Below are 57671 nucleotides of genomic sequence, written 5' to 3' on the forward strand. Positions count from 1 at the left end.
CAGTGTGGAACGTACCTTTAAAGCATCCTTTAAATATAGCTTATGAAGCGGCAACAGTTGATTTAAAAGATGTAAATATGATAGATTCATTCCATCTTGAAAAGTATGGAGAGATGGCAGTTAACTATAACAGAGATTTAGAATTATTCCCAGTTCTTAAAAAAATAATAGAAAAGATAACTGGAAAAGAGTCTATATATCAATCACCAACAGATATGGGTGTTAATAGAGTAGGATATGGTATTATAGATGATGAAGTTGTGGCTGAAGCATCAAGACAAGAAATAATAAGAAGATACTTTAAAACAGCTTGTGAATATAAAAAAGGACAAGTTGATAAAGGAGCTTATGAAAGAATAAAGATGATAATGGAAGAGCTTAACTTAAAGCCTGAAGATAGAACGGTAGTTATTCCTGCTAGGGATTACAGCAATAAGTTAAAAGAAAATGCTGATAAAAATGATGCATGCCCAGTGGTAGCGATAGAATTAACTGATGGAAGGGTAATTACAGGCAAAGGGTCTGATTTAATGAACTCAACAGCAGCAGTAACGTTAAATGCTATAAAAACTTTAGCTAATATAGATGATGAATTACACCTAATATCTCCAGCTATATTAGAACCAATTGTAAATTTAAAAACTAAAACATTAGGAAGTAGAAATCCAAAGTTAAGTTGTGAAGAAATATTGACTGCGCTTAGTATATGTGCTGTTACAAATCCAACAGCTCAAGTTGTACTTGACAAATTACCTTTATTAAAAGGAGCTCAAGCACACTCAACTACTATATTAAGTAAGAATGATGAGCAAACATTTAGAGAACTTGGAATAGATGTTACAAGTGATCCTGAATATCCATCACAAAATCTTTATTACGCTAATTAATAAAATAGAAAATATAAGACCATATTACCTACGGGGTATTATGGTCTTTCTTATTAAATAATAATCAAAAATAAATATAAATATACGGTTATCAAGAAATTAATTAACTTAGTTCCTTGGAATATCTATTTTAAATGTTTTTACTATATTTTGCAAGAGGAAATTAAAAAATGTTAAAAATAAGCTTATTTATTTTATGAAGGGATGATGCATATGGAAGAAATCCGAAAGATAATTCATATAGATATGGATGCTTTTTATGCATCTATAGAACAAAGAGACAATAAAAAACTTAAGGGTAAACCTGTAATAGTTGGAGGCGATCCTCATAGTAGAGGAGTAGTAGCAACATGTTCATATGAGGCTAGAAAGTATGGAATTCATTCTGCTATGCCATCTAGTGTAGCGTATAAGAGATGTCCTTATGCATATTTTATATGGCCTAGATTCGATGTATATAAAAAAGTATCACGACAAATAAGAGATATTTTTTATAGATATACAGATTTGGTTGAGCCAATATCCCTAGATGAAGCATATTTAGATGTTACCAATAATAAAAAAGGAATAAAGTATGCAACTCAAGTGGCTAAAATGATAAAGGACGACATATTAAGAGAAACAGGATTAACATCATCAGCAGGAGTTTCATACAATAAATTTTTAGCTAAAATAGCATCAGACTATAATAAACCGAATGGATTAAAGGTAATAACTCCTGAAGATAAGCAAGAATTCTTAGATACATTACCTATAAATAAATTTCATGGGATAGGTAATGTCACAGAACGAAAGCTTCGTAATCTAGGAGTGAACAATGGTTATGATTTAAGACAGCTAAGTATTAATCAATTGGAAAGTATATTTAAAAATAGAGGATATGTGTTTTATCAGTTAGCTAGAGGGGTTGATGATAGGAAAGTTGAGCCTTATAGGGAACGAAAATCAGTTGGATCTGAAACTACATTAAGTAGCAACTTAGATATGAATGATGAGGAAGTTTTAGATATACTTAGTGAGATTTGTGAAGATGTATCTAATAGATTGAAACATTCAAATAAAGTGGGAAAAACAATAACTTTAAAAGTAAAATACGATGATTTCACAAAGATAACTAGAAGTATTAGCTTAGAACATCCTATTTATAAAGCTGAAGATATTAGAACTAGTGTGTATAATCTAGTTAAGAATCTTGAAAGTAATAAAGGAAAAATAAGACTTCTAGGAGTTACAGTATCAAATTTATTAGAGAATGAAAAGAATCTCACACATATAACTATATTTGAATATCTTGATTATATAAAAGAGTCCACAAAGCAATAAATATACTTTGTGGCTTTATTGAGTTAGTAAATCTTCTAACTTTTTTTTATCTAATATTTTTATAAAATCTCTAGAGTAATCGATTATTCCAAGCTCTTTCATATTTATAAGCTCTCTAGATAGAGATGGTCTAGGAATACCTAAAATTTCAGATAACTTTTGTTTGGTCATATTAAGTTTTATAAATATACTTCCCTGTACTTTATACTCATTAAGTAAAAAGTTACTAATTTTCTGACGTATACTAGTTAATGATAATGTTGTTATAGATTTATTGAGAGTGATTATTTTATTAGTTAAATCATTTAAAAAACAATTAAGAAAAGTAGTATTATCAGTACAAAATTTTATAAAATCAATTTTATTTATAAACATAATTTCACTTGAGGTGCTTGATATAACCGTTGCTGGGTATATATTTATATCAGAAAAAGCTATTACTTCACCAAATAAACTTCCAGATGAAAGAGACGATAAGTGAATAGTATTATTGCTAGATAACATTCGTTTGATATCAATAATACCAGAGATAATTAAACCAATTTTATTACAAGGTTCATATTCTAGTGCTACAATATCATTTTTATTAAAGTTAATTAACTGATAATTATATCCTTTAAATAGTTCTAATATTTCATCCTTATCTTTATCTTTAAACATATATACACCTAACCTTCTATTAAAAAATATATTTTATATTATAAATAAAAATTATTAAATTATTATATCATAAAATTTATAAATGTATTATAAATAAGGATGATATTGGACAATCTATATATTAGATAAATAAATTTTAACAAAAAAGTAGTTGCAAAAATGTGGTAATAAATATACAATAATAGTATAAATAATATGGCGACATAGCCAAGTGGTAAGGCAGTGGACTGCAACTCCTTGATCTCCAGTTCGAATCTGGATGTCGCCTCCAGTTAAGAAGCTTTAATCTTATGATTAAGGCTTTTTTTACGCTTAAGGATATTATAATACTTAAAAAAATGTGGATAAATTCTGAATGTAAGTAATATCAACAAATTGGTTTAGAGCGTAAAAAAGATTTTGAGCAACGGACGAAGTCGTTGGCGACATGAGCGAAGCGAATTTTTTATGTTGTAATAAAATTATATAAAAGGAGATAATATGAAAATATTAATAGATGCAGATGGATGTCCAGTAGTAGATATAGCAATAAACTTAGGGAAAAAATATAATATTAAGACTGTAATAATGTGTGATACATCTCATATAATTAATAAAGTAGGAGTAGAAACAGTAATATTATCAAAGGGCTCTGATTCTGTTGATTTTGCATTAGTTAATAAAATGAGTAAAGATGATATTATAATAACTCAAGATTATGGGCTTGCAGCGATGGTATTATCTAAAGGTGGTTATCCTATAAATCAAAATGGATTGATATATTCTAATGAAAATATAGATCAATTATTATTTACAAGACACTTATCTAAAAAAATAAGAAACTCAGGGCAAAGAACAAAAGGCCCAAAAAAAAGAACGAAAGATGATGATACCAAATTTAAAGAGGGTCTTATATATTTAATTGAGAAGATAATATATTAAAATAGATGGAAATAAATTCAAAGTATAATATTATATAATATAATCCTAAATTTAATATAGATTATATCGAAGATATCAAACGTAATAAATAGAAAAAAGGGAGTGAGATTATGTCAAATTCAACTACGGATTTGGGTAAAGAGAGTATAGGTAGGCTTTTACTAAAATTAGCAACACCATCAATAATAGCTCAATTAGTAAATGTTTTATATAATATAGTTGATAGAATATTTATAGGTAGAATGCAAAATGGTGAGGTTGCGATGGCGGGTATCGGAGTAGCATTTCCAATAGTTCTTTTAGTATCTGCATTTGCTGCATTCGTTGGAATGGGAGGGGCCCCACTTGCAGCAATAAAAATGGGGGAAAAAGATAATGATGAAGCAGAAAAAATAATGACTAATAGTTTTTCTTCATTATTGATTATAGCAGCAATATTAACTGTTATATTTATGGTTTTTAAGGAACCTATATTATGGAAGTTTGGAGCAAGTGAAAGTACTATAGAATATGCTACGAATTATTTAGGTATATATCTTATAGGAACTGTATTTGTGCAAATAGCGCTAGGTATGAATCCATTTGTAAATACACAAGGATTTGCAAAAATAGGAATGATGACTGTTACTATAGGAGCAATAATAAATATAATTCTTGATCCTATACTTATATTTGGATTTAATATGGGAGTTAAAGGTGCTGCTGTTGCAACTATAGTAGCTCAAGCTGTATCAGCTATGTGGGTATTAAGATTTTTAACTGGTAAAAAAACAATACTTAAGCTAAGAAAAAAATATCTAAAAATAGATACAAAAACTATAAAACCAGTTTTTGCATTAGGGGTAGCACCTTTTATAATGCAAAGTACTGAAAGTTTAGTTTTAGTCTCATTAAATAGTCAACTACAAAAATATGGTGGAGATTTAGCTGTAGGAGCTATGACTATAATGAGTAGTATAATGCAAATGATATTACTTCCAGCTAATGGATTAACTCAAGGTGCACAGCCAATAATTAGTTATAATTATGGAGCAAAAAATATAGATAGGGTAAAAAAGACCTTTAAATATACAGTACTTGTAACTTTATCATATACATTTTTTATGTGTTTAATATTGATGGTGGCGCCTGAAATGGTAGTAAAGGTATTTAATAATGATCCATTATTACTAGAAATAACGTCATGGTCAATAAAAATTTATTTTGCAGGAATTTTTATTTTTGGAATACAAGCGGCATGTCAAAGCACCTTCTTGGCACTAGGTCAAGCAAAAATATCTTTATTTTTAGCATTACTTAGAAAAGTAATATTATTAGTACCACTAATATTTATATTACCAATTATAATGGAAGAGAAATTATTGGCTGTACTTTTAGCTGAACCAGTTGCAGATATTATAGCAGTATTAATTACTGCTATATGCTTTATTGTATTTTATAAGAAAACATTAAATGTAATGTATAAAAATGAAAATAAACTTGTTGAAAATGAAACGCCAAGTATAAATTAGGTTAATGAAAAGACTCTTATGGATATATAATATACATAAGAGTTTTTTAGTATAAGTAAATTAAGATATGAAATTTTTTATGAATAGCCTATAAATAAAAGTAATATAAACAACCTCTAAATTGTAAAAAATTATATTATAAGCTGTAGTAAGCGTTATATTGTTAGTAACATTAAGTATTTCGTCGATACGTCGTTCAAGCGAAGTGAATTTTTATAAGGAGAAGGAAATGAAATATAATAACATTGTTAAAGGAAAATTTTTAGAAAGGCCAAATAGATTTATATCTTATTGTGAAATAGATAATAATATAGAAAAAGTACATGTTAAAAACACCGGAAAATGCAAAGAGTTATTAATACCTAATAGCGTAGTGTATCTAGAAGAAAGTGATAATCCAAATAGAAAGACAAAATACTCTTTAATATCTGTTCAAAAGAATGACAGATTGATAAATATGGATTCGCAAGTACCAAATAAAGTTGTATATGAAGGGTTAAAAAACAATAAAATAGTACTGCCAGAACTTGATGAGGAAATTATATATATAAAACCAGAAAAAACGTATGAAAATTCTAGATTTGATATATATCTAGAAACTGAGAATAAGAAAGCTTTTATAGAAGTAAAGGGTGTTACTCTAGAAGATAACGATATAGTAATGTTTCCTGATGCAAAAACTGAAAGAGGCGTAAAGCATATTAATGAACTAATTAAAGCTTCAAATGATGGATACTTATCATATATAATTTTTGTGGTACAAATGAGTGATATTAAATATTTTACACCGAATGATAAAATGCACAAAGAGCTAGGAGATGCGCTTAGAATTGCTAAAAAAAATGGAGTAAATATATTAGCTTATGATTGTAATGTAACTACTGATACTATAGAAATTAAAGATGAAGTTAAAGTGGTATTATAATAGAAAATATTTTGATAAAGGTTAAAAAATGTAAAGTAATAATGGTATAATATTCATAAAAGAATTAATAAGAAAGGACGAATAGATTATGACAAATAATTTAACTATGCAAGAATTATTAGAACAGCAAGAACAAGAATTTAATCAAGTTAAGGCTGGTCAAATTATAACAGGTAAAATATCTAAAATATCTAACGATGAAGTTGTTGTAGAATTAAACTACGGATTTGATGGAGTAATAAAAAATGAAGAATTAAATTTACCTAAAGGTAAGTATGCTAGCGACGTATACAATGTAGGAGATGAAATAACTGCTGTTATAACTAGAGTTTATCAAAAAGATGGAATAATAAATTTATCAAAATTGCAGTTAGATGAAAAAGCAGATTACTCAGATTTAGAAAAAGCTTTCAATGAACATAGAATATTAACTGTTCAAGTAGAAAAAGCTATAGAAAGAGGAGTTTTTGCTAAACATAACACACAAACTTTATTTATACCTATATCTCAATTAGATACTAAATTTGTTGAAAAAACAGAAAATTATGTAGGTAAAAATTTAGAAGTATACATAAAAGAATTAGATGCTAAGAAAAATAGAATAGTTGCAACACACAGAGAAGTATTACAAGAACGTTTAGATAAAGAAAGAGAAGAAAGAAGAGCTAGAATAAAAGCGGAAAAAGAGGCTGAAAGAGCTAGAATAAAGGCAGAGAAAGAAGCTCATATAGCAAAAGTAAAAGCAGAAAAAGAAGAGTTATTTAATTCTTTAGAAGTTGGTCAAAAAAGAGAAGGTAAAGTTAGCAAATTAATGCCTTACGGAGCTTTTGTTGATATCGGAGGTATAGAAGGATTACTTCACTTAAATAACTTATCTTGGGAAAAAGTAGAATCGGTAGAAGATATGTTATCAGAGGGTCAAGAGGTACAAGTTTATGTTCTTGATATAGATAAAGAAAATAAAAAGTTTGCATTAGCTTTAAAAGATATAAATAATGATCCATGGGAATTAATAAAACAAGATGTTCAATTAGATGATATTGTAAGTGGTGAAGTTGTTAGAATAATAGAAAAAGGTGCAATAGTTAAAATAAGAGAAGGTGTAGATGCATTCTTACCTATATCTGAATTAAGTGAAGAAAGAGTTATAAAAGTTAGTAGTGTAGTTAATATAGGTGATACAATTAACGCTATGGTAATAGATTTTAAACCTAAAAATAGAAGAATGGTTTTATCTATAAAAGAAGCAAATAGAGAGCCTGAAGAAGATTATTCTGAATACCTAGAAACAGAAGACTCATTAGGTAGTTTAGGAGAATTATTTAAAGATAAGTTTAAAAATTTACAAAAATAATATAACAAGTACAAGGTATATTTAAAGATATATCTTGTACTTAATTTATAGAGAAAGGACAATTATATGAAAGCTTTAATTGATTTACATACGCATACGCTTGTAAGTGGACATGCATACAGCACTATTAAAGAAAATGTAGAAGCTGCAAGATTAGCAGGACTTAAATATATAGGTTTATCTGAACATGCTCCTGATATGCCGTCATCTCCTCATGCTTATTATTTCCAAAATGTTCATGTTATACCTAAGGAAATTAACGGAGTAAGGGTTATTCAAGGAATTGAAGCAAATATATTAGATTATGATGGGAATATAGATGTAACACCTGATATGGTGGTTCATATGAACTATATGTTAGTTAGTTTACATCCACCATGTATTACAGCAGGAACTAAAGAAGAAAATACAAATGCTGTAATAAAAGCTATGGATCATGAAAAAGTAAAAATAGTAGCACATTTAGATGATAGTAGATATCCAGTAGATTATGAAAAAGTAGTAAAAGCAGCTAAGGAAAAAAATATTGTATTTGAAGTTAATAATTCATCTTTAAAGCCAAATACTTTTAGAGAAGGTGCTTGGGAAAATGTTAAAGAATTGCTTAAGTACTGTAAAGAGTATGATGTTAGCGTAATAATGGGTAGTGATGCACACATATGTTATGATGTAGGCAACTTTGAATATGCAGAAAAAATAATAACAGATAATGATTTTCCTAAAGAATTAGTTTTAAATTATGATGAAGATAAAATATTAGAATTTTTAAATATAAAATAAGAATAATTTATATTGGTTGATGAAAAATCTCCATTATTACAGTTATCAAAAGATAATTCAATGTGATAATGGAGATTTTTGCGCTTAAAGAGGTTATAATATTTATTAAATTACCATTAAAAGAATTGACGTTTAATGATATAATTATAGTTTATAAGACAAAATAATGGATATATACAATAAAAGTATAAAATAAGCAGGTGATATAATGGAAAATAAATTTTTACCAATATGTAAGCAAGACATGATAGATAGAGGATGGGATCAACTTGATTTTGTACTAGTTACAGGAGATGCATATGTTGACCATCACAGTTTCGGAACTGCAATAATATCTAGAGTATTAGAAAATGCAGGATATAAAGTAGGTATAATAGCGCAACCTGATTGGAAAACTACAGATGATTTTATGAAACTAGGAAAACCAAGACTTGGATTCTTAGTAAACTCAGGAAATATGGACTCTATGGTAAATCATTACTCAGTAAGTAAAAAACATAGAGATAAAGATATGTATTCTCCGGGTGGAAAAATGGGATGTAGACCAGATAGAGCTGTTATAGTTTATTGCAATAAAATAAGAGAAGCATATAAGGATGTAAACATAGTAATAGGTGGGATAGAAGCAAGTTTAAGAAGATTTGCTCACTATGATTATTGGAGCGATAGAGTTAGAAAATCTATATTAATAGATAGTGGAGCAGACTTACTAGTTTACGGAATGAGTGAAAAACAAATAGTAGAAGTTGCAAATGCATTAAATGATGGATTTGATCCTAAATATATAAGACATATAAATGGGACTTGCTATGTTGCAGATACTAAAGAAGAAATATATGATGATTATGTAGAAATACCATCATATAAAGAAATATGTGAAAGTAAAGAAACTTATGCAAAAGCTTTTAAAATTCAATATGATGAACAAGATCCATTTAGAGGAAAAGCAATAATACAAAAACATGGTGATAAGTATTTAGTTCAAAATAAACCAGAGGCACCATTAAATAGAGAAGAGTTAGATGCAGTTTATGCATTACCATATGCTAAGGATTATCATCCTATATATAAAGATATGGGAGGAATACCTGCCATAGAAGAAGTTAAATTTGGTATAGTAAGTTCTAGAGGATGTTTTGGTAGTTGTTCATTCTGTGCAATTACATTCCATCAAGGAAGAGCAGTACAAAGTAGAAGTCATGAATCTATACTAGAAGAAGCTAAATATATAACAGAGCTTCCAGATTTTAAAGGATATATACATGATATTGGAGGTCCTACTGCAAACTTTAGACATGAAGCATGTAAAAAGCAAATAACAAAGGGGGCTTGTAAGCATAGACAATGTCTTCATCCAGATCCATGTAAAAATTTAAAAGTTGATCATACTGACTTTGTACAACTTCTTAGAAAAGTAAGAAGTTTACCTAAAGTTAAGAAGGTATTTGTGCGTTCGGGAATAAGATATGATTATGTGATGGCGGATAAAGACAACAAGTTCATGAGAGAATTAATTGAGCACCATGTTAGTGGTCAGTTAAAAGTTGCACCAGAACATATTGCAGAAGAAGTTTTACAATATATGCAAAAACCAGCAGGAAACACATATGATAGATTTAGACAAAAGTTCTTTGATATAACTGAACAAGTAGGGAAAAAGCAATACATTATACCTTATTTAATGTCATCTCATCCAGGTTCTACACTTAATAGTGCTATAGAACTTGCTGAGTACTTAAGAGATATAAAATATCAACCAGAACAAGTTCAAGATTTTTATCCAACTCCAGGTACATTATCTACTACAATGTTCTATACAGGTCTTGATCCATTAACTATGAAGCCTGTATACGTGCCAAAATCAAAGCATGAAAAGGCAATGCAAAGAGCATTATTACAATATAGTGCTCCGAGAAACTATGAATTAGTTCATCAAGCATTAGTTGAAGCAGGTAGAGAAGATTTAATTGGTATGGCTCCAAGGTGTTTAATAAAACCAAGAGAAGCAAGAGGTTATTTAAATAGAGCTAATTCGAATAAAAAAGGAAATAAAAAAACTGATAATAAAAATTCTAAACAAAGAAGTAATTCAAAAGGTGGCTCTTCAAGAGGGAAAAATACTAATGAAAGAAACTCTAAAAATACGAGTAAACAGAAAAGAAAAAGAAGATAATATAAATAATAAAAGGATATGAGTAAACATCATATCCTTTTATTGTATAACTTGACTTTATTGACAATTTTCGAGTTTAACATTATACTAAAATTTGTGTTAAATTTAAAGAAATGAGAAATATACATCTAAAATAGAGAGGTATAATAATGAAAAATAAAAACAAATTTTCAATAAGAACTATAGTTGCAGTCGGAATTGGAGCAGCTATATTTATGATACTAGGAAGATTTGGATCTATACCAAGTGGGATACCTAATACAAATATAGAAACAGCATATGCATATTTAGCATTAATGTCAATATTATATGGTCCTGCAGCAGGATTTTTGATAGGACTTATAGGTCATGGACTTAAGGATTTAGTATTTTATGGGATGCCATGGTTTAGTTGGGTAATATCTTCAGCAATGGTAGGCCTTATTATCGGATTAGTATGGAAAAAAATAAGAGTAAATGATGGAGATTTCGGAATTAAACAGGCAATTTTATTTAATATTACTCAAATTATAGCAAATGTAGTTGCTTGGTTTATCGTGGCACCTACTTTAGATATAGTAATATATATGGAGCCTGCTAATAAGGTTTATCTTCAAGGTGCTATAGGCGGTATTTCTAATATGATTACAATAGGAATATTAGGTACTTTATTATTATCAACTTACTCTAAAACTAAGATCAAAACGGGTAGCTTAAGAGTAGAAGAATAGAAAGAAAGGAGAAATCATGAAAAAAAAGATTATAGAATTTAAAGATTTTAGCTTTCAATATAGAGTACAAGCTGAGCCTACAGTAAAAAATATAAACTTAACTATATATGAAGGTGAAAAAGTGCTTATAGTAGGGCCATCAGGATCAGGAAAAAGTACTTTATCACACTGTATAAATGGACTTGCACCATTTTTCTATGATGGATTTGTAACGGGACAGTTAAGTATAAATGGTAATGATGCAACAAAAATGAATATATTTGAGATATCTAAGATTGTAGGAACAGTTCTTCAGGACCCAGATAGTCAATTTATAGGTCTTACAGTTGGAGAAGATATAGCGTTTAAATTAGAAAACTACTGTGTAAGCCAGGATGAAATGATAGATAAGGTAAATAAATCAGCTGAATTGGTTGACATAAAGAAGGAACTTTATACATCACCATATAAATTATCTGGTGGTCAAAAACAAAGAGTAACTTTAGCAGGGGTTACTGTAGATGATGTAAAGATACTTTTATTTGATGAGCCTTTAGCTAGTTTAGATCCAGCTACTGGAGAAAGTGCTATAGAATTAATAGATAAGATGCAAAAACAAAATAACAAAACTGCAATCATTATAGAACATAGATTAGAAGATGTATTACATTGTGATGTAGACAGAGTAATCGTGATGGATAAAGGTGAAATAATAGCTGATACTACTATAGATGAAATAATACGTAAAGATATTTTGAGAAAAGTAGGAATTAGGGAGCCACTATATTTAACAGCTTTAAGATATGCTAATTGTGAGATAAATAATACTTTAAACTTAAAAAATATAGAAACTCTAGAACTTGGAGAATACAAAGAAAAAATAAAAGCTTGGTATGAAAATATAGAGGCTTATGAAAGTGATGAAAATAAAAATCCAATATTAGAATTGGATAATGTTAACTTCTCATATAATAAAGAAAAGCAAATATTAAAAAATGTATCTTTTAAAATAAATAAAGGAGATATGGCTGCTATAGTAGGAAGAAATGGTGCGGGAAAATCTACTATATCTAAGTTAGTTTGTGGATTCTATAAACCGACTAGTGGAAGAATATTATTTGATGGAAACGATATGGTAGATGATACTATAAAAGAGCGTTCAGAAAAAATTGGATTTGTTATGCAAAATCCTAATCAGATGATATCTAAAACGATGGTATATGATGAAGTTGCATTTGGACTTAAAATAAGGGGATTATCTGATTCTCAAATAAAAGAAAGAGTATATGAAACATTAAAAATATGTGGATTATATGGATATAGAAATTGGCCAATATCAGCACTTAGCTTTGGTCAAAAGAAAAGAGTAACTATAGCGTCTATATTAGTTTTAAATCCAGAAATGATAATACTTGATGAGCCTACGGCTGGACAAGACTTTAAGCATTATACTGAAATAATGGAGTTTTTAGTAGATTTAAATAAAAAAGGTGTTACTATATTGATGGTTACTCATGATATGCATTTAATGCTAGAATATACAAATAAGGTTATAGTTTTATCTGAAGGAGAAAAGATAGCTGATAATATTCCAGCGTATGTATTAACTAATAAAGAGATTATAGAAAAAGCTAATTTAAAAGAAACTTCATTACATCAGTTAGCTTTAAAATGTAATATAGAAGATACAACTAAGTTTGTAAATAGATTTATAGATTATGATAGGAGAGTGAGATAGACATGAATACAGAAATGTTGTCATATATAAAGAAAGACTCACCTATTCATAAGTCAACAGGTGCTACAAAGCTAATATGTTTTTTACTTTGGACAATAGCAGCTATGATAACATATGATACAAGAGTTTTAATAGGACTATTTATAGTAGGGATAATAGCATTTAAAATATCTAAAATAAAGTTTAAAGATGTATCTTTTATACTTTACTTTATATTATTTTTCTTGGCATTAAATGCTTTACTAATATTTGTATTCTCACCGTATGAAGGTGTAGAAATATATGGAAGCAGAACGGACTTATTCCATTTAATAGGTCCTTATACAGTGACAAAAGAACAATTATTTTATGAATTAAATGTAATATTAAAATACTTTGCAACAATACCTATGGCTCTGTTATTTATACTTACAACAGACCCTAGTGAGTTTGCAGCATCTTTAAATAAGATAGGTATAAGTTATAAAGTAGCATATACTGTATCAATTGCTCTTAGGTATATACCAGATGTTCAAAGAGATTATAAAGATATATCATTTGCTCAACAAGCAAGAGGCATAGATTTATCAAGTAAAGAAAAATTATCAAAGAGAATAAGAAATTCTGCAGCAATACTTATGCCGCTGATATTTTCTAGTTTAGAAAGAATAGATAAAATTAGTTTAGCAATGGAGCTTAGAGCGTTTGGAAATAATAAAAAGCGTACTTGGTATAATAGTAGAAAATTTGGAAAAACAGACTATATATCAATAGCTATACTGCTAATAATAGTAGCTATATCTATAGCGATGGTTAAAGTAAATGGATCAAGATTTTATAATCCATTTATGTAGATAATAAAAGAATGAGGTTTAATGCCTCATTCTTTTTTACATATAAGGAAATTATATCATAAGTATATTTGAGGATAACCTATAAATATAAGTTATATCAATAACTTTATAAACGTAAAAAATGAAATTTTTGAGCAACGGATGTATCCGTAGCGGTAGCAAGGATATATCGTTGGCGACATGAGCGAAGCGAATTTTTTATTTACATATTTTAAGGAGATATATTAATAGATTATAGAATTATAGAAAATACTATGGTAGTATCACTTGAATATAAATATTATGAATTAATGAAATTTTATGATGAATGTAAAAATATATTTTAAGATTTTAAGGAAAGGAATAAGACAAAGTGTTAATATAATTATAAGAAGATAGATTTAAAATATAATAATAGAAAAATGATTTAACTTTAATACTGTGAAAATAAGTAAATGAAGTACAATTTAAGATAAAAAAGAAATTTATATAGGTATAAAAATATATAAATTTAGATTTTTAATTTTCTATATAGATATACATAGATAAAATAAAAATACTATGAAAAGGAGTACATATATTATGATAAAACAAAGAATAGAGAAGATAAGAGATTTAATGAAAGAAAAAAATATATATGCATATATAGTTCCATCATCAGATTATCATCAAAGTGAATATGTAGGTGATTATTTTAAGTCTAGAGAATTTATGTCAGGTTTTACAGGGTCAGCAGGAACTTTAATAATATCTATGGATGAAGCGGGGCTTTGGACTGATGGAAGATATTTTATACAAGCAGAGAATGAGTTAAAAGATAGTGGTATAAAGCTATTTAAAATGGGAGAAGAGGGTGTACCTACTATAGAAGAATATTTATTAGAAAAATTACCTAAAAACTCTACTCTTGGATTTGATGGAAGAGTAATGTCTGTAAAAGAAGGACAAAGCCTTGCAAGTAAATTATCATTTAAAGGGATAAATATTGAATATAAATATGACTTAGTTAATGATATCTGGAAAGAGAGATGTTCATTGCCTACAGAAAAAGCATTTTTATTAGATATTGAATATAGTGGGGAAAACTTTAGTGATAAGTTATCTAGAATAAGAACAGTAATGAAAGAGAAAAAAGCTACTATTCATATTTTAGCATCTTTAGATGATATAGCTTGGTTATTTAACATAAGAGGTAGAGATATAAAATCAAATCCTGTAGTATTATCATATGCAATTATAGGTATTGATAGTGTTTATTTATTTATTGATAAAAATAAGATAAGTGAAGATATAAGAACAGAATTAAGTAAAGAAAATGTTCAGATAAAAGGATATGAAGAAGTATATGAGTTTATAAAAAATATAGATGAGAATGAAGTTGTTTTAATAGATACATCAAAAGTAAATTATGCAATATATAACAATATACCATCTAATGTTCGTAAAATAGAAGAAAGAAATCCATCTACATTATTTAAGTCAATAAAAAATAAAATAGAATTAAAGAATATAAGAAATAGTCATATAAAGGATGGGGTAGCATTTACTAAGTTTATGTACTGGTTAAAAAATAATATAGGAAAGATGGAAATAACAGAAATTAGTGCTACACAAAAATTAGAAGATTTTAGAAGGGAACAAGAGAAATTTATAGAACCGAGTTTTTCAACTATAGCTGCGTATAAAGAACATGCAGCTATGATGCATTATAGTGCCACAGAAGAAAGTAATTACAAATTAGAGCCAAGAGATTTATTCTTAGTAGATTCAGGTGGTCAATATTTTGATGGTACAACTGATATAACAAGGACTATAGCGTTAGGACCTATCCCTAAACATGTTAGAAGAGACTTTACAAATGTTGTTAGGGGAATGATTAGACTTTCGAAAGCTAAATTTTTATATGGATGTAGAGGCTATAATTTAGATATTCTTGCTAGAGGTCCGTTATGGGAAGAAGGAATAGATTATAAATGTGGTACAGGACATGGAATAGGATTTGTATTAAATGTACATGAAGGTCCTAATGGATTTAGATGGAAAGTAAGAGAAGGCATAGATGATAATTGCATATTAGAAGAAGGCATGGTCACAACGAATGAACCAGGAGTATATGTAGAAAATTCTCACGGAATTAGAATAGAAAATGAAATAGTAGTTAGAAAATCAGATAAAAATGAATATGGCCAATTTATGGACTTTGAAGTAATTACATTTGCACCAATTGATTTAGATGCGATAGATGAAAGTCTTATCCTAGAAGATGAAAGAATTTATTTAAATAATTATCACAAACAAGTATATGATAAGATTTCACCATATTTAAATGAAGAAGAGAAGCACTGGTTAAAGACTTATACAAGAGAAATATAGAGAACTATTTTATATGAAACTAAGTACTTTATAATGGTTTAAATTATAAACATTTAATTAAGTATATAATTATAAATATCTATAAAAAGTCCTCATTTAAAATTTTAAATGGAGGACTTTATATATTAAAAATAGAGCGTATTATAAAAAAGATTAATAATTAAGATGAGAGTAAGAGGGTTAGAGTATGTCAAAAGTAAAAACTAATGCAATGAGAATATTAGATTCTAATAAAATAAATTATAATATGTTATCTTATGAAACTAAAAAAGGTGAACATATGGATGGTGTAGAAGTTGCACATCAGATAGGGAAAGATGTAAGTGAAGTATATAAAACTTTAGTCGTTCAAGGTGCTAGCAAAAGTATTTATGTTTATGTTATACCTGTAAATGAAAATTTAGATTTGAAAAAAGCCGCTAAAGTAGCTAGTGAGAAAAACGTAGCAATGATTAATGTGAATGATATAAATAAATTTACTGGATATATAAGAGGAGGATGTTCACCTATCGGTATGAAAAAGCTGTACAAAACATTTGTGAATGAAAGTGCAAAAGAACTTAGCGTCATGATAGTTAGTGCAGGTAAGATTGGATATCAAGTTGAATTATCTCCTATAGATTTACAGAAATTAATAAAGTGTGAATTTAGAGATATAGTTAAATAAAATTTAAAATATTTATTTAAAATTATGTATAATACTTCTAATAAGGGTAAATAATGATATTAGAAATATTTTACTCCCACAAACATTAGATATTTCTTATCCTTTTAAAATACCTAGTAAATAAGTAGGTACTTTAGCATATAAAAAACTCTAGTAAATACTAGAGTTTTTTATATGCTATTTAATTTTCTTATATTTTTTATTTAATGTGTGATTTCTATAAAGTGCAGATATCAATATTATACCTAAAGCGAGTGTGCAAGCATTAGATATAGTAGTAAAACCATAGTCTACAGCTAGTATATAATTTTTTATTAAAAAAGAATATAATGTGTTATAAATTCCATAACCAGGAACTAATGGTATTAGACAGCAAACACTTAAGATTGTAGATGGTGTTTTGTATAAACGTGCACAAGTCTCGCAATATATACTAAATCCAACTGATGCAATAAAAAGAGAAGAGGTTTCACAAATGCCAATTTGGATACAGAATTTATATAAAAACCAACCAATAGCTCCACCACAGCCAGCAATTATTAAATATTTTCCTTTTATATTAAAAAGTATTCCAAAAGAATATGCAACAAAAAATGCTGCTATTACTTCAATTAGCATATTAAAATCCTCCAAGTCTTAAATAAATGCGGAGGATAGAACCTGTTCCGATAGCTGCAGAGAGACCTATGAAAAATGCTTCAGCAGCACGAGTGAGTCCAGATACTAGTTGACCCTCTAGTAAATCTCTAATAGAATTTGTAAGTGCAAGTCCTGGAACTAATAGCATTATACTTCCAGCTATTAATTTATTCAACTCATTAATTATTCCAAAATGAAGACATATTATAGAAGAAGTAGCTACAAAACTTCCACAAATTATATTTAGAAAAAAATCATTTAAGTTATATTTTTGAAGAGTTATAGATATTAATTTAGTTAAAACTCCTATAAAAAATGCACATAAAAACTCTCTAATTTTTCCATCAAAGAGTATTGTAAATGTGGAAGTAGCAATTCCGGCAAAAAATAAAGTTTTACTTAAAGGGTAACAATTAGATTTACATATATCTTTTAATTTCTTCTCACAAATATCAATACTAAGTCTATGTTGATAGATTTCTCTAGATAAAGAATTTATATTATGTACCATGTTTAAATCTATTCCTCTATAATTGATTCTTTTTACAATAGAATGAATTTCTCCGTTAAATAATATAGATATCATGACTGCAGTTGGAGAAGCAAATACTTCAACTTCATCAACATCAAAAGATTGGCATATCCTAGACACAGTTTCTTCAACTCGATAAGTTTCCCCTCCACTTTGTAACATTAATTTTCCTGCATCTGAAGAAAATTTAAGTAATTTATTAATATTCATAAAAACCCTCCTTTTAAATAATAACGTAGGAATTATTACATTATATGTAAATTGAATGTACCATTATCTAAAATATTGAAAATTTAACTTTATTTAAATGTATAATAGATAAAATAATATTAATGATATATAATTTAAATCAATAATGCAAAAAAGGAGAGATTATATGATATTTGATGCTCATTGTGATATATGGACTCATGTAGCTAGAAAAAGGCTAGAGGGGGAACAAGATATTATTCGAAAATATCACTTAAATAAATTTAAAGAATCGGATATAAATGGAGGTATATTTGTTGTTTGGGTAGATCCGCCTTATGATAAAAATCCTAAATATAGAACTAAGCAAATATTAGATAAAATACAAGAAGAAATAAAAGATAGTGATGATATAGTGCAGATAATTAATAATAGTGAAGACTTTGATAAAGCTAAGGAACATAATAAGATAGCTATATTAATAGGCATGGAAGGCTTACAAGCTATAGACGATAATATAGATGATATAGAAAAATTATATTCATTTGGGGTTAGACATGCGAGCCTTACTTGGAATGAAGAAAATAAATTAGCAACAGGAGCAAAGGGAAATATTGAAAGAGGTTTAACTGAAGATGGAGCAAAACTTGTACGAAAAATGGAAAAATTAGGTATGGTGCTGGATGTATCTCATGCCAATGAAAAGACTTTTTGGGATATATGTAAAGTGGCAACGAAACCATTTATAGCATCACATTCGAATTGTCGAAGTCTTTGTGATGTTCCTAGAAATCTTACAGACGATCAGTTAAGAGAAATTGCTTCACGAAATGGAGTAGTAGGGATAAATTCATATGAAGAATTTGTAAGCTCAAACTTAGAAAAACGAACAATAGAAGGTTTGGTAGATCATATAGACCATATGGTAGAAGTGATGGGAATTAATCATATAGGTTTAGGGTTTGACTTTGCTGAATATATGAATTCAGAAACATTAAAGCATTATGCAAGTACCTATACGTATGGAGTTAGAGGTCTTGAAGATACTACTAAAGCTAAAAATATAATAAATGCATTAGAAACGAGAGGTTATTCTAAAGAAGATATAGAGAAAATATGTTATAAAAACTTCTACAGAGTTATCAAAGAGATAATAAAATAAATTAGATGAATATATAATTTAATATATTATATTAGAGTTATCTTTATTTAATTTATCCTATATTGTTAATAAAAATAAGATTGTAAGAGAAGTAGTTATTTTCTGGGAAATAATTATATAAAATGTCTAGTTAGATATCATTTATTAACGAATAAAGTAGAAAAAAATCAATTTATAGATAAAATAATTGCAAGTAATAATAATGTTGCCTAAATAATACAATGGGGATATCAACATAACGATAAGTTTAGATAGATATATTTTTCATATTTGAATTGGCTAAAAAGCATAGGATATTAATATTAAATGGTTAGCAAGTTAGAATAATCACCTTGGTATATATGTGTATCTTTTGCCAATTTATATGGTGAGCAATATATTGAAATTGGTAAAGGAATAAATTAATTATTTGATTAATATGCTAATGAGTGACAAAATTCTAATAAATAAAAATAAGGATTTCGAATAATTTGAAATCCTTATTTTTATTTATTTTAAATATGTTCCGTTTTCATTTTGATATATTAAATCTTTTTTCATAAGAACTCCTAAAGCTCTTTTAAAATTTTTCTTACTAGTATTAAATACAGTAGCTAATTCTTCTGGTGTAGATTTATCATTAAATCTCATATACCCGTCAGCACCTTCTAAATAATTCATTATAGATTTTTCTAATATATCTAATTCTTCTTTTCTACTTTGTCTAGGTGATAATCCAAGTTTATCATCTTCATAAATATTTATAACATTTAAAGTTAACTTATCTCCTATATTCAATTCAGTGAAATATTCATTGTGAAGTATAACTCCTGCATATTTGTTGTCAACACATATCATAGCAGAGTTATTAGTTTGGAATCCATATACTATACCTTCTACACTATCACCAATATTATAGTTATGATCTGTAGTAAGATATTGATCTATATCTGTAGTTGCTGCAAGTCTTCCTGTTTTATCTAAGTATATATAGAATAAATATCTATGACCCTTTTCTAAATCGTAAGTTTTAGCTTTAAAAGGAACTAATATATCTTTTTGTAATCCAATATCTATAAAGCTTCCTATTTTAGTATGAGCAACTACCTTTAAGTAAGCAATTTCATTTACCTTAGCTTTTGGAGGTATCAAAGTAGCAGCTTTTCTACCTTCTGAGTCTTTATATATAAATGCATTAACTATATCTCCAACATTAATTTCGTTTTTACCAATTAATCTTTTATGAAGAAGTATATCATCTTTCGAGTTATTAGTTTTTCCATCTAAGAAATAACCAAAATCAGTAGATCTTTTAACTTCAAGTGTATTAAAATCTCCTATTTTTATCAAATTTTTCATCTCCTTACATATTAATATTTAGTGATTGCAATTTATATATAATATCATAAAAAAAAGATATATTATAGGCTAAAACGGAATTTTAATATATAAGAAATAAAAATATTATTAAATTTGTCATAATTATAAAAATAAATAATAAAAATATAAGTTTACTCTTATTTTATGAGTAAGTTAATATATATTGCAAATTATATAAATAAGGACATTTAAAACGGTAAAGTTTTATTTAAAAATAAATATTAAATAATTTTATGAATTTTAAAAATAAGTTAGAGATACTAAACTTTATAAATATTAATATAAACATAAAATTAAGTCTCTATATTAAAAACATTGAAATTTAAGGATTGTGTTTATTAGGACAAAAAATAAAAATAATAAAAAAACTATTGAATAATATAATCATTTTTTATATAATGAATTTTGTTGTTTAGAAATTTTAAACACAATGTTTACTTATAAAAACAAAATGACTAGGAGGTGGGACTATGGATATAGGTGAGAAAATAAAGCGTATGAGAATTGAAAAACAGTTAACGCAAGAAGAGTTAGCAAATAGGTGTGAATTATCTAAAGGATTTATATCGCAATTAGAAAATAACTTAACATCACCATCCATTGCTACCCTTATAGATATACTTGAAATACTAGGGACTAATTTAAGGGAATTTTTTAATGAGATAGTTGATGAGAGAATATGTTTTACAAAAGATGACATGTTTGAAACAGAAGATGAAGACTTAAAATATACTTTAAAATGGTTAGTACCTAATTCACAAAAAAATGAAATGGAACCGATAATAATAACTTTAGAGTCTGGTGGACAATATAAAGAAGAAAAACCACATGAAGGTGAAGAATTCGGATATGTTTTATCAGGTTCGATATATTTACATATAGGAGATAAGAAAAATAAAGTAAAAAAAGGTGAAAGTTTTTATTTCAAGCCAAGAGCTAATCATTATATATCAAATGCGGGTAAAACAGTTGCCAAGGTAATTTGGGTTAGTACTCCGCCATCATTTTAAGAAAGAGGTGTAATAATTGGTAGAAAATATAATTGAATTGAAGAATTTATGTAAATCTTATGATGAGTCAACTGTATTAGATAACTTTTCATTAAATATAAAAAAGAATGAATTTTTAACATTGTTAGGACCGAGTGGTTGTGGAAAAACTACTACTTTAAAGATAATAGCAGGATTTGAATATGCAGATGATGGTAAAGTAATTTTTGAAGGTAAAGATATAAATAATATACCTCCATATCAAAGACCGATAAATACAGTATTCCAAAAATATGCATTATTTCCTCATATGAATATATATGAAAATATAGCATTTGGATTAAGAATAAAAAAGTTACCAAAAGATGAAATTGATAGAAAAGTAAAGGAAATGTTAAAGTTAGTTGCCTTAGAGGGCTATGAAAATAGAAAAATAGACTCTTTAAGTGGAGGTCAACAGCAAAGAATAGCCATAGCAAGAGCGTTAGTTAATGAACCAAAGGTATTATTACTAGATGAACCTTTAGGTGCTCTAGATTTAAAGCTAAGACAAGAAATGCAAATTGAGTTAAAAAGAATGCAACAAAAGCTTGGAATAACTTTTATATTTGTAACTCATGATCAAGAAGAAGCACTTAGCATGTCTGATACGATAATAGTAATGAATAAAGGTAAAATACAACAAATGGGTACGCCAGAGGATATATACAATGAACCTAAAAACTCTTTTGTAGCTAAATTTATAGGAGAAAGTAATATATTTGATGGTATTATGTTAGATGACTTTAAGGTTGAATTTTGTAATAAAGTATTTGATTGTGTAGATAAGGGATTTGAAAAAAATGAAAATATAGAGGTTGTTATAAGACCTGAAGATATAAAAATGGTACAACCAAATGAAGGGATGATAAAAGGTATAGTTACATCTACAGTATTTAAAGGTGTACATTATGAAATCTTAGTTAAAGAAAATGATAGAATGTGGATGCTTCACAATACTAAGAGCGCAGAAGTTGGCTCAGAGTTAGGTATGGATATATACCCTGAAGATATTCACATAATGAGAAAAGTAGAGAATTAAGATGAAAAGAAAATCTTTTTTAGCTTATCCATATGTAATATGGAGTGCCATATTTATAGTAATCCCTTTAATACTAGTAGTACTTTTTAGCTTTACACAAGAAATTGACGGAAAACAAGTATTTTCTATAGCAAACTATAAAGATTTAATGGATCCAATTTATTTCAAAGTATTTTTTAGATCTGTAATTTTAGCAGGAGGTTCAACATTAATCTGTTTAATTGTAGGATACCCAGTAGCTTACTTAGTATCTAAGGTTAATGTTAGCAAAAGAGGAACATTAATATTATTATTTATATTGCCAATGTGGATGAACTTTTTACTTAGAACGTATGCATGGGTTGCAATACTTGGTAAGAATGGATTATTAAACACATTCTTAGGATGGTTTGGAATACCTCATACAAGTATTTTATATACTAATGCAGCTATATTACTTGGTATGGTTTATAATTTCCTACCGTTTATGGTGCTTCCTATATTTAATTCACTATCAAAAATGGATAATGATTTAATTAATGCAGCACGTGATTTAGGAGCAAATAGCTTCCAAGTATTTACTAAAGTTATATTCCCTTTAAGCTTACCGGGAGTTATATCTGGAATAACTATGGTATTTATGCCAGCAGTTACTACATTTGCTATATCTAGGTTATTAGGTGGAGGTAAGTTTATGCTTATAGGAGACCTAATAGAACAACAATTTACAGTAGTGGGAGATTGGAATTTTGGATCTGCTGTATCAATATTTATGATGATAATAATACTTATATCTATGGCTGTAATGTCTAGATTTGAGGATGAATCTGATAAGGAAGGCGGTGGGTTATTATTTTAAAGTTAAAGAAATATATATCTAATATTTATTTATTTTTAGTATTTTTATTTTTATATGCACCAATATTTGCTCTAGTTGTATTTTCTTTTAATGATTCTAAATCAATGGCTCACTGGGGCGGATTTACATTCAAATGGTACAAAAGCCTTTTACACAATGAAAGTATAATGAGTGCACTATATTATACACTTTTAGTTGCTATATTATCTTCAATTATAGCTACCGTAATAGGAACTATAAGTGCAATTGGTATAAATAAAATGAAATCAAAATCAAGAAAGTTAATGCTTAATGTAAATTATCTTCCAGTATTAAATCCAGATATAGTTACAGCAGTAGCATTAATGAGCTTATTTGCTTTTGTTAATATAGAATTTGGTTTTACAACAATGCTTTTATCTCACATAATGTTTAGTATACCTTATGTTATACTATCTGTTTTACCAAAGGTAAGAACTTTACCTCAGAATATAGAAGAAGCAGCAATGGATTTAGGTGCTACGCCGATGTATGCACTTAGAAAAGTAATACTTCCTCAAATAAAACCAGGAATAATATCAGGGTTTTTAATTGCATTTACTATGTCTATTGATGATTTTATAATAAGTTTCTTCAATACAGGAAATGGAGTTAGCAATCTTTCGATAGAAATTTATGGGATGGCTAGAAGAGGAATAAAGCCAGAGATAAATGCATTATCTACTATAATGTTTGTAGTGGTACTTGGTTTACTTTTATTATCGAATAAAAAACAATCTATAGTAAGGAGTGGGAAGTAATGAAGATATATAAAAAAATAGTATCACTTTTGACTATAGGTGTTCTTTCTGCAACTATGACAGTGGGGTGTGGAAAAAGAGAAGACTCTACAAAAGTTCTTAACGTATATAATGTCGGAGATTATATAGATGAAGAGTTAATAACTAAATTTGAAGAAGAAACAGGTATAAAAGTACTTTATGAAACTTATGATACTAATGAGATGATGTATCAAAAGGTTCAAAGCGGAAGTACAAATTATGATTTGGTATTTCCATCTGATTATATGGTAGAAAAAATGAGAAAAGAAGACCTTTTACAAAAGATTGATTTTAAAAATATACCAAATATGAAATATATAGATAAGAGTTTTTTAAATCCTATATATGATGAAAGTAATGAATACAGTGTTCCATATATGTGGGGTACATTTGGTATTCTATATAATAAAAAAATGGTTAAAGAGCCTGTTGATAGCTGGGATATATTATGGAATCCTAAATATAAAGGAAATATAATGATGTTTGACTCAGTTAGAGATACTATGGGAATAGCTTTAAAAAAATTAGGATATAGTATGAATACTACAGATCTTAAAGAAATTAATGAAGCTAAAGATGTTTTAATGAAGCAAAAGGATTTAGTATTAGCTTATGTAAATGATGAAGGTAAAGATAGATTACTAGGAGAGGAAGTTGCTATGGGTATAATATACTCAGGTGATGCAGTAACTCTTATGGATGAAAACCCTAATCTAGACTATGCAATACCTAAAGAAGGTAGTAATAAATGGGTAGATGCGATGTGTATACCAAAAACTGCTCAGAATAAAAAAGAAGCAGAACTATTTATAAACTTTTTACTAGATCCAGAAAATGCAAAGATTAATGCTGAATATATAGGATATTCTATACCTAATGAAGGCGCATTAAAATTATTAGATAAAGAAATAACTGAAAATCCAGTTGCTTATCCATCACAAGAAGTATTGAATAAATGTGAAACTTTTATAGATTTGGGTAATAAAATAAAATTATATGATAGAGCATGGATAGAATTAAAATCTGAATAATATAATATAAAAATAGCTATGTTTAAACATAGCTATTTTTATATTATATTTTAATATTACTCTACTATTTTTACAATTAAGATCTAGTAGTATAATGATATTAAAGTACTTATTAAGAGGAGATATTATGGGGAAGAAAAAGATAAAGCATTTAGGAAATAAAAGACGAAGAAATAAAGGTATAGGTGGATTTATTAAAAAGATAGCTATACTATTGGGAACATTGATAAGTTTGATAACTTTTATTTATTTAGATAAGCATATAAAAGAATTGTATAAAGGAATTAATATTGAAGCGTCTGCAATAGAATTTTATATAGACATGGCAGATGAAATAGGAAATAAAGAAGTACAGCTAAGTTGGCAAGAGTTAATGGCTATAGATATGGTTAGATATGAAGATGATTTAACTAATATAAAAAAGAAAGATGTTATAGATGTAGGAAAGAAATTTATTAAGAGGGAAGTAAATGAACAAGGGAATAAAATTAAAAAAGTTAGAAGTTTTGATAAAGTTATAGATGAAGTAGGATTTGATGATAAGCAAAAAAAGCTAGCGAAAAAATACTTAGAAGAACTAAAGGGAGTTTATTTAGCCCAAAATACATTAAAAAATCAAGATGAAAAAATTAAATTTATAAAAACAGTATCTGAATTATCTTATGAGAATTACGAAAAGTATAAAATATTACCATCAATAACGGTAGGACAAGCAATATTAGAATCTAGTTGGGGAGAGTCAGATTTAAGTAAAAATAGTAATAATATATTTGGAGTAAAGGCAGATGCAAGTTGGAATGGAAAAGTAGTACAAACAAATACATCAGAAAATTACGATGATAAAATAGTAGCTAAATTTAGAAAGTATGACTCGATAAAAGATTCTATAAATGATCACGGAAAGTTTTTGACTGAAAATAAGAGATATGAAGAAAGTGGTTTATTTAAAGCAACACATTATACGACTCAAGCTCAGGCATTAGAAGATGCAGGGTATGCAACAAAGAAAAATGAAGATGGAGAGCTTATATATGCGGATATATTAATAGATTTAATAAAAAAATACAATCTACAATTACTAGATAGAGAAGTGCAAGAAATTAACTAAGAGTACAATGTAAAAAAATGCAAAATAATGTAAAAAATATAGATTTGTAGTATAATGAAACAGAAAATATATAATATGTCAACTAAAGGAGAAATTTATGCACAAATATAGAAAATTTAAAATTATACTTATATTTATTATAGTTAGTATATTTCTAAATATTTCTAAAGTTAATGTAAATGCTAATACTAATGAAAATATAAATTTTAAAAATATAGGCATAAGAGATGGATTATCTCAATCAACGGCTGAGGTAATATTTCAAGATAGTAGAGGGTATATATGGATAGGAACTGCAGATGGTTTGAATAGATATGATGGTTATGATTTTAAAATTTATAAGTATTCAGCTGATTCGCAAAACAGTTTAACGAGTAATTACATTGTAGATATAAATGAAGACCAAGATGGGAATATATGGGTAGGTACACCGACAGGTCTTAATAAAATTAATATGTCTACCGGAAATATAATAAATTATACCAAAGATGAAAATTTTTATATTACACAGATTTTAATAACGAATGATAACAAGATTGTTGTAGGAACCACAGATGGACTAAATATATATGATGAAAAAAATGATAAATTTATAAGAGTTCTTGGTGAGAAAAATGATTTAACTAGTCAATGTATATATTCTTTAGATGTAGATAATGAAGAAAATATATGGATAGGGACTACTGATGGATTAGATAAAATATCTAAAGATTTAAAAAAGATAAAACAATATAAAAATAATGAGGAAAACTCTATATGTGATAGTTCAGTGTATAATATACTTTATAATAAAGGCTGTATATGGATAGGAACTAGTAACTCTGGTTTAATAAAACTTGATATAAAAAGTGGTACAACTAAGCAATATAAAAATAATACTAAGGATAATAAGTCTATATGTAATAATTACATAAGGGCACTTTTTATAGATAGTAATAATGTTTTATGGGTAGGAACAGATAATGGTTTAGCTAAGTACAATGAAGTTGAAGATAATTTTTATATATATAAAAATAACACATATGATAAAAATAGTTTAGCTAGTAACACTGTATTGAGTATTATAGAAGATAATAGTGGATTAATTTGGGCAGGTACAGAAGCGGGGGTTAGTATATTTGATTCTAATAATAAAATAGAATATTATAAGTCAGAACCATTTAATGAAAATTCATTAAAGTCTAATTTTATATATGGAATTTATGAGGATAAAAATGATATATTATGGGTTGGTTCAGACTCAGATGGAATTAGCTTAATAGATCGAGAAAATGGTACGGTAAATCATATAAACGAAGATGAGGATATATATGGACTTAGTAATTATTCTATAAATGAAATTATAGGTAATGATAAATTTGTATACATAGCTACAAATGGAGGATTAAATATAGTAGATATTGAAACAAAAACTTGTAAAATATTTTTAAAAGAAGATGGATTACAAAGTAATGCTATAACGGCACTGTTTTTAGATAATAAAGGATACTTGTGGATAGGTAGTAATGAAGGTTTAAATATATTAAATACTAAAAATTATGAAATTATAAATTTAAGTGAAATTATAAAAAAAGATTCAGATACAAATAAATATGTAAAAACTATTTATCAAGATAAAGAAGGCGATTACTATATAGGATTCTTTAGAAATGGTGGTATGATGAAGATTGATCCTATAAATAAAATAACGAAACTATATTTAAATAATAAGGAAGATAAAAATAGCATAAGTAATAATTATATTAGAACTATAATTGAAGATGATGACAATAATTTATGGATAGGTACTAATTATGGATTAAATAAATTTGATAAGAATACAGAAAAATTTTATACATATACAACTAAAGATGGATTAGCAAATGATACGGTGTATGAAATTTTAAGGGATAATAATAATAAATTATGGATGAGTACTAATGGAGGATTATCTAAATTTGATACTGAGAATGAAGTATTTAGAAATTTTGGAATAACAGATGGATTACAGGGTAATGAATTTAATGGTAATGCTGCTTATAAAAATGAAAAAGGTGAGTTTTTCTTTGGAGGAATTAATGGATTAAATATATTTAATCCTGAACAAATTGATAGCTCTAAAGTTTCACCAAGTGTAGTTTTTAGTGAATGTTATGTTAGTAACCAAGAGTTTATGAATTTAAATAATAAGCAATTTAATTCAGATGATAATACTATTAAATTTGGATTTTTTGTTCCAACATATGAAAATATATCTAAAATAACTTACTATTATAAATTAGATGGAAATGATTCAGAATGGAATAGTACTACTGATAATAATATAACTTATCATGAATTAAAGCCTGGAAATTATAAGTTTAGAATTATAGCGAGATACTCTAATGGTAAATATAGTGAAGAAAATTCTATTGATTTTCAAATAAAGAAACCTTTTTGGGCTAGTGATTTAGCTATAATTATATATGTTATTTTAATATTTATGTTAATTTATAATAATAAAAATAAAATGAAAAGATTAGATAGATTAGTTGATCAAAGAACAAAACAATTAAAGTCTGAAATGGATAAAAATAATAATCTATTGAATAAAATAATTAAATTGGAGAGGAATAAAAATAATTATTTTGTTAATTTATCACATGAATTAAGAACACCTTTAAATGTTATTAATAGTACAAATCAACTTATAGAAGATTTTAATAAAAATGATGTACCTATAAATAAAGAAAAATTAAGTTACTATATGGAAATATCAAATCGAAATTGCAAAAGATTGTTGAATTTAATTAATAACATAATAGATAGTACAAAATTACAAAATGGTAGCTATGTAATAAATTCAAAAGAAAATGATATAGTTTATGTAGTTGAAGAGGCGACATTAAGTTTAATAGAATTTGCAAAACAAAGAGGTATTGAGATTATAGTAGAACCGTATATAGAAGAAAAGATTATACAATGTGATGCTTATGAAATAGAAAGATGTATTGTTAACTTAGTTAGTAATGCTATAAAATTTACACATAGTGGAGGAACAATTGAAGTTACTATAAAAGAAATAGACGATGCAGTTATAATAAGTGTTAAAGATGATGGAATAGGAATAGACAAAGAAAATATAGAGTTTATATTTGACAGATTCAATCAAGTTATAGATTTAAATAATGAAGTTAAAGGTGGAAGTGGATTAGGTCTTACTATAACTAAACAAATAATAGAATTACATAAAGGTAGTATTCGTGTTGAAAGTGAAATTGGAAAAGGAAGTAACTTTATAATAACACTACCTTTAATAAATCAGTAAAGTATAAATTTATAAAAAAGATTATCTTAGAAAATAAGTTTAAATTAATGTTATTTTTTATAGATAATCTTTTTTACGCTTAAGGATATTATAATACTTAAAAAAATGTGGATAAATTCTGAATGTAAGTAATATCAATAAATTGGTTCTGAGCGTAAAAAAGATTTTGAGCAACGGACGAAGTCGTTGGCGACATGAGCGAAGCGAATTTTTTATTTAAGTTAAATGGATTAAAAAACTTCTATATGAAATTAATAAATAATATAAAAAATAAAAAAGTATAAAAAAAGTATTGACTATATAAAAATGAGATGGTATAGTTATATTTGTCCTTAGGAAAAGGGCGAAATAAAAAAGTAGAGCCGATACAGTCGCTTAAAAAGAACTTTGAAAATTAAACAGTAGGTTAATTTATAGAATTGAAACTAAACAAACCAAGCCAGATATTCAGATAATGATTAGTCTGAGCAGGTAACAACTTTTATTTGAGAGTTTGATCCTGGCTCAGGATGAACGCTGGCGGCGTGCCTAACACATGCAAGTCGAGCGATTTACTTCGGTAAAGAGCGGCGGACGGGTGAGTAACGCGTGGGTAACCTGCCCTGTACACACGGATAACATACCGAAAGGTATGCTAATACGAGATAAAATACTTTTATCGCATGGTAGAAGTATCAAAGCTTTTGCGGTACAGGATGGACCCGCGTCTGATTAGCTAGTTGGTAAGGTAACGGCTTACCAAGGCGACGATCAGTAGCCGACCTGAGAGGGTGATCGGCCACATTGGAACTGAGACACGGTCCAAACTCCTACGGGAGGCAGCAGTGGGGAATATTGCACAATGGGCGAAAGCCTGATGCAGCAACGCCGCGTGAGCGATGAAGGCCTTCGGGTCGTAAAGCTCTGTCCTCAAGGAAGATAATGACGGTACTTGAGGAGGAAGCCCCGGCTAACTACGTGCCAGCAGCCGCGGTAATACGTAGGGGGCTAGCGTTATCCGGAATTACTGGGCGTAAAGGGTGCGTAGGTGGTTTCTTAAGTCAGAGGTGAAAGGCTACGGCTCAACCGTAGTAAGCCTTTGAAACTGGGGAACTTGAGTGCAGGAGAGGAGAGTGGAATTCCTAGTGTAGCGGTGAAATGCGTAGATATTAGGAGGAACACCAGTTGCGAAGGCGGCTCTCTGGACTGTAACTGACACTGAGGCACGAAAGCGTGGGGAGCAAACAGGATTAGATACCCTGGTAGTCCACGCCGTAAACGATGAGTACTAGCTGTCGGAGGTTACCCCCTTCGGTGGCGCAGCTAACGCATTAAGTACTCCGCCTGGGAAGTACGCTCGCAAGAGTGAAACTCAAAGGAATTGACGGGGACCCGCACAAGTAGCGGAGCATGTGGTTTAATTCGAAGCAACGCGAAGAACCTTACCTAAGCTTGACATCCTTTTGACCAATGCCTAATCGCATTTTTCCCTTCGGGGACAGAAGTGACAGGTGGTGCATGGTTGTCGTCAGCTCGTGTCGTGAGATGTTGGGTTAAGTCCCGCAACGAGCGCAACCCTTGCCTTTAGTTGCCAGCATTAAGTTGGGCACTCTAGAGGGACTGCCAGGGATAACCTGGAGGAAGGTGGGGATGACGTCAAATCATCATGCCCCTTATGCTTAGGGCTACACACGTGCTACAATGGGTGGTACAGAGGGCAGCCAAGTCGTGAGGCGGAGCTAATCCCTTAAAGCCATTCTCAGTTCGGATTGTAGGCTGAAACTCGCCTACATAAAGCTGGAGTTACTAGTAATCGCAGATCAGAATGCTGCGGTGAATGCGTTCCCGGGTCTTGTACACACCGCCCGTCACACCACGGAAGTTGGGGGCGCCCGAAGCCACTTATCTAACCCTTTTGGGAAGCGAGTGTCGAAGGTGAAATCAATAACTGGGGTGAAGTCGTAACAAGGTAGCCGTATCGGAAGGTGCGGCTGGATCACCTCCTTTCTAAGGAGAATTACCTACTGTTTAATTTTGAGGGTTCTTAATAAAAATTAAAAACTCTATTGACAATCTTCGACATATACTATAAAATATATATCGTTGTAAAAATAAATATGGGGGTGTAGCTCAGCTGGGAGAGCACTTGCCTTGCACGCAAGGGGTCAGGAGTTCGATCCTCCTCATCTCCACCATGTTTGTACTTTGAAAACTGCATAACATTTAGTGATATGACATCATTTTAAACATATATAGACAAGAAAAGTCTTAAAAATAACACTTTTAAGCACTGGAATAAACTGAGTGAATACGAAGTTTGTTCAGTAGCGATAACTTTTTAATAACTGGTCAAGTTATTAAGGGTGCAGGGCGGATGCCTTGGCACTAGGAGCCGATGAAGGACGTGATAAGCTGCGATAAGCTTCGGGGAGTTGCACGTAAACTTTGATCCGAAGATTTCCGAATGAGGAAACTCACTTAGNGTTGCGGACATACAACATGGATGCAATATGTATCAATAACTTCAACTATATTACCATCTATTCTAACGTTGCGGACATACAACATGGATGCAATATNAAATGGGCGATTAAGTTACTTGGCGTAGACCCGAAACCGGGCGACCTATCCATGAGCAGGTTGAAGCGAAAGTAAAATTTCGTGGAGGACCGAACCCACGAGCGTTGAAAAGCTCGGGGATGACTTGTGGATAGCGGTGAAATTCCAATCGAGCCCGGAGATAGCTGGTTCTCCCCGAAATAGCTTTAGGGCTAGCCTCAAGCGTAGAGAAACGGAGGTAGAGCACTGAATGTCCTAGGGGGTATTGCACTTACCGAAGACTATCAAACTCCGAATGCCGTTTTCTTTTACTTGGGAGTCAGACTGTGGGTGATAAGATTCATAGTCAAAAGGGCAACAGCCCAGATCGTCAGCTAAGGTCCCTAAATGTACGTTAAGTGGTAAAGGATGTGGGATTGCACAGACAACCAGGATGTTGGCTTAGAAGCAGCCACTCATTTAAAGAGTGCGTAATAGCTCACTGGTCGAGTGATTCTGCGCCGAAAATTTCCGGGGCTAAAACGTACTACCGAAGCTACGGCATCATTTATGATGGGTAGGGGAGCTTCGTATGCAGGCTGAAGCATGACCGTAAGGACATGTGGACAGTATACGAGTGAGAATGTTGGCATGAGTAGCGAGACGTGGGTGAGAATCCCACGGGCCGTAAACCCAAGGTTTCCAGGGGAAGGTTCGTCCGCCCTGGGTTAGTCGGGACCTAAGCCGAGGCCGAAAGGCGTAGGTGATGGACAACAGGTTGATATTCCTGTACCGCCAATAAGCGTTTGAGAGATGGAGTGACACAGTAGGATAAGCTAACCGTACTGTTGGTTATGTACGGCTAAGCATTGAGGCAGTCTAAATAGGCAAATCCGTTTAGGCAATGCTAGGATGTGATGGGGAAGCCCTTCGGGGCGAAGTAGCTGATTTCACACTGTCAAGAAAAGCTTCTATCGAGTTTAAAGGCGCCCGTACCGTAAACCGACACAGGTGGGTGAGGAGAGTATCCTAAGGCCAGCGAGAGAACTATTGTTAAGGAACTCGGCAAAATGACCCCGTAACTTAGGGAGAAGGGGTGCCTGTCTATGACAGGCCGCAGAGAATAGGCCCAAGCGACTGTTTACCAAAAACACAGGTTTCTGCTAAGTCGCAAGACGATGTATAGGAGCTGACGCCTGCCCGGTGCTGGAAGGTTAAGGGGATCTGTTAGAGCAATCGAAGCAGTGAACTTAAGCCCCAGTAAACGGCGGCCGTAACTATAACGGTCCTAAGGTAGCGAAATTCCTTGTCGGGTAAGTTCCGACCCGCACGAAAGGCGTAACGATTTGGGCACTGTCTCAACAATAGACTCGGTGAAATTGTAATCCCGGTGAAGATGCCGGGTACCTGCGACAGGACGGAAAGACCCCATGGAGCTTTACTGTAGCTTGACGTTGGGTCTTGGTACTACATGTACAGGATAGGTGGGAGACTAAGAAGCATGGACGCCAGTCTGTGTGGAGTCAACCTTGGGATACCACCCTTGTAGTACTGGGATCCTAACCATAGGCCTTGAATCAGGTCTTGGAACACCGTCAGGTGGGCAGTTTGACTGGGGCGGTCGCCTCCTAAAAAGTAACGGAGGCGCTCAAAGGTTTCCTCAGCACGGTCGGAAATCGTGCGAAGAGTGTAAAGGCAAAAGGAAGCTTGATTGCAAGACATACAGGTCGAGCAAGGACGAAAGTCGGACTTAGTGATCCGGTGGTACCGCATGGAAGGGCCATCGCTCAACGGATAAAAGCTACCCTGGGGATAACAGGCTTATCTCCCCCAAGAGTCCACATCGACGGGGAGGTTTGGCACCTCGATGTCGGCTCATCACATCCTGGGGCTGTAGTAGGTCCCAAGGGTTGGGCTGTTCGCCCATTAAAGTGGTACGCGAGCTGGGTTCAGAACGTCGTGAGACAGTTCGGTCCCTATCCGTCGCAGGCGTAGGAAATTTGAGAAGACCTGTCCTTAGTACGAGAGGACCGGGATGGACGTACCTCTGGTGTACCAGTTGTTCTGCCAAGGGCATGGCTGGGTAGCTATGTACGGAATGGATAAGCGCTGAAAGCATCTAAGCGCGAAGCCAACTTCAAGATAAGATTTCCCGCCGTAAGGGTAAGACCCCAGGAAGACTACCTGGTTGATAGGTCGAAGGTGTAAGTGCAGTAATGTATTTAGCTTATCGATACTAATAGGTCGAGGACTTGACCAAAATAAACTTAAAGGTTTATATCGCCAACCAAATCATTATTAAAATATTAATAAGGAAGATTTCGGTTGCTAAAATAAAATGATTAATATGTAAATGATATGTAGTTTTCAGAGTACTAACTCTAAAACTTATGCGGGTGTAGCTCAATGGTAGAGTTCCGGCCTTCCAAGCCGGCTGTGAGGGTTCGATCCCCTTCACCCGCTCCAACTTAAATAAGATTATGTGGTTATTATAGCAAAGAGGATACACCTGTTCCCATACCGAACACAGAAGTTAAGCTCTTTAGCGGCAATGGTACTTGGTGGGCGACCGCCTGGGAGAGTAGCACGTAGCCACGTAATCTTTTTTTACGCTTAAGGATATTATAATACTTAAAAAATGTGGATAAATTCTGAATGTAAGTAATATCAACAAATTGATTTTGAGCGTAAAAAAGATTTTGAGCAACGGACGAAGTCGTTGGCGACATGAGCGAAGCGAATTTTTTATTTTTTATCACCTTTAAAACTTATATTCTATATAATAATAGAAAGACATTAAGAGGTGAGATTATGAAAAACGTATTCAAAGCGACAGAAGAATTATTTTTTGATATATTAATAATTGCTTTAGTATCTTTCCTTTATTTTAATTACATTTCTATGAGTGAATTCACGTTACTATTAGGGTTAATATTCAGTTTTATTTATTTTGGAATAAACTTTTATATAGGATATAAATATAAACTTAAATTTGTAGAATCATTAATTGTAGGCATAATTGGTTCAGGTATGGGAATATTCTTTATATTTTTTTCACTTTATGCAGAGTTTATTTTAAAAATGCCTAACTTTGCTACTTGGATAGCTATACCTTATTTCATACCTACAATGTCTATTGTTAAACTATTTTCTATAAACATAAATTATTTATATGCACCAGCTTTAATGATTATAAATATAATTTTAGTTGTAATTGGATCTATTACTAAAAATATTATGAATAAATAATCTTTATAAAATAAATACTTATATTATGATATAAAAATATTATATAAAGATTAGGTGATTATATGTATGAAGTAGAAATGAAATATGCAGACTTATTTAATTTAGACACTTTAAATTTTACTTGTGAAAACTTTGATATAAATGATAAAGGATATAAATTTGAAAATATCACAATGAATAATTTTATATTAAATGATTTGGAAGTTAATAATGAAGATATAGCTTTAATAAAAATTAAGTAAAACAGCCATTTGGCTGTATTTTTTTGCGTAATATAAATTTTAATTAACTTTAAGAATTAAAAATTTTCGATATGATATAATTACAATATGATAATGAAAAATAGAGGTGTTTAATGAAATATTTGTTTAAAGAAAATAATAATAAAATTAAATCGAATAAAGTGCTTGATTCATATAAAAAGTTATTAAATGAAACTAATAATCGATCCAGAGGCATAATGATTTTGGTTCCCAATGCGACAGTAAAATTAAAATATGAAAGAGCATTAAATATAGATATAAGTGAAGAATTAAATATAAATACATATATTGGCTTTATTAAAAAAGAGATAATAAAGTTTTGGCCTTTAATTACCGAACAGTGCAATAAAATTATAAATAAATCTATATCCCCTAGATTTATTCCAAGTAGTTTATCTGAATATATAATAATAAATAAGGTCAATGATCAAAGAAATACTAATGGATATTTTCAAGATATTACAGGAACCAATAGAAGTATTTCAAATAGTATAATTAATAATATAAATAAGGCAGCATTAGCTTTAATAGATTTTCAAGATATAGGAGAAAAGATTTACTTATCTAAAAAAAATAAAGATAGTATAATGCGATTTTCTTATAGTCAAATGGATGAAATAATAGACTATTATATAAGTAAATTATTGGAAAATTCTATGATAGATAATGCAATAACTATATATTTATATACAAATTACTTAATAAATGATGAGAGATATATAAAGTACTTAAATCAAGAAATTAAATACCTTATAGTAGATAGTTTAGAATGTTGTAGTAATGCTGAAGTTGATTTTATAAATTTATTATCAAATTACACTCTAGATACCTATATTTATTTCAATAAAACTAATGATTATTCAGTATTTTATAATATAGATATGGAATACATTTATGAAAATATAATAAATAAGATTGAAGATAACAGCAATAGTATAAATTCAATAAAAGAGATAGACAATATAAATTTATCTGATATATATTTGTTGCCGGCAGAAGTTAAATTAAATGAATCTAGCCAACTGTATAGTGAGATGATTGATGAAGTTACAAGTAAAGTTATTGAACTTGTAAATAACGGGATAAGCTTGAAGGATATAGCTATTATATCACCAATAAACAATACTATATTAGATTATCAAATTAAAAATATTCTAAATCGTAATAAAATAAATGTTTTTAATACTAAGAAAAATAATAAAATAATAGATTATCCATACTCAAATGCTTTAGTAGTTGCTACATGTATTTTTTATGGATATGAAGATTATATAAAAGAAGATGAGTATATAAGTTTTATAGAAATCTTATTTAATGTAAATAGGATACAAGCATATAAAATATATAGAAATAAAGAAGAAGATAACGGTTATAAGAACTTAGAACAATATATAATATCTAAAAGAAGTGAAAAACTAAAAATAAGTGAATTTTTAATAAAGTTTTATATAGATAAAATGTTAAACCTTAAAGAAGGAATAAAAAATGTAGATGTATGCAAAAACATAATTTATGAAAGTGAAGCATTTATAGAAAATATAAAATTATTAGGTATTAATAACAATAAAGAAGAGGAGAGAGTATTTATAGAAGTACTTAAAACTACTATAAATGACTATTATAGAATTTCTGATATAGCTGATTTAAAAGAGTCTAATAGCATTATTTTAACAACTCCTTACTCATATATATCTTATGATATAAATAGACCTATTCAAATTTGGGTGGATATAGGAAGTAATGCTTGGAGTATGAAAATAGAAAAAGATATAAGTAATTTAATTGTTCTTAGAAAATCATTTAAAGAAAAGCAAATATATACAAATGAAATGGAAGAATACTATAAGAAATATTATTTATACAATCTAATATATAATTTGCTTATAAATGCAAAAGAAGTGTATGCATATAAGAGTGAATATACAGTAAATGGTTATATACAAGAAAGTATATTATATAGTATATTATTAAAATTAGTATCTAAGGGAGATGTTTAATGAATAATATAAACTACAGAGAGGACCAACTACCTATAATATCTTATGAAAATGGTACTATGGCAGTACCAGCAGTACCAGGTGCAGGTAAAACATTTATAGTTACAAACTTAGTTGCCAAGTTATTATGTGAAAATAAACATAAGGGCGGAAAAATACTTATACTAACTTATATGAATAGTGCAGTAAGTAATTTTAAGGGAAGAATAAAGAAGATACTTCAAGATAATGAAATAAAAGAGGAAAGCTCATATGAAGTTATGACAATACATAGTTTGGCAGTAAAAATAATTAAAGAGAAACCAGAAATAGTAATGTTAAATGATGAATTTAATATAGCTGATGATTTACAAAAAAATATTATACTAAATGAATGTATAAATAATTTTAAACTAAATGGCGGGCAAAGAGCATTTGTATGGTTTTTAAAAGATCAAAAAGATAATGAATGGAAAGATAGAATGTTAGATGCTTGGGAAAATGGATTTTATGACCTTGTAGGAAATGCTATAGGTGAATTAAAATATAATGACATTTCTCCATTTGACTTAGAAAAAATTATAGATAGTGATTATAAAGGAATATTAAAAATAATTTTACCTATATATAAGGATTACGATAGAAAGTTAAAGCAATATGGATTATTAGATTATGATGATATATTAATATTAGCTCACAAGGCTTTAACCTTAGATGAAGGATTAAGAAATAAGTTTCAATCTAGATATAAATACATATTTGAAGATGAATGCCAGGACTCAAATGAAATACAAGGGAAAATAATAAAATTAATATCTAAAGAAAATAATAATTTGGTAAGAGTTGGAGATGTAAATCAAAGTATAACAGGTACATTTTCATCCTCAGATCCAAAATATTTTAAAGAGTTTATAAGAGAAGCAGATAATTGTTTTAGGATGGACATGTCTAACAGGAGCTCTAAAGATATTATAGATTTAGCAAATAGACTTGTAAAATATGTTACAAAAGAGTTTAATCAGATAGAGTGCAGAGAAGCTTTAGAATCTATGGATATAAAAACAGTTCCTGAAAATATGGGTTATAAAGAAAATCCAAAGCCTGACGTGTATAGTATAAATACTAAAAGATATATTACTTGGAAAGATGAAGTAGAGAAAACTGTAATATATGCCAAGAATATAAAGAAAAAATATCCTGATAAAAGTATAGGTATATTAGTTCCATATAATGAACAAATTACACAAGTTGCAAGGGTATTAATTGATAATAATTTGGAGTTTGAAGAATTAGGACCAAATTCATTAAATAAGAGAAAGATGTTAGTTAATATATCATATATAATAGATTTTATATTAAATTGTGATGATATAGAAAAGCTTATATTAGCTTTAGATAAAGTTTTTATACATACAGATAATGAGGCAGGAAAATCAGATTTTTTAGAATTAATAAAATGTTATACAACAGAAGAACTTATATATAACGAAAGTAATAAAGACTTGATAATAGATACAAATAGTGATGTGTATAAGAGCTATATAAAAGGAATAAATGCTATTAAAGAAATATTAGAATATCCTATAACAAGATTAGATTTATTAATTTTATTTATTGGAGAAAAATTAGAGTTAGAAAAAGAAGATAGAGCAGTGATTGATTATGTATCCTTTTATATAAAATATTTATCGTTAGAAAATACAAATATGTCTCTTATAGATGTATATGAAATAATATCAAATACTAAAAATAGAGTATTTAACTATATTATAGATGTAGTATATGAAATGAATGGATATGAGCCAGAGCCAGGAAGTATAACAGTATGCAATTATCATAAGTCAAAAGGTTTAGAATGGGATTGTGTATTTTTATTAGGGCTTGTACAATATAATTTTCCAGATAATACAGGACAAAAGTTTCAAAGTGATAGATGGTATCTAAAAGATAGATATAAAAACCCAATAGCCATAGTAAAGTCAGAAATAGATAATATATTAAATAAGAGCGTGGATATAGACTATATGTATCAAAGTAAAATAGATGTCATAAATGAAAAAATAAGATTGTTATACGTTGGAATAACAAGAGCTAAGGAAATGTTAATATTATCATGTAGTTCGTATAAAGATGAAACTGAAATTGGTAAGAAAAATAAGGAACAAAAACCATCTATATATATAAATGAACTGGAAAAACATATTCAACAAAAAAGAAGTATAAAAGCTTAATATAAAGAGAGGTTACAAGTTTTGAATAATAAACTAAAGTATTTTATATATAGTCAAAACTCAATTAATACTTATAAATCTTGTCCTACAAAATTTAAATATAAGTATATAGATAAAATAAATTGGAAGTATGATGATATAGAAAGTAGAGAATATTACGATAGCTTAAAAGTAGGAAGTGAATTTCACCTGTTATGTGAAAGATACTTTAATAATATTCCATTAGGGATAAATGAAAATACCAATCCTAAGTTTAAAAAATGGATAGATAAAATCAAAAAATTATTACCTATGAACAATAGTGATGATAAAATTTATCTACCAGAATATGAAGTTAGATTGAATTTATATGGTAATATAATAACTGCAAAATATGATTTAATAATTATAGATAAAGATAATATAGAAATATGGGATTGGAAAACTGAAAATGTAAAATTAGAATATAAGAATGTTAAAGATAGAATTCAGACTATAGTTTATATGCTTTTAGCAAAAGAGGTAGTGTGTAAAATATTTAATTTAAATATAAGTACAAATAACATAAAGATGAAATACTACCAACCACAATATGATGATATGCCAATAGAGATTGTATATAATCAGGAAAAACATGAACTTAATAAATCTAATATAGTTAGATATATAGATATGATAAAAAATACAAATTACGAAGAAAATGATAAATATAAATACCAACTTACTAGAAATGATAGACATTGTAAGTTTTGTGAATTTAATAAGCTATGTAATAGACAAGATGTAGATTATAGCATATTTGAGGAGGACGTGTATGAGTGTTAAATTCATATTGGGTAGAGGAGGAAGTGGAAAGTCTACCTATATGTTAGATAAAATAAAAGAAAGAGTACAAGATAATGAAATTTCTCCTGTAATCCTTTTAGTACCAGAACAGTACACATTCGAAATGGAAAAAAGAATGAGTAGATTATTTATAGGGGAGCAAAAAGATAAATATTTAAGATCTAGAGTACTAAGTTTTAAGACTATGAGTGAAATAGTCTTTTCTAACGTGGGAGGATTAACAGATGTTAATATAAATTCTAGTGGTAAGGCTATGATAACATATAGAGCTATAGAAAGTGCTAGTAATGAGTTGGAGATATTTTCAAAGTCAGCGTCTCAACCTGGATTTGTAAATTCAATATCTGAAGTTATAAGTGAGATGAAGCAATACAACATAAGTTATGAAAGATTAGAAACTTTAGCTCAAGAGGTTGATAATGAAACTTTAAAATTAAAGCTAAAGGATTTAAGCAAAATATATAAACAATTTGAAGAAAAGTTACATGAAAATTATATAGACTCTCAAGATATGTTAAATTCATTAGCAGAAAAAATAGATAGTTGCGATTATTTTAAAGATTCTTATATATACATAGATGAATTTACTGGATTTACACCAAATCAGTATAGGGTATTAAGAACAATATTCAATAAAGCTAAAGAAGTAAATATAAGCTTAACTGTAGATAATCCAGGTCTAATTACATATAGCAAAAGTGATGCATTCTCTAGAACTAAATTTACATATGCAAAGATAGTTAAAATGTGTAATGAAGAAGGAATAAAACTATTACCTTCTATTGATTTAAATAAAGAAGTTTTGCCTAGATTTGAAAATAGTAAAGAATTACAGCATTTAGAGAGATATTATAATTCTTATCCATATAAAGTATATGAAGAAAAAACTAAAAACATATATATAAAAGAATTCAACAACTTATATTCTGAAGTAGAACAAGTAGCAAAGGAAATAATAGAGTTAGTAAGAGATAAAAATATAAGATATAGAGATATAACTGTTGCAACTAGAGATTTAAATAAATACGATTTCTTAGTTCACTCTATATTTAATGAATATAATATACCGAACTTTATAGATAAAAAAAGGGAAGCTAAAACAAATCCTATAATAGTGCTTATTATATCTGCACTTGAAATGAAAAGCAGAAAATATAGTTATGAGACTATGTTTAGATATTTAAAAAGTGGACTTATAGGAATTGAGAAAGATGATATAAGCTTACTTGAAAATTATGTACTAGCTAATGGAATTAAGGGTAAAAAATGGTTTGAAGATAAATGGGAATATAGGCTATACCATAATATAGTAGCTGATGAAAATGACTATGAAGTAGAAGTAAGAGAAAAAGTTAATGAAATAAGAGATAACGTATTAAGACCTATAATTAAATTACAAGAAAAATTAAAAGGTAAAAATAAAGTAAAAGATATTTGTAGATATGTATATGAATTTTTACTTGATATAAATATGCCAGAAACTATAGAAAAACTTATAAATAAATTTAAAGATAAAGGTGAATTAGATATAGCTAATCAATATTCTCAAGTATTTAATATAGTGGTAGAAATACTTGATCAAATGGTAGAAATAATGGGAGATGAAAATATATCTTTAGATAAATTTGTAAAGCTTATAAGTTTAGGTTTTGATGAATATGAATTAGGATTAGTACCTCCAAGTATAGACCAAGTCCTTGTAAGTAGTGTAGATAGAATGAAAAATTCAAATACAAAATACCTTTATCTAATAGGAACAACGGATGGAACATTTCCACTAATAGCTAAAGATAATGGACTATTAAGTGATAATGATAGAGAAAATTTAGGTAAGAAAGGTGTAGAGGTAGATATAGACAGTAAAACTAGAACTTTTGAAGAACAATTTTTAGTTTATAAAGCACTAACATCTGCGAGTGAAAATTTAATAATAACTTATCCTATAGCTGACCATGAAGGTAAAACTTTAAGACCTTCTGTTATAATATCTAGATTAAAGAAGTTATTCCCTAATGTAGATAATCAAAGTTATTTAATAGAAGAAGATAATAATTCGAACGAATATACTTTAAATAAGATAACAACTAAAGCACCAACTTTTAATGAACTTATAAATAAAATAAAAGAATTTGATGATACAAAAGAAATAAATGATATTTGGCTAGATGTATATAGATATTATATAACTGATGAAGAGTATAAAGAAATAGCTAAGAACGTAATAACTGGATTAACATATACAAATCAGGTACAAAAAGTAGAAGAAGAAAAGATAAATAAATTATATGATAATAAAACTCTTAGTGTATCAAGGCTAGAAACTTATGCAAGATGTCCATTTGCTTATTTTATGCAATATGGATTAAAAGCAAAAGAACGAAAAGAATACTCATTTACAGCTCCTGACTTAGGTACATTCATACATAATATATTAGACACATTCTCTAAGAATATGGAAAAGGATAGATTAACTTGGAGAAACATAAGTGAAGACTATATAATAGAACAAGTTTCAAGAATAGTTGAGAATATAGTGTCTAAGGTTCCAGGATATATTCTTGAGAGTTCATCAAGATATAGATACTTAGCATATAGATTAAAGAAAATGCTTATATCTGCAATAACTATAATAAGTGAACAAATAAAACAAGGATCATTTGAACCAAGCGATTACGAGGTAGATTTTGGAGTATATGGAAAATATCCTCCTATAAAAATAATATTAACTAATGGAGAAGAAATAAATCTAAGGGGGCAAATTGACAGAATAGATGAATTTAAAAATGAAGAAGGAAAATATATAAGAATAGTTGACTATAAATCTAGCAAAAGAGACTTAAGTTTAACTGATATATACCACGGATTACAACTTCAATTATTAGTATACCTAGATGCAATATTAGAAAGTAATGTAGGTTTAAAACCGGCAGGAATATTATACTCATCAATAGACGACCCGATAGCTAAATTTGATGAAAATAAAGATGATGATGAAATAAGAGAAGAAATTCTTAAAAAATTAAAGATGCAAGGGTTACTTATAAAAGACGCTAACATAATAAAGGAAATGGATAAGTCCTTAGCAAATGGGGAGAGAAGTACATCTTTAGTTATACCAGCAAATTTAAATAAAGATGGAAGTTTAGGTAGAAATACAAAAGGTGTAAGTATTGAAGAGTTTGAAGTAATAAGAAAGTATGTAAAAGAAACTATAAAAGATATATGTGAAGATATGCTTGATGGAAACATAAGTATAGCTCCTTACAAAAATAAAGATAAAAATTCATGTGAGTTTTGTGTGTACTCGTCAGTATGCCAGTTTGATAGTAGCTTAAAGGATAATAAATATAAAATAATCAATAAAAAAAGCGATGATGAAATAATAAGAATGATGAAGGGAGAGATTGAATAATGAGTTCTCCTAAATGGACAAAAGAACAACAAGCAGTTATAGATAGTAGAAATTCAAATTTATTAGTAGCAGCTGCGGCAGGTTCAGGAAAAACAGCAGTATTAGTTGAACGTATAATACAAATGATAACGGATAAGGAAAATCCAATAGATATAGATAAACTACTAGTAGTTACATTCACAAATGCAGCAGCATCTGAGATGAGAGAAAGAATAGGTGATGCTATAGGAAAGGCCCTAGATAAGGATCCAGAAAATCGTCATCTACAAAATCAATTAGTACTTTTAAATAAAGCTAGTATAACAACAATACATTCATTTTGTTTAGAAGTTATAAAGTCTAATTTCCACAAAATAAATTTAGATCCAAATTTTAGAATAGGCGATACAACAGAATGTACACTATTAAAGCAAGAGGCTATAGAAGAAGTATTTGAAGAGTTGTACGTGGAACAAAATGAAGGATTTTTAAACTTGGTAGAAAGTTATGCGGAAAAAAGAGGAGATAGTAATGTACAAGATATAATTTTAGGAATATACAATTTCTCGATGGCATCTCCTAATCCAAAAGAATGGTTAGAATATTCAGCAGAGCAATTTAATATAGATGATGATTTTGACTTTTCAAAATCTATATGGGCCAATGCAATATTAGATACTGTCTATATGGAAATAGAAGGAATAGAATCTAGTATGAGAAAGTCATTAGAAGAACTTAGAGGTATAGAAGAACTTGAGACATATTTGCTTAAATTTAGAAAGGACTATGAAGGAATAAAAAGAATACTAGAGGCTTGTGATATAAATAATGACAGCGTATGGAATGATACTTTTATTGCTATGTCATCTATTGCGTTTGAAAACTACACTAAGGGAGTAAAAAGACTTCCAAAGGATGCACCAGATTATATAACTGATATTAAAAAAAGAGCAGATGATATAAGAAAAAGTGCTAAAAAGACTATACAAAATATGGTTTCTTCGGTTTTTAGAAAAGAAAATGATGATATAAAAGAAGAAATTAAATATCTATATAAAATAGTAAAATCAATATCAGAGACTGTTCTTAAATTTGAAGAAGCTTATAGTAATAATAAGAGGGATAAAGGAATTATAGATTTTAATGATATTGAGCATTTTGCATTAAAGATTCTTACTGAAAAGGATGAAAATGGAAATACGATACCATCGGATATTGCATTATCTTATAGAGATAAGTTTTATGAAATATTTATAGATGAGTATCAAGATAGTAACTTTGTACAAGAAGTATTACTTAGTAACATAGCAAAAATAAAAACTCCAAATAGATTTATGGTTGGTGATGTAAAGCAAAGTATCTATAGATTTAGACAAGCTAAGCCTGAAATATTTTTACAAAAATATTCTGATTATGATACAGAAAAAGGTGCTTTACATAGAAAAATAATGCTTTATAAAAACTTTAGAAGTAGAGAAGAAGTAGTAAACTGTGCAAACTATATATTTGAAAATACTATGAGTAAGCAAATCGGTGATATTGATTATACTGAAGAAGAAAGACTTAATTTAGGTGCATCATTCAAAGAAAATGAAGATGAAAATGCTATAGTTGGAGGACCTTCAGAAATTCATATAATACAGACTAAAACAAGTCTAAATAATTCAAAAGATGATGAGGAAAAAGAATTATCTGATGAAGAGGAAGAAGAAATAGACAATATTCAAATCGAAGCTAGAATGGTCGGAAAAATAATAAAAGACATGATGAAGCCAAATGAAGACGGAAAAATACAAATGGTTTATGATAAGAAATTAGATGATTATAGGCCAATAGAATTTAAAGATATAGTAATTTTACTTAGAGCTACATCTGCGTGGGCACCTGTATTTGCTGATGAACTTATGGATATGGATATACCTACATATGCAGATATAGGTGTAGGATATTTTGATACTATAGAAATTAAGACAGTAATGAGTTTACTACAAGTTATAGATAATCCTATGCAAGATATACCTCTTTTAGCAGTGCTTAAATCGCCTATATGTGGATTTACGCCTGAAGATCTTATAGATATAAGAGTTGAAGATACACATAGAACTTTCTATGAAGCTTTAGAAGGTTATAGTGAAAATGATGATGAGATAGGATATAAATGTTTAGACTTTTTAAATAAATTGCAAGATTACAAAGAAAAATCATTATACATGAGTACAGATGAATTTCTATGGTATCTATATACTAAAACTGGATATTTTGCGTATGTTGGAGCATTACCAGGTGGTTCTCAAAGACAAGCAAATTTAAAAATATTATTTGAAAGAGCAAAGCAATTTGAAGAAACGAGCTTTAAAGGAATATTTAATTTTATAAACTTCATAAGTAAACTAAAAAAATCAAATACTGATATGGGAAGTGCTAAAACTCTAGGGGAAAATGCAAATGTAGTTAGAATTATGAGTATACATAAAAGTAAAGGACTAGAGTTCCCTGTAGTTATATGCTCTGGGATGGGCAAAAATTTCAATAATCAAGACTTTAGAAAAAGTATTTTATATCATCATGACTTAGGATATGGACCAGAATTAGTTGATTATAATAGAAGAATATCTTATCCAAGTATAGCAAAGGAAGCATTGAAAAGTAGAATAAATATAGAAAACTTATCAGAAGAGATGAGAGTTTTATATGTTGCATTTACAAGGCCAAAAGAAAAATTAATTATAACAGGATCTTCTAGAGATATAAATAAAAGCATAAATTCTTGGTCAAATGGAATAGATTCAAAGCAACCAATATCTAAATATAAAATATTAAAAGGAAAAAGCTACTTAGATTGGATAATGTCATCAGTTTTAAAGCATAAGGATTTAGAAAATATTAGAGAAATGGCTGAGGTAGAACTTGAGAATATAGATGATCATCCGTCAAAATGGAAAACTAAAATTTGGTACAAAGAAGATGTAATATTAGAAAATAAAGAAGATGAAGAAGATGAAAGTGTAAGGGATATCTTAGAAAATTTAGATGTAACTGTTCCAAACACCCCTTATTACGATGAAATAAAAGAAAAATTAGATTATAAATATAAATATGAAATATGTACAACAAAGCCAGCAAGTATATCTGTAACTGAAATTAAGAAAATACAAAATTCTTACGAAGAAGAATTAACTGAAGATTTATTTAATAATCAAATAGTACTTAAAAAACCTCTATTTATGCAGGAGGAAATTGAAGATAAAATTACAGGCGCAGAAAGAGGAAGTATAGTCCACTTAATAATGGAACTTTTAGATTTCAATAAAATAAATACAATAGATGAAATAAAAGAACAAATAAATATATTTATAAAGAAAAATATTATAACTGAAAAACAATCAACAGCTATAAATTCATATAAGATCTATAAATTCTTTAAATCAGATATCGGTCAAAGAATGTTAAAATCAGCATTTGTAAAAAGAGAACAAGCAATATATGCTCAAATAAAGCTTAAAGATGTATACATCTATGAAGATTTAATAAATGATGGTAGTTTAAATTATGATGATGAAAGTATAATGCTTAGAGGTATTATAGATGCATATTTTGAAGAAGATGAAAAGATAGTAATTGTTGATTATAAAACGGATTTTGTAAATGATGAAAATAGAGAAGAAGTTATAAATAGATACAAAAAACAATTAGACTTATATGCTGAAGTTGTAAAAAATCTTACAGGAAAAGAAGTCAAAGAAAAGTATATTTATTTATTTGGTATAGATGAAGGTGTATCAATATAATATATAACTTTAGATATTAAAAATGAAAAATGTCAATACAAAATAAGATATAGAAATATATGTAGCAATATATTACTATTATAATATATACAACTGAGGGGGGCTTTTAAATGGATAAAATACATATAAAAGATTTAGAAATAATAGCATTCCATGGTGCAATACCGGAAGAAAAAGTTTTAGGACAAAAATTTGTTTTAAGCTTTGAATTAGATGTAGACCTTCGTCAAGCTGGAAAGAATGATGATTTAACTAAAACAGTTCATTATGGAGAATTAGCTCAAAAAGTAGAGGAAGAATTTACGAAAACATCTTATGATTTAGTAGAAAAAGCAGCTGAAGAAATATGTGAATTTGTGTTACTTGATTATCCTTTAGTAAAGAAAGTAAAATTATTACTAAAAAAACCATGGGCTCCAACTAGAAAACATGTAGAATATGTTGGAGTAGAAATTGAGAGAAAGTGGAGCAAAGTATATATAGCCGCAGGAGCTAATTTAGGAGATAAAGAAGAAACTTTAAAAGAAGCTATAGATAAAATAGATAAAAGAAAAGATTGTGTAGTTACAAAAGTATCTAATTTCTATACTACTGATCCAGTTGGATATGAAGATCAAGATAAGTTTGTAAACTGTGTATTTGAAATAGATACACTGCAAACGCCAAGTGAACTTATGGATACTTTATTAGAAGTTGAGAAAGATTTTAAAAGAGAACGAATAATAAGATGGGGTCCAAGAACTTTAGATTTGGATATAATATTTTATGATGATATAATTTCATATGATGAACATATACTTATACCTCATCCAAGAGCGCATGAAAGACAATTTGTTATGAGACCTATGTGTGATATAAATCCATATTATGTACATCCTATATACAGAAAAAGAGTAATGGATATATCTAGTGAATTAGGTGAATTATAGAATATATAACCCTTAACTTAAAAATTTATTTTAGGTTGAGGGTATTTTTACGCTTAAGGATATTATAATACTTAAAAAAATGTGGATAAATTCTGAATGTAAGTGATATCAATAAATTGGTTTTGAGCGTAAAAAAGATTTTGAAATACTTCGCCCACGCAGTGGCTCAAGCAACGGACGAAGTCGTTGGCGACATGAAATGTTTCGCCGACACGTCGCTCAAGCGTAGCGAATTTTTTATTTTAAATGATATATTTAATAGAGAGGTATTAATTGTATAGAAAAATACAAAATATACTTATTATATAATTAAATGATAGAAATACATTGACTATTTAGATTAATAAATATATTCTTATAAAGGATTAATTGAAAATAATAGAAAATGTAGGAAGGCATCTAAGGTTTTGAAAAATCTATAAATTATTTTAGATATATAAAAATAAGATAATAGAATAAAATAAATATACAGAAAGGAGATTAGATGTGAATAAAATAATAAGTTCAGACAGAACAAAAGGAATAATATGTATCATATTATCTGCTCTAGGATTTGCGCTAATGTCAGCATGCGTAAAGCTAGCAGGAGATTTACCTAACTTTCAAAAAGTTTTTTTTAGAAATTTAGTATCTGCAATTATAGCTCTATACTTAATACTTAAGCATAAAGGAAGTTTCACCGGGAAAAAAGAGAATAGAAAGATATTACTTATGAGATCTACATTTGGAACTATAGGTGTAATTTTAAATTATTATGCTATAGATAAGTTAGTATTATCTGATGCAAATATGTTAAATAAACTAAGCCCTTTCTTATCAGTACTTCTGTGTGCATGGTTTTTAAAAGAGAAAATAAATAAAAGACAAATAGTATCAATTATAATTGCATTTACAGGTGCATTATTAATAATAAAGCCTACATTTAGTATAGAAGTTATACCATATTTAGCTGGTATCTTTGGAGCATTGAGTGCAGCATCAGCGTATACTTGTTTAAGAGTATTAGGAAATAGGGAAGAGTCTTATACTATAGTATTTTTCTTCTCCATGTTCTCATTAATAACTATTTTACCTATATTTATATATGTGTATGAACCAATGACAACATCTCAATTAATATATTTACTTTTAGCAGGAGTATTTGCTAGTTTAGGTCAGTTTGGAATAACACTAGCTTATAGATATGCACCAGCTAAAGAAATATCTATATTTGACTATACTAATATAATTTTCTCTGCTATCCTTAGCATATTTATATTTAATCAATATCCAGATATACTAAGTACTATAGGATATGTAGTAGTATTTTCAGCAGCATTTTATATATTCTTATACAATAAAAAACTAGATAGAATTGAAAAGGAAAATTAGTAAAAATAGTTTGAATTAATTTATCATATACAATAATATGGTTATATATAAAATAACTAATGATAAGGTGTGACTAAATGGAAGAATTAAAAAAATCAATTAAAGAAATCGTAGAACAAGATATTGTAAAAGTAGTTATAAGTAATAAAAAAGATAAAGAAGAAAAATATAATAAGATAGTAATTTTACTTAAGGAGAATTCTAAGAAAAAGTATTATCAAATAGAGAAATATACAGATAAGCAAGTATTCCATGAAAATATTGAAATAAACATGTTAGAAGAGAAAATATTAGAATTTATGGAATCTAAGTATAAGCAACTTTCTGCGTGGGCAACAAATATGAATTTTGATTTAAAGATTTCTAAAAAAAATAAGGTATTTCTAGGAAAGAAAAAAAGTAATAATTCAAATATTGTTGCAAAAGGACACAATAAAGAAAAAAATTATATCTTAAAAGAAGGTACAATAATACAACCACTTATAGACTTAGGTGTATTTACAAAAGAGGGTAAAGTTATAAACTCTCAATACGATAAGTATAAACAAATAAATAGATTTATAGAAATCATAGACGATGAAGTAAAGAAAAATAACTTTGAAGAGCTAACTGTATTAGATTTTGGATGTGGAAAATCATACTTAACTTTTGTTTTATATTACTACTTTACTGAAATAAAGAAAATTAATGTAAGGATGATAGGATTAGATTTAAAAGCAGATGTTATTAAAAAATGTAATGATATAGCTAAAAAATATAACTATGAAAATTTAAGATTTGAACTTGGTGATATAAATGGATTCAAATACAATAACAAAGTTGATATGGTAATAACTCTACATGCATGTGATACTGCTACTGATTATGCTTTATATAATGCTATAAAGTGGAATACAAAAATGATATTCTCTGTGCCATGTTGTCAGCATGAATTTAATAGTCAAATGAAACCAGAGAATTTACCGATATTGTCTAGATACGGAATAGTTAAGGAAAGAATGTCAGCTCTTATGACAGATGCTCTTAGAGCTAATTTATTAGAGGTTTTAGGATATAAAACTCAGTTATTAGAGTTTATAGATATATCTCATTCACCTAAAAATATTTTAATAAGAGCATCAAAATCAAATATATCAAAAGAGAAAAAAGAAATAGCGTTGAAAGAAGTAAATGATTTAATAAAAGAATTTAATTTTAATCCGACATTATATAGCTTATTAAAGGAAGATCAGTTAATATAATAAAAAAGTCATCCCAAAATGGATGGCTTTTTATATGATAAAGTATTAAAAAATATATCTGTTATGGATAATTTATAATCCAATGGTTATTTTATCCAATGGATACTTCTATAGTAGAAGTAAGAATATATCGTTAGCCATATGAGTAGAGCAAATTTTATATTTTAATTTTATCTAAATTTAACTTCTTATTAAAATAAGAAACTTTAGAAAAATGATTTAATATATAGTTAGCAGATAAACCTATAAATATACCAGTACCAATACCTGCTATAGATAATATAGGTAAATATAAAAATATATTTAAATTTTTAAATATAATAGATGCAGCAAATAATTGACCTACATTATGAAATACAGCAGCAGAAGTACTAACACCTATAATTGATACATATCTACCACCTAAATGTTTAACTAATATTGTTATTATAAAACTTAACACTCCTCCTGAAATACTATATAGCAGGGAAGAAATACTACCACCTAGAAGAGAAGATAATAGCATTCTAAGTATTAATACAATAAAAGAATCTTTGTAGCTATCCAAAGTATATACAGATATAACTATAATTAAATTAGCTAGTCCAAGTTTAGCACCTGGAGCTATAAATGGAATAGGTAGCATACGCTCGATTAAAGATAGCACTAAGGCCATAGAAACAAGTATACCAATATAAATCATTTTATAAGTTTTGTTATATTTAGTCATAATTAATGAGATAGTATAAAATCATCAGAACTATCGTATTCATCTCCTTTTATTTCTATTATTAATTCGTTAGGTAGACATATTAATGTTTTACCTATCTTAGAAATGCTTCCTTGTTTAATACAAAGTTTATCCTTACAATCAGCATCTACAATCTTTATTTCATTTCCATTTATAATAATTGTATTATTTCCATGATCGGTTGATATTGATAATCTTTTTTCTGAAGCGACAGGCAAATAAATAGTAGTATATACGTCGCCATTTACTTTAATAGTAGCATATAAATTTTTACTATTTTTAGATACTACATTAGAATATATAAAATGTGGTATGAATGAAAAGATTATAAGAATTACTATTATAATACAATCCATCTTTTTTAAAATTTTCATAATAATCCCCTTAAAATTTAAAGTAAAAATTAGTTCGTTTTAATAGTTAAATATAATCATTGTAAATACTAGATTCTAGTAAATTATATTTTGATATTTAAAAAACTTATATAGTAATTTCTATATGATTAGTAAGATAATTAGCACAATAGATTAATTAAATTTTAAAATAAAAGCTTGCTATATAGCAACAGAAAAATAGTTTTAATATGGTGATTCTAAAAAAATTAAATAGAAAAATATCTAATATAAAGTTCAGATATACTAGTTGGCATTAATATGTTGACTTTAAATTTACATAATGGTACATGTATACTATATAAATATATTAAATAAATATCGTTTATTTATATTAAAATTTCAGAGGGAGAATATTATGAGAAAGAAAATACTAACTATGATTTTGATATCTATTTTAGTTATAGGAAATATAGGTTGTACTAAAGAAGATACCAATCAACCAATCAGTAGAACAGAAATATTTATGGGAACTCCAATAAGTATAAGGCTTTATGATGGAGGTAATCAGAAAGCTTTAGATAAGGCATTTGAAAAGATTGTAGAGATAGAAGATGCAGTGAGTATTAATAAAGAAAATACAGAAATAACAAAGTTAAATGAAAGTGCGGGAATAGAAAAAGTAAAACTTAGCGACCTAAGTTATGATATATTAAAAAAGGGAATAGAATACTCTAGATTATCTAACGGAACGTATGATATTACTATAGGGCCATTAGTTAAGTTATGGAGTATAGGTCTTGAAGATGCTAGGGTTCCGAGTCAAGATGAAATAAATAATACTATTGATTATATAGATTATAATAATATTGAAGTAAATAATTCTACAAAAGAAGCATTCTTAATGAAAAAAGGAATGGAAATAGATCTTGGAAGTATAGCAAAAGGATATGCAGCTGATGAAGTAGCTAAAATACTTAAACAAGAAGGAGTAAATAGCGCGATAATTGATTTAGGTGGAAATATATATGCATTAGGATCAAAGAGTTCAGATAGCAACTGGAAGGTAGGTATACAAAATCCATTTAACGATAGAGGTGAAGTAGTTGGCTCAATTGAAGTATCTGATAAAACAGTTGTAACAAGTGGAATCTATGAAAGATTTATAGAAGAAGATGGAGTGAAATATCATCATATTTTAAATCCAAAAACAGGGTATCCATATGAAACTGATATAGCGGGTGTATCTATAATAGCAGATAATTCAATAGATGCAGATGCTTTATCTACATTAACTTTTACAAAGGGTCTAGAGGAAGGACTTAAATTTGTAGAGGATTTAGAGAACGTAGATGCAATATTTATAACAAATGACAAACAAATATATATGAGTGAAGGTATAAAAGATAATTTTAAACTTATAGATAATGATTTCAAGATTAGCAATTAGATTAGATACTTAACTTATCAATAAATATAAAAACAAACAGTAACGATATAACACCATATGTAAATAATAAAAAGTCGCAATAATTTGCGACTTTTTATATTGTAGTTTAAGTAAAAAAATTATATATGTTTAGAGTAAGTTATTTTGTGAAATAATCACAATTATATTATACAAAATTAACTTAAATATGGAGGATAAATATGAAATTTATTCGAACATCAGAGAATATGAAAAATCAAAATATAAAAGCGCATTCACAATATAAGCAAGAATCAATATGTGATGAAGACTTTACAGTATTAAAAGAGAATATTAGTGAAGTAAATAAAACTATAAAAAATTGCAAAACTAGAGAAATAGATTTAAAAGATAAATCAATAAAAGAATTATTTATAGATTTTTATTTAAAGAATAGAGGGAGACCTCCTAAAGATGAACTTACAAATCTATTCTTGGAGATTATAAGCGAAGAAGGTGAAAGTAAAGATGAAACCTATTAAATTAGAGTTTAGCGGACTGAATAGTTATATAGAAAAAACTACTATAGATTTTGAAATACTAATGAATCATGGAATATTTGGGATATTTGGAGATACAGGAAGCGGAAAATCTACAATACTTGATGCAATAAGTCTTGCTTTATATGGAGAAATACCTAGAAATACTCAAGACTACATAAATATTAACTGTGATAAGGCTATAATATCATACGAATTTGAAATAAAAAATAAGTATAAGAAAAAAAGATATAGAGTAAGTAGAACTATAGTAAGAAGTGAAATGGGTACAAAAACATTTAAAGCTAAATTATCAGAATTAAAAAATAATAATATAGAAGAGGTACTTTCGGAAGATGTTGATAATGTAAATAAAAAAATTATTAATATAATTGGATTGACATTTAATGATTTTACCAAGGCAATACTCTTGCCACAAGGAAGATTTAATGAATTTATAAAATCTACAGACAGTAGTAAAAGAGACACATTAGAAAGAGTATTTGATTTAGGAAAATATGGTGAGATTTTAAATTATAAAATTATAAAAAGAGAAGAGATAAAATTTAAGCTAAAACAGGATTTAGAGACAGAATTAAGGAAATATGAAGGTGTAACTCATGAGGCATATGTAAATGAACTAAGAGAAATAGAGTCGTTAAAGTATTATCTAAAAAGAAAGAATATGGAATTTGAGATAGCACAAAAAAAATATAAAGAAAGTGAAGAAATATACGAAAATCAAAATAATTTAAATAAATATGAAGTTATAAAGAAAGAATTAGAGCTAAAATCTAATGATATAAATATAAAAAGAAAACAGTTAGAAAACTTTACTAGTGCACAACAAATAAATCCATATATAAATATAGTTCAAAGTTTAAAGAAGAAGATCAATGAAAATGCTGATAAAATGAATAGTTTAGATAAAAAACTAGATATATTAAATCAAGAGTTAGTTATAAGTAAACAGAAATATGAAAAATCATACAAGATAAAAAGTGAGAATATACCAGAATTAAGTACAGAAAAAATAAAGATACAAAGAGCTAGAGAATTAGAAAAAGAAATAGATATAGTAGATAAGGAATTAAGACAGTTAAAAGAAGTTAGAGATGAATTAAATTATAAAAAACATGATCTAGAAAAAATAAAACTAGAAGCGGAATCTAATAAAGATATAATTACAAATTCTTTAAAAGAATTAGAAGGAAAAATTGATAAATTAAAAATTAGTGCAAAATTAAAGAGACAAATATTTAAAGCTTATAATTATGAAAAAGAATATGAGATTATACTTGAAGATCGAAATAGTAAAGCTGATAAGTATAAATTTATTATCAATAAATTAGATGAATATAATTTAAGTTTAAAATATCTTCAGAAAGATAAATATGCCATAGGAGATAAGTTAAAAGATATAACTATACATTATGATAGTTTATTAAAAAAGTGCCCAGGGAAGATGAATGATGTATTTATAAAAAATGATAATTTAATGGAATTAAAATTAAAGTTAAACTTAGAAAAAGAAAAAGAAATAAAAATAGATAATCTTCAAACTAATTTAAACAAAACAATAGAGCAAAAACATAAATTTGACCGAGAGGTAAATACTCTAAACGATAAATTAGAGCAATTAGAAAAAGAGATAAATTATGTAGAAGCTGATATAAGTAAGCTTAAATACTTGAATTTAGCAGAAGAATTAAAGATAGATTTAAAAGAAAATATGCCTTGTCCAGTATGTGGATCAAGAAATCATGAATATATAACTACTATAGATAATAATAAAATAGCTTTTAATCAAAAAAAGTTAGAACAATTATATCAAGAAAAGAACTATATAAAAAATAAGCTAGAAGATACAAAATCTAAATACATAGAACAAGTATGTCTGGAGCAGATTAATTTAAAAGAAATTAAAAAAATAAAGTCAACTAGAGAAGAGATAAAATCAAATGATATATTTAAAAAAATAGACGAGGAAAATCGTAAAGTAGAGGTTCTAAAAAATAGCATACAAGCATGGCAAAAAGATAAGGAAGATACAGAAGAAAAATTAATGAAGTTAAAAGATACAAAAAATAGTATAGAAAAAGATGAAATTAAGATAACTCAAAATATAATCTTTTATAAACAATATGCAAATGAAATTAAATCTGAATTAGATAACTTAGATGAAGATTTAAAAAATGTAAAAGATAATTATATAGGATTAAAATCTATATTAAAAGTTTCAGACTTATGCTCTAAGATTCAAGAAATAAAAAATAATGAAAGAATATTAGAAGAATTAAGTGAAGAATATATAAAAATTAAAGATAACAAAGCAAATATAGAAAATATTATACAAAAGCACAATAATAGTCTATACGAAATAAATGTAGAATTAGTAAAGACTGTTGAATCACACGCTGAAAAGAAAAAATCAAGAGATGAAAAATATAAAGAAGTTATATCTATAACAAGAGGAGAAGATACGTTAGTATTAATTTCTAATATAGATGAAGAAATAAATAGAATAACCTATCAAGAAGAGAAAAATAAAAAAATATTAGAAGAACAAAAAATAGAATATGAAAGAATCTCATCATTAAAATCTAATTTAGAAGGGGTATTATATATAGAAAAAGAAGAATATGAAACGCAACAGAATCAGTTAAATCAATTATTAAAAGATAATAAATTTGAAAGTATATATGAAGTAAAAAGATCGGTATTAGATTTAGATTATATAAGAACAATTCAAGATGAGATAATGCATTATGATGATGAAATGAATACGGCTCAATTAAAGTGTAAAGAATTAAAGGAAAAATTATGTGGAAGAAGGATAGATAAAGAAAACTTTAAAAGTTTAAAAAATAATATAAATATAATAAATGAAGAACTAATAAAGATTAAAGAAAAAATATCTAAAAAAAATAATATACTAGTTAATTTGGAAAAATCTCTAGATATAGTTGATGAAATAAATAAAGACTTAGATAAAATAAATAAAGATATAAAACTTTTAGAAGAATTACAAGATGTTGTAAAAGATAAGCAATT

40 protein-coding genes, 3 tRNA genes and 3 rRNA genes (2 of these 46 cut by a window edge) are annotated in these 57671 nt (G+C 28.0%); 40 read left to right on the plus strand and 6 right to left on the minus strand.

Features of this window, described 5'->3' with window-relative positions; genetic code table 11:
* A protein-coding gene (locus CRIB_RS01565) for a DUF1846 domain-containing protein (protein ID WP_180702815.1) crosses the window boundary here: on the plus strand, positions 1-887 show its 3' portion. It extends 622 nt beyond the left edge of the window; the window shows 887 of its 1509 coding nt (coding positions 623-1509); its start codon lies beyond the left edge, outside the window; the stop codon is at positions 885-887.
* A gap of 213 nt (positions 888-1100) precedes the next feature.
* On the plus strand, positions 1101-2210 hold the full coding sequence (dinB, locus tag CRIB_RS01570; protein WP_180702816.1) for a DNA polymerase IV: 1110 nt from the start codon (positions 1101-1103) through the stop codon (positions 2208-2210).
* A 15-nt stretch (positions 2211-2225) separates the two neighbouring features.
* On the opposite strand, the gene CRIB_RS01575 is transcribed toward dinB, so the two are convergent.
* Positions 2226-2870, minus strand: a complete 645-nt coding sequence (locus CRIB_RS01575) for a Crp/Fnr family transcriptional regulator (RefSeq protein WP_180702817.1) — start codon at positions 2868-2870, stop codon at positions 2226-2228.
* Between the two features lie 197 nt (positions 2871-3067).
* Here CRIB_RS01575 and CRIB_RS01580 point away from each other — a divergent pair.
* From CRIB_RS01580 to ybaK, 12 genes are all read left to right on the plus strand, one after another.
* Positions 3068-3141: transfer RNA gene (locus CRIB_RS01580), tRNA-Cys, on the plus strand.
* A gap of 209 nt (positions 3142-3350) precedes the next feature.
* Positions 3351-3791, plus strand: a complete 441-nt coding sequence (locus tag CRIB_RS01585) for a YaiI/YqxD family protein (RefSeq protein WP_180702818.1) — start codon at positions 3351-3353, stop codon at positions 3789-3791.
* A 110-nt stretch (positions 3792-3901) separates the two neighbouring features.
* Complete coding sequence (locus CRIB_RS01590; RefSeq protein WP_180702819.1) at positions 3902-5302, plus strand: MATE family efflux transporter; 1401 nt, start codon at positions 3902-3904, stop codon at positions 5300-5302.
* A gap of 229 nt (positions 5303-5531) precedes the next feature.
* The gene (gene sfsA / locus CRIB_RS01595) at positions 5532-6227 is read left to right on the plus strand and encodes a DNA/RNA nuclease SfsA (protein ID WP_180702820.1); all 696 of its coding nucleotides are present in this window, start codon (positions 5532-5534) and stop codon (positions 6225-6227) included.
* Between the two features lie 88 nt (positions 6228-6315).
* Positions 6316-7581, plus strand: coding sequence for a 30S ribosomal protein S1 (locus CRIB_RS01600; protein WP_180702821.1), 1266 nt, complete (start codon positions 6316-6318; stop codon positions 7579-7581).
* Positions 7582-7647: 66 nt separating this feature from the next.
* Entirely contained in the window at positions 7648-8361 is a 714-nt protein-coding gene (locus CRIB_RS01605; protein ID WP_180702822.1) for a phosphatase, read from the plus strand.
* A 208-nt stretch (positions 8362-8569) separates the two neighbouring features.
* Positions 8570-10534: a YgiQ family radical SAM protein gene (locus CRIB_RS01610; protein WP_180702823.1), complete on the plus strand. Its 1965-nt coding sequence runs from the start codon at positions 8570-8572 to the stop codon at positions 10532-10534.
* Positions 10535-10683: 149 nt separating this feature from the next.
* On the plus strand, positions 10684-11244 hold the full coding sequence (locus CRIB_RS01615) for an ECF-type riboflavin transporter substrate-binding protein (RefSeq protein ID WP_180702824.1): 561 nt from the start codon (positions 10684-10686) through the stop codon (positions 11242-11244).
* Positions 11245-11260: 16 nt separating this feature from the next.
* Positions 11261-12961, plus strand: coding sequence for an ABC transporter ATP-binding protein (locus tag CRIB_RS01620; RefSeq protein WP_180702825.1), 1701 nt, complete (start codon positions 11261-11263; stop codon positions 12959-12961).
* 2 nt (positions 12962-12963) lie between these two features.
* Complete coding sequence (locus CRIB_RS01625; RefSeq protein WP_180702826.1) at positions 12964-13794, plus strand: energy-coupling factor transporter transmembrane component T family protein; 831 nt, start codon at positions 12964-12966, stop codon at positions 13792-13794.
* Positions 13795-14352: 558 nt separating this feature from the next.
* Positions 14353-16146 (plus strand): aminopeptidase P family protein, encoded by a 1794-nt coding sequence (locus CRIB_RS01630; protein ID WP_180703631.1) that lies wholly within the window; start codon positions 14353-14355, stop codon positions 16144-16146.
* Between the two features lie 187 nt (positions 16147-16333).
* Positions 16334-16813 carry a Cys-tRNA(Pro) deacylase gene (ybaK, locus tag CRIB_RS01635; RefSeq protein ID WP_180702827.1) on the plus strand — a complete coding sequence of 160 codons (480 nt, stop codon included), beginning with the start codon at positions 16334-16336 and terminating at the stop codon, positions 16811-16813.
* A gap of 177 nt (positions 16814-16990) precedes the next feature.
* Here the strand turns inward: ybaK and CRIB_RS01640 are convergent, their stop codons facing one another.
* Positions 16991-17431, minus strand: coding sequence for a threonine/serine exporter family protein (locus tag CRIB_RS01640; protein ID WP_180702828.1), 441 nt, complete (start codon positions 17429-17431; stop codon positions 16991-16993).
* Position 17432: 1 nt separating this feature from the next.
* Positions 17433-18194 carry a threonine/serine exporter family protein gene (locus CRIB_RS01645; RefSeq protein WP_180702829.1) on the minus strand — a complete coding sequence of 254 codons (762 nt, stop codon included), beginning with the start codon at positions 18192-18194 and terminating at the stop codon, positions 17433-17435.
* Between the two features lie 166 nt (positions 18195-18360).
* Between CRIB_RS01645 and CRIB_RS01650 the strand changes: the two genes are divergently transcribed.
* Positions 18361-19335: a dipeptidase gene (locus tag CRIB_RS01650; protein ID WP_180702830.1), complete on the plus strand. Its 975-nt coding sequence runs from the start codon at positions 18361-18363 to the stop codon at positions 19333-19335.
* A gap of 489 nt (positions 19336-19824) precedes the next feature.
* Here CRIB_RS01650 and CRIB_RS01655 read toward each other — a convergent pair whose 3' ends face one another.
* Positions 19825-20664: a CvfB family protein gene (locus CRIB_RS01655; RefSeq protein ID WP_180702831.1), complete on the minus strand. Its 840-nt coding sequence runs from the start codon at positions 20662-20664 to the stop codon at positions 19825-19827.
* Positions 20665-21164: 500 nt separating this feature from the next.
* Here CRIB_RS01655 and CRIB_RS01660 point away from each other — a divergent pair, with 500 nt between their 5' ends.
* From CRIB_RS01660 to CRIB_RS01765, 22 genes are all read left to right on the plus strand, one after another.
* On the plus strand, positions 21165-21704 hold the full coding sequence (locus CRIB_RS01660) for a helix-turn-helix domain-containing protein (protein WP_180702832.1): 540 nt from the start codon (positions 21165-21167) through the stop codon (positions 21702-21704).
* Positions 21705-21720: 16 nt separating this feature from the next.
* Positions 21721-22764, plus strand: a complete 1044-nt coding sequence (gene potA, locus CRIB_RS01665) for a spermidine/putrescine ABC transporter ATP-binding protein (protein ID WP_180702833.1) — start codon at positions 21721-21723, stop codon at positions 22762-22764.
* Between the two features lies 1 nt (position 22765).
* A complete protein-coding gene (locus tag CRIB_RS01670; RefSeq protein WP_180702834.1) occupies positions 22766-23602 on the plus strand; it encodes an ABC transporter permease in 837 nt (278 codons plus the stop codon).
* A gap of 104 nt (positions 23603-23706) precedes the next feature.
* Positions 23707-24381 (plus strand): ABC transporter permease, encoded by a 675-nt coding sequence (locus CRIB_RS01675; protein ID WP_330623564.1) that lies wholly within the window; start codon positions 23707-23709, stop codon positions 24379-24381.
* Positions 24381-25433 carry an ABC transporter substrate-binding protein gene (locus CRIB_RS01680; RefSeq protein ID WP_180702835.1) on the plus strand — a complete coding sequence of 351 codons (1053 nt, stop codon included), beginning with the start codon at positions 24381-24383 and terminating at the stop codon, positions 25431-25433. The genes CRIB_RS01675 and CRIB_RS01680 overlap by 1 nt, the downstream gene beginning before the upstream one ends.
* Positions 25434-25560: 127 nt before the next feature.
* A complete protein-coding gene (locus tag CRIB_RS01685; RefSeq protein ID WP_180702836.1) occupies positions 25561-26541 on the plus strand; it encodes a glycoside hydrolase family 73 protein in 981 nt (326 codons plus the stop codon).
* 97 nt (positions 26542-26638) lie between these two features.
* On the plus strand, positions 26639-29827 hold the full coding sequence (locus CRIB_RS01690) for a ligand-binding sensor domain-containing protein (RefSeq protein WP_180702837.1): 3189 nt from the start codon (positions 26639-26641) through the stop codon (positions 29825-29827).
* Between the two features lie 481 nt (positions 29828-30308).
* Positions 30309-31813, plus strand: a 16S ribosomal RNA gene (locus CRIB_RS01695).
* Positions 31814-31925: 112 nt separating this feature from the next.
* A tRNA-Ala gene (locus tag CRIB_RS01700) sits at positions 31926-32001 on the plus strand.
* Positions 32002-32153: 152 nt separating this feature from the next.
* Positions 32154-34604 (plus strand): 23S ribosomal RNA (locus CRIB_RS01705).
* A gap of 132 nt (positions 34605-34736) precedes the next feature.
* Positions 34737-34810 (plus strand) — tRNA-Gly (locus CRIB_RS01710).
* Between the two features lie 15 nt (positions 34811-34825).
* Positions 34826-34942 (plus strand): 5S ribosomal RNA (rrf, locus tag CRIB_RS01715).
* The 16S, 23S and 5S rRNA genes sit together here with 2 tRNA genes alongside, the layout of an rRNA operon.
* A 213-nt stretch (positions 34943-35155) precedes the next feature.
* Positions 35156-35593, plus strand: coding sequence for a hypothetical protein (locus tag CRIB_RS01720; RefSeq protein ID WP_180702838.1), 438 nt, complete (start codon positions 35156-35158; stop codon positions 35591-35593).
* 62 nt (positions 35594-35655) lie between these two features.
* Positions 35656-35835, plus strand: a complete 180-nt coding sequence (locus tag CRIB_RS01725) for a hypothetical protein (RefSeq protein WP_180702839.1) — start codon at positions 35656-35658, stop codon at positions 35833-35835.
* Between the two features lie 113 nt (positions 35836-35948).
* On the plus strand, positions 35949-37853 hold the full coding sequence (locus CRIB_RS01730; protein WP_180702840.1) for a hypothetical protein: 1905 nt from the start codon (positions 35949-35951) through the stop codon (positions 37851-37853).
* A complete protein-coding gene (locus CRIB_RS01735; RefSeq protein ID WP_180702841.1) occupies positions 37853-40063 on the plus strand; it encodes an ATP-dependent helicase in 2211 nt (736 codons plus the stop codon). Before CRIB_RS01730 ends, CRIB_RS01735 begins: the two co-directional genes overlap by 1 nt.
* Positions 40064-40084: 21 nt before the next feature.
* Positions 40085-40867 (plus strand): PD-(D/E)XK nuclease family protein, encoded by a 783-nt coding sequence (locus CRIB_RS01740; RefSeq protein WP_180702842.1) that lies wholly within the window; start codon positions 40085-40087, stop codon positions 40865-40867.
* Positions 40857-44300 carry a helicase-exonuclease AddAB subunit AddB gene (gene addB / locus CRIB_RS01745; RefSeq protein WP_180702843.1) on the plus strand — a complete coding sequence of 1148 codons (3444 nt, stop codon included), beginning with the start codon at positions 40857-40859 and terminating at the stop codon, positions 44298-44300. Before CRIB_RS01740 ends, addB begins: the two co-directional genes overlap by 11 nt.
* On the plus strand, positions 44300-48067 hold the full coding sequence (addA, locus tag CRIB_RS01750) for a helicase-exonuclease AddAB subunit AddA (RefSeq protein WP_180702844.1): 3768 nt from the start codon (positions 44300-44302) through the stop codon (positions 48065-48067). The genes addB and addA overlap by 1 nt, the downstream gene beginning before the upstream one ends.
* Before the next feature lie 110 nt (positions 48068-48177).
* Positions 48178-48996 (plus strand): 2-amino-4-hydroxy-6-hydroxymethyldihydropteridine diphosphokinase, encoded by an 819-nt coding sequence (gene folK / locus CRIB_RS01755; RefSeq protein WP_180702845.1) that lies wholly within the window; start codon positions 48178-48180, stop codon positions 48994-48996.
* Positions 48997-49482: 486 nt separating this feature from the next.
* Entirely contained in the window at positions 49483-50367 is an 885-nt protein-coding gene (locus CRIB_RS01760; RefSeq protein ID WP_180702846.1) for a DMT family transporter, read from the plus strand.
* A gap of 77 nt (positions 50368-50444) precedes the next feature.
* Positions 50445-51608 carry a class I SAM-dependent methyltransferase gene (locus CRIB_RS01765; RefSeq protein WP_180702847.1) on the plus strand — a complete coding sequence of 388 codons (1164 nt, stop codon included), beginning with the start codon at positions 50445-50447 and terminating at the stop codon, positions 51606-51608.
* A gap of 157 nt (positions 51609-51765) precedes the next feature.
* Here CRIB_RS01765 and CRIB_RS01770 read toward each other — a convergent pair whose 3' ends face one another.
* The gene (locus CRIB_RS01770; RefSeq protein ID WP_276704710.1) at positions 51766-52263 is read right to left on the minus strand and encodes a Gx transporter family protein; all 498 of its coding nucleotides are present in this window, start codon (positions 52261-52263) and stop codon (positions 51766-51768) included.
* 56 nt (positions 52264-52319) lie between these two features.
* Positions 52320-52712, minus strand: a complete 393-nt coding sequence (locus tag CRIB_RS01775) for a NusG domain II-containing protein (RefSeq protein ID WP_180702849.1) — start codon at positions 52710-52712, stop codon at positions 52320-52322.
* A gap of 376 nt (positions 52713-53088) precedes the next feature.
* Here CRIB_RS01775 and CRIB_RS01780 point away from each other — a divergent pair, with 376 nt between their 5' ends.
* From CRIB_RS01780 to CRIB_RS01790, 3 genes are all read left to right on the plus strand, one after another.
* Positions 53089-54120: an FAD:protein FMN transferase gene (locus tag CRIB_RS01780; RefSeq protein ID WP_180702850.1), complete on the plus strand. Its 1032-nt coding sequence runs from the start codon at positions 53089-53091 to the stop codon at positions 54118-54120.
* Positions 54121-54320: 200 nt separating this feature from the next.
* A complete protein-coding gene (locus CRIB_RS01785) occupies positions 54321-54620 on the plus strand; it encodes a hypothetical protein (RefSeq protein ID WP_180702851.1) in 300 nt (99 codons plus the stop codon).
* Positions 54607-57671 carry the 5' portion of an SbcC/MukB-like Walker B domain-containing protein gene (locus CRIB_RS01790; protein WP_180702852.1) on the plus strand. Its footprint extends 460 nt past the window's final position, so 3065 of the gene's 3525 nt are visible here — the first part of the coding sequence; the start codon lies at positions 54607-54609; the stop codon falls past the right edge of the window. Before CRIB_RS01785 ends, CRIB_RS01790 begins: the two co-directional genes overlap by 14 nt.

It is taken from the genome of Romboutsia ilealis, assembly GCF_900015215.1.
Classification (GTDB): domain Bacteria; phylum Bacillota; class Clostridia; order Peptostreptococcales; family Peptostreptococcaceae; genus Romboutsia; species Romboutsia ilealis.

Coding starts and splice junctions, on each gene's coding strand:
- CRIB_RS01675 (WP_330623564.1), top strand. CDS start 23,707: ATGGCTCACTGGGGCGGATTTACATTCAAATGGTACAAAAGCCTTTTA.
- CRIB_RS01600 (WP_180702821.1), top strand. CDS start 6,316: ATGACAAATAATTTAACTATGCAAGAATTATTAGAACAGCAAGAACAA.
- CRIB_RS01765 (WP_180702847.1), top strand. CDS start 50,445: ATGGAAGAATTAAAAAAATCAATTAAAGAAATCGTAGAACAAGATATT.
- CRIB_RS01585 (WP_180702818.1), top strand. CDS start 3,351: ATGAAAATATTAATAGATGCAGATGGATGTCCAGTAGTAGATATAGCA.
- CRIB_RS01725 (WP_180702839.1), top strand. CDS start 35,656: ATGTATGAAGTAGAAATGAAATATGCAGACTTATTTAATTTAGACACT.
- ybaK (WP_180702827.1), top strand. CDS start 16,334: ATGTCAAAAGTAAAAACTAATGCAATGAGAATATTAGATTCTAATAAA.
- CRIB_RS01720 (WP_180702838.1), top strand. CDS start 35,156: ATGAAAAACGTATTCAAAGCGACAGAAGAATTATTTTTTGATATATTA.
- CRIB_RS01735 (WP_180702841.1), top strand. CDS start 37,853: ATGAATAATATAAACTACAGAGAGGACCAACTACCTATAATATCTTAT.
- CRIB_RS01660 (WP_180702832.1), top strand. CDS start 21,165: ATGGATATAGGTGAGAAAATAAAGCGTATGAGAATTGAAAAACAGTTA.
- CRIB_RS01610 (WP_180702823.1), top strand. CDS start 8,570: ATGGAAAATAAATTTTTACCAATATGTAAGCAAGACATGATAGATAGA.
- folK (WP_180702845.1), top strand. CDS start 48,178: ATGGATAAAATACATATAAAAGATTTAGAAATAATAGCATTCCATGGT.
- CRIB_RS01685 (WP_180702836.1), top strand. CDS start 25,561: ATGGGGAAGAAAAAGATAAAGCATTTAGGAAATAAAAGACGAAGAAAT.
- CRIB_RS01575 (WP_180702817.1), bottom strand. CDS start 2,870: ATGTTTAAAGATAAAGATAAGGATGAAATATTAGAACTATTTAAAGGA.
- CRIB_RS01650 (WP_180702830.1), top strand. CDS start 18,361: ATGATATTTGATGCTCATTGTGATATATGGACTCATGTAGCTAGAAAA.
- CRIB_RS01645 (WP_180702829.1), bottom strand. CDS start 18,194: ATGAATATTAATAAATTACTTAAATTTTCTTCAGATGCAGGAAAATTA.
- CRIB_RS01785 (WP_180702851.1), top strand. CDS start 54,321: ATGAAATTTATTCGAACATCAGAGAATATGAAAAATCAAAATATAAAA.
- addA (WP_180702844.1), top strand. CDS start 44,300: ATGAGTTCTCCTAAATGGACAAAAGAACAACAAGCAGTTATAGATAGT.
- CRIB_RS01690 (WP_180702837.1), top strand. CDS start 26,639: ATGCACAAATATAGAAAATTTAAAATTATACTTATATTTATTATAGTT.
- CRIB_RS01780 (WP_180702850.1), top strand. CDS start 53,089: ATGAGAAAGAAAATACTAACTATGATTTTGATATCTATTTTAGTTATA.
- CRIB_RS01640 (WP_180702828.1), bottom strand. CDS start 17,431: ATGCTAATTGAAGTAATAGCAGCATTTTTTGTTGCATATTCTTTTGGA.
- CRIB_RS01775 (WP_180702849.1), bottom strand. CDS start 52,712: ATGAAAATTTTAAAAAAGATGGATTGTATTATAATAGTAATTCTTATA.
- sfsA (WP_180702820.1), top strand. CDS start 5,532: ATGAAATATAATAACATTGTTAAAGGAAAATTTTTAGAAAGGCCAAAT.
- CRIB_RS01615 (WP_180702824.1), top strand. CDS start 10,684: ATGAAAAATAAAAACAAATTTTCAATAAGAACTATAGTTGCAGTCGGA.
- CRIB_RS01605 (WP_180702822.1), top strand. CDS start 7,648: ATGAAAGCTTTAATTGATTTACATACGCATACGCTTGTAAGTGGACAT.
- CRIB_RS01625 (WP_180702826.1), top strand. CDS start 12,964: ATGAATACAGAAATGTTGTCATATATAAAGAAAGACTCACCTATTCAT.
- CRIB_RS01680 (WP_180702835.1), top strand. CDS start 24,381: ATGAAGATATATAAAAAAATAGTATCACTTTTGACTATAGGTGTTCTT.
- dinB (WP_180702816.1), top strand. CDS start 1,101: ATGGAAGAAATCCGAAAGATAATTCATATAGATATGGATGCTTTTTAT.
- CRIB_RS01730 (WP_180702840.1), top strand. CDS start 35,949: ATGAAATATTTGTTTAAAGAAAATAATAATAAAATTAAATCGAATAAA.
- CRIB_RS01620 (WP_180702825.1), top strand. CDS start 11,261: ATGAAAAAAAAGATTATAGAATTTAAAGATTTTAGCTTTCAATATAGA.
- CRIB_RS01590 (WP_180702819.1), top strand. CDS start 3,902: ATGTCAAATTCAACTACGGATTTGGGTAAAGAGAGTATAGGTAGGCTT.
- CRIB_RS01670 (WP_180702834.1), top strand. CDS start 22,766: ATGAAAAGAAAATCTTTTTTAGCTTATCCATATGTAATATGGAGTGCC.
- addB (WP_180702843.1), top strand. CDS start 40,857: ATGAGTGTTAAATTCATATTGGGTAGAGGAGGAAGTGGAAAGTCTACC.
- CRIB_RS01770 (WP_276704710.1), bottom strand. CDS start 52,263: ATGGCCTTAGTGCTATCTTTAATCGAGCGTATGCTACCTATTCCATTT.